Here is a 55,892-nt window from a genome sequence, read left to right as displayed (position 1 = left end):
CGAGACACTGCCGTTCCTGCAGGCGCTCACCACGCTCGATCTCGGCCCTTCCCAGATCGACATCGGCATGCTCGCCGCGACGTACAAGTCCGACGACCGCGGTCTCTCGGTGGGGGAGTTCACCGCCGAGGCCGTTGCCGGCGCCACGGGTGCCGACAAGATCGAGCGCCGCGAGCCGCGTGACGTCGTCCTCTACGGGTTCGGCCGCATCGGCCGCCTCCTCGCCCGCCTGCTCATCGAGAAGGCCGGCTCCGGCAACGGCCTGCGGCTGCGCGCCATCGTCGCCCGCAAGGGTGCCGGCCAGGACATCGTCAAGCGCGCCTCGCTGCTGCGCCGTGACTCCATCCACGGCCAGTTCCAGGGCACGATCACTGTCGACGAGGCGAACAGCAGGATCGTCGCCAACGGCAACGAGATCCAGGTGATCTACTCCGACGACCCCACGTCGGTGGACTACACGGCGTACGGCATCAAGGACGCCATCCTCATCGACAACACCGGCAAATGGCGCGACCGTGAGGGCCTGTCGAAGCACCTCCGCCCCGGCATCGCCAAGGTCGTCCTGACCGCGCCGGGCAAGGGCGACGTCCCCAACGTCGTCCATGGCGTCAACCACGACATGATCAAGCAGGACGAGCAGATCCTGTCCTGCGCGTCCTGCACCACCAACGCGATCGTCCCGCCGTTGAAGGCGATGGCGGACGAGTACGGCGTCCTGCGCGGCCACGTGGAGACCGTCCACTCGTTCACCAACGACCAGAACCTGCTGGACAACTACCACAGCTCCGACCGCCGCGGCCGCTCGGCGCCACTCAACATGGTCATCACCGAGACCGGTGCCGCCTCCGCCGTCGCCAAGGCGCTCCCCGACCTCAAGGCGCCGATCACCGGCAGCTCGATCCGCGTCCCGGTGCCGGACGTCTCCATCGCGATCCTCAGCCTGCGACTCGGGCGCGAGGCCACCCGCGAGGAGGTCCTCGACTACCTCCGCAACGTGTCGCTGACCTCGCCGCTCAAGCGCCAGATCGACTTCATCAGCGCCCCCGACGCGGTCTCGAGCGATTTCATCGGCTCGCGCCACGCCTCGATCGTCGACGCCGGCGCCACCAAGGTCGACGGCGACAACGCGATCCTCTACCTCTGGTACGACAACGAGTTCGGCTACTCCTGCCAGGTCATCCGCGTCGTCCAGCACGTCTCCGGGGTGGAGTACCCGACCTATCCGGCCCCGGTGGTCTGATCCCATGAGGCGCCTGCCCCGGGGGACCCCGGGTCAGGCGCCCTTCCTTGGTCCCTGGAAGAAGCCGAGCTTCTTCGGGGAGCAGCTCACCAGCAGGTTCTTCGTCTTATGGTGGTACACGTGCAGACCTCTCCTGACCAGTCATAACGGATACGGTCGCCTTGGACGGCGGAGAACTGGCCCGTATCATGGCCGTTGGGTCGTCATTCGCGTACTGACTCAGTTAATTCCCTGCCACGTTGCGAGAGGTTAGATGACAAGGGGTGGTTTCGGGTGCTGCGCGTCGTTACCGTGGGCCCTCCTTCTGCGGGGCGCTGTGGTGACGTATCTCCGATGACACACCACGTGTAGAACGCAGCGACCCTGGAGTCTGCGACAAAGGGCGTCTGAGTACTGACGGAGGCCGAGCGTCGGCAGATCCTGGTGGACTGGAACGGCACCGAGACGCAATATCCGGCTGACGCGCTGGTGCACCGGATGATCGCCCAGCAGGCCGCCCTCACTCCGCAGGCCACGGCAGTCGTCGCGGGAGTCTCCCTCTCCTGGCGGGAAGTGAACGAGAAGGCGAACCAGCTGGCATGCCACCTCGGGAACCTGGGCGTGGGCCCCGGGAGCCTGGTGGCGGTCTGCGTTGATCACGGCGTCCAGCTGGTGGTGGCACTGCTGGGCGTCCTGAAGGCAGTCGGCGCCTACCGTACCTCTGGACCCGGCCTATCCGGCGGAGCGCCTGGCGTTCCTGCCCGATGACACCGCGGCATCGGTCGTCGTCAGCCAGGAAGCCCTGCGCGCGCGGCTGCCCTCCGAAGGCCGCGACGTCGTGTGTATGGACAGCGACTGGCCCACCATCGCCGGGTTTCCCGCCGAAGAGGTGGAGTCGGCCGTCGGACCGGACGATCTCGCGCACGTCACCTACACATCCGGATCAACGGGAGCGCCCAAGGGCTTCCAGGTCAGCCATCGCAATTTTGCGGACCTCCCGCACAGTGCTGACGCGGCGTTCCCGGACGTGGCCACGGCTCGGTTCTGCTGTCGTCCATCGCCTTCGACCTGCCGGGCCCCTCCCTCTCCCTGTCCCTGCTCCAAGGCCGAGGCCGTGGTCATCATGGAGACGTCGGGAGCCGTCGGCGTCGGGATGCTCGCGGCCGCCTTCGTGTGGGGTGAGTCGTTCAGCACGGTGAAGCTGACCCCTTCCCGCCTCGAACTCCTCCTAGAGGGGATCAAGGGAACCAACGCCCAGCTCGTCGTGGGCACTTTGGTCGTGGCGAGCGAGCCGTTCCGTGCGGATCTGGCGAAGTCGGCGGCCGAGCGGTGCGCGCCGCACCCGGTCCTGCTGAATGAGTACGGTCCCACCGAGGCGACCGTGGGAACCCCCTCTACGAAGTCGACTCCACGAAGCTCGTGTCAGGCACCACCCTCCCCATAGGCCGCCCCCATGGCGAACACCGAGTTGTACGTGATGGACGGGCACGGTCGCCCGGCTCCCGTCGGTGTCCCGGGCGAGCTGTGGATCGGCAGCGCGGGTGTCGCCCGTGGCTACCTGAACCGTCCGGAACTCACCGCAGAGCACTTCGTACCCCACCCGTTCTCCGACGAGCCCGACGTTCGCGTGTACCGATCGGGCGACCTGGTCCAGTGGCTGTCGGACGGAGACGTCGAATTCCTTGGGCGGATGGACCACCAGCTGAAGATCCGGGGTCACCGGATCGAACTCGGCGAGATCGACGCCGCTGTCCTGTCGCACCCGGACGTGGCCCAGTCGGTCACCGTGGCAGTCCTCCCGGGAGGGCCGAGTGGTGATGGACTCGTGCGCGGCGCACACCGCCGCGGATGCCACGAAGCGCCTCCCGGGATCGACGTACAGGACCTGTACGCCGCGCGGACCACCGAATCGGTCGAGCGCGCCGTGCGTGAACTGTTCCTCGCTCAGCCGCGGCAGCGACGTCGGTCCCTGCGACCGTAGAGCCCGCGGACCCCCTCGGTCCAGGCACGACGCCATCGCTGCACCGAACGGACGCTGACCCGTAAGTCCTTGGCGATCAACGCGTTCGTCTCACCCCGGCCGAACCGCTCAGCAGCCTCCCGCCGTAACCGCTCCCGGAACTCCTGCCGTTCGGCGGTCAGCCCGCCGCCCTGTGCGTACCGCATCCCATGGAGATACCGCACGGATCAAGGACTGTCAGCCCCGCACGACATCACGAGTTCAACCTCAGTAGAAGGCGCCTGCTCTATCCACTGAGCTACGGGGGTTGATTTGCGGAAACGCAGCCTTCCGGCGCTCGTCCCGAGGAGGTGGCGGACACATGTGGGACCTGGGATGGATGCGTCTCCAGACGTCGGTCCGTAGCATCGACAAACAGCATTGCGGACACGATTCCTTTTCGGAAACAATCTTGCCCCCGGCCTGCTGTTGCGGGACACGGAGGCACGGAGGGAAGGTGCCGGGCCTTAAAGAGCGTTCCTTACCAGCGTGAAGAACATTATATTAGGGGATATGGGGGACATTGTGGTCATTCCAGGAAGGCTCTGAATGGGAAGCTCACTACCAGCCTGCCTCAAACTCTTAAGAACCGCAGACCAAACGAAGCATTTGGTCTGGCGTCGCGCTCTCCGTGATATACGGGCATCCCGCTGCCATGACGAGCCGTATCCGGCGTAGCGCCTGCAAGTCGTCGAGCGGATTGCCATCCACAACGAGGAGGTCGGCGCGGTACCCGGCACGCAGCAGACCGGTGTCGTCGGCGATGCCAAGTCCCTCTGCCGCCTCGATGGTGGCCGCATCGACGATCTCGGTGGGGGAGAAGCCGATGTACTCAAAGAATTCGAGGCTGGAGACGAAGTCATCGAAGACGGCTCGGGAGACCCCGGCGTCGGTGCCCGCGATCAGGCGTGCGCCGCGCCGACTCATCCAGCCCAGCCGGTCGAACATCTCCTTCGCCCGCTCGGGGCCGAACCGCTCGGCGAAGCCGCGCCAGTCGGGGCTCGCCGCGGGGCAGACCCGGATGCCCTGCTCCACGATGGCGTCGACCAACTCCGCGGACTCCTGGAAACCGCCCTGTGCCATCCAGGTGCAGTGCTCGATGGTGGACACTCCCGCGGTCACCGCCGCAGCGATGCCCTCGGTGCCGTGTGCGTGCGCGGCCACCGGCAGCCCGGCCGCATGGGCCTCGTCGACCACGATGCGCAGTTCATCGGTGGTGAATTGCGCCTGCCAGATGGGCGGGCCGCCCTTGGTGATCCCGCCGCCCGTTGCCATCACCTTGATGACGTCGACACCGCTCTCCGCGTTCCGCCGGACCATCTCCCGAAGCGCGTCGGCGCCCTCGACCTCGCCGCCGAGGAACCAGCAGTGCCCCCCCGGCCCGGTCAGCGGCGTGCCCGCGGCCAGGATGCGCGGGCCCGGCAGCCCCCCGCCCGCGATCTCCCCGCGCATCCGCAGCGCTAGCCCGTTGCGGTCGCCCAGGTCGCGGGCGGTGGTGACGCCCGTACCGAGCAGCTGCAACGCCCGGCCGGCCATGCCGAGGATCACGGTCGTGTCGTCTGCGGCGCACAGCGCGGAGACCGGGTCGGGGCCCGCGTCCAGGGCGAGGTGGACGTGTGCGTCGATGAGGCCGGGCAGCAACGTGGCCCCGGGATAGGCGAAGCGGGGAATGCCGGGCGCGGTGCGGGTCTCCAGGTCCGTACGGGGACCGACCTCGGCGATGACGCCGCCGCGGACGAGTACGGCTCCGTCGGTCAGGTGGGCGCCGCGCGGACCGGTCAGCACTCGGCCAGCCGAGATCAGTGCATTCATCAGGTATTCCTTCCGCCGTGGGGGTCAGCCGTGCAGATCGGGCGCCGTGATCTGCAAGGCGTCGGAGAGTACGGTGAGCTGGCGTACGTCGTCATCCAGGCCATCGCCGCTGGGCAGCGCGATCGGCACGGCCTGCGTGGACGCGGGTTCGCCCGCGGCGTGGGCCCGCAGCGCCTCGCGCAATCGGAGGGCGGCCACCTGCGGCGGCAGTTGGCTCAGCGGCTCGGGCGCCGCGCCGGGCTCCGCGCCGTCCTCGGCCCCGGCTCGGGCGAGGTAGGGGCTGAGGTGGACCAGGCCGTCGCGGCATTCGATGACACGCCGGTAGTAGCGCCGGTGGACCTTGCGGACGCCCAGTGCGTCCCGCAAGCCGCCCGGGACGCGCCGGTTGAGGGAGTCCTCGGGGAACGCTTGGTGCAGCGCCGTCCACAGCGGGGCCAGCCGCCGGTACATCCGGCGGTGTTGCCACCACAGGCGTACGGTCGCCCAACGGGTCACCGTCGCCGGGTAGATGATCCCGATGACGAAGAGCGGGATCGCGAGGTCCAACAGCAGCTTGGCGCCCACGATCACCGGCGCGGGCACCGTACCGTCGAGCCAGCGCACTACATTGAGCACTTCGCGCAGGCTGCCGGCCAGTACCATGGCGGTCAGGGCTGCGGCGATCAGCCACAGACCGGTGGCGAACGGCCGGCCGACCATCCGCGCATAGCGCAGGGTCCACCACAGGGCCATGGCGAGCGAATAGACCAGATAGAGACCGGCCGCCACATAGAAGACCGCGACCCCCGGCGCCTGCATGTTCGCCGTGGCGTACGTATGGCTGCGCTCGTCCGCGGGAGTCGCCAGCATGGCCAGCGTGATGACCAGGACGGTGACACCTAGCGGGAACAGTTCCCGGCGGGCGCGGACCCGCCCGGTCTCCCGGTCGGAGATGGCGAAGAGGAAGAAGCACTGCAAGCAGTAGACCGTGCCGAGCAGAAAGACGTTCTGCAGCAGCTTGGCCGCACCTGCGCCGATGAAAGAGTCGGCGAGGCGCGCCACGGCGGGCAGGCCCAGCGGAAAGGAGCAGGACGCGCAGACGATGCACAGCGTCACCGCCTGCAGCAGTTTGTCGGACGGGGCCTTGAGGAGCTGGCTGCCCTTCCAGACGAGCGCCAGGGTCAGCACGATTCCCAGGATGACGGACAGCATCACAGCCACCCCTGCCGATCACTGAGCGCCGTTTGGACCCGATGTGCCGAGGCGTCCTCCGGCGCCTGCGGGGTGACCCGGTCCAGCACAGACGCCCATTCCAGAATGATGGTGGCCACCAGCTCGGCCTCGCGTTCGCGGTCCTCGTCATACGACGTGCGCCGCAGCGCCTTCTTGATGACGTCCAGCGATATGTCGGGCATCGTTTGCCGCCAGACCTCGCCGTAGGAGTCGTCGCTTTGATGGTCCGCCAGGATGTGTCCGACCTCATGTAGAATAATGTGGTCCTGGTGGGCAGGGCTGGTTTCCTTTTGGTATAAGACGTAATCGGCCGTCCCGGTGGCAATCCACAAGCCGAACGGGCCTGGCACCGGAAGGGAATAGGGGATGAGCCGGATGGGACGGCCCCGGTGTTCTCCCAGTAGTCGGCATAGGACGTCCACTTTCAGCGGCGGCTGGATCCCCAGGTCCCGGAGTGCGCGCTTGCAGCGCCGCTGTAACTTCCGCTCGTTCAAAGAGTCTCTTCTCCGCTTGCTGGCTCACTGCCGTACGGGTCCCCCCCAACCCGACGGCACTTCGAGGATCGGCGGCCGGGGGCCGGGCAGTTTGTCACAACCGGCCGCCCGGGCCGGTCATTCATCCTGGGTCGCTACGCGTTCCGCCTGCTCCAGCCGGTAGACGACGTCGAGGAGGTCCATCACCTGCTTGCGGTGCTCCCGCGAGAGCTGCCCAGCGCGCATGGCCATCAGCTTCACATCGCTGCTCTGAGTGGCCTCCTGCAGCCGAGCCTGCTCCGCGGCAAGCACCTCCAGTTGCGCGGTGATGCGGTCGGTCACCTTGTCCTCGACGAAGTAGGCGACGGGCACGCCGAAGAAGTTCGCCAGACCCTGCAGATGCCGCAGCGTCGGATTGGTCTTGCGGCTCTTGCGAAGCTGCCAGATGTAGCTCTGCGAGATGGAGACATCGGTCTCCCGGATCGAGGCAGCGACGTGCTCGTTGCTGTACTCGTGGTCCGGGTCGGGTCGGACCGTCGCAAAGAGCCGGTTCAGCTTGTCGGCAAGGCTGACGGCTTCTCCTTCTGACATGGCACCTACTCTGCCGCAGCTGCGGTCTCCACTGTGGTGAAACTGTACAATACGTAGTCTTCTCAGGAGAGTTGAAGCCCGTCAACCCCTCGACTAGTGTGGCGGAGCGATGGTCTTGAACTGTTGTAAATAACTTGCCGACCTGGCGCCATGCGCATGAGTTGATGCTTGAACGTTACGCTGGCCCGACCTCCGGCCGTGACGGTAGCGCAGTGTACGAGGGGTGCGACCGACCCTCGGATCCGCCCTTCGGGGCATACGCCATCCTGCTGCGCCGGGCGTCGGGGAGACAGGCGTAGGTGGGTGGTCAGGGGGACGGGATGCAAACTACGCGGGAACCGACTGAGGCCGATCCGCGCCAGTGCTGCAGCAAGACGGTTCCGAACGCGGAATCGCCACTCTATGTCCAGACCCAGCAGCGGCTGAAGTGGGCAATTCCACCGGGGGGTAGGCCGAGCAGCCTACCTGCCCTCGGCGGGCGAACTCGGGAAGGATCTATAGGAGCACGATTCTCCGTACGCTGCCGATGCTGCGCAGCGAAGGCGTGATCGACTCCGGGCCGGGGGCATAGTGCGGTGCTGCTGCACTCCGCCCGTCGGGTCAAGCTTTCAGTCCGCGCCGCTGCCGAAGGAGTTGAAACTCGCCGCCGCTTCGGTATTTCCCGGGCCGCCTCATCTCCGCCGTACAGCGCATTTCGCGTGCTGGCCACCGGCCGTAGTCGGCGCCACCAGACGACGGCGGACCGCGCTCCCGACCCCTGCTTCTGTACGCCGTCCCGACCTTTGGGCGGCCCGCAACCTGACGGAACCGGCTCGGAAACCTGCCACTTAACGGGCCACGAAAAATGACACGAAAAGTGACATGGAAGGTTGAGTGAAGGAAACATGGGAAGGCCAGAGACCCACATAGATCCCACCCAAGGGCCGCTGCAGAGCTTCGCGTACGAGTTGAGAGCGCTCAGAAGATCCGTGGGAAACCCTTCCTACCGAAAGCTGGCGAGCCGCGCCAACTACTCAGGGACAACGCTGTCGGAGGCCGCCCGTGGCCTCAGCTTCCCGAGTCTGGAGGTGACGCTGGCTTACGTCAGCGCGTGCGGTGGGGACACCGCCCGCTGGAAGAGGTATTGGAAGGAGACCGATTCGTTACTACACGCCGCCGAGTCCCGCGCCGAGCAGGGGCCTCCTCGACCGGTCACATCGGTGACACGGTTAGCAGGCACAGCCGCGGTGGCCACCGGCACGGTTACCCCACGCAGGTTCGAGAGCCATGACGTCGTGATGCGATTCTCCCCTGCCCTGGCAGGAGCCGTCGGAGTGGCGGGACTCGCCGGCGTCGCCGGACTAACCGTCTACCGGCCGAAGACGGCAAGGCTCACGGTGGTCGCCGGGACGTGTATAGCGTCCGGATTCTGGCTGGGAAGGAAACTACGGGATGCGTGACCACATGGCTCCTGATCCCATCGAAGCCGGAGAAGCGCCCCACAGATCGGGAGCGCAGTGGACGGCTATCATGCTGCGCGACCTCGGGGATTGGGCCGTTCGTCGGCCGCTTCGGCTTCCTGAGGCGCAGCGGGCGGTCCTCCATTCGTCGAGTCTCCGGATGACCGTCTTGGTCTTCACCGTATCCGATCTGGTCGTCGCGCTGCTCATCGACGCGAAGCTTCCGCCAGTCGGCCGGGCGGTACATCTCCTGTGGGTTCTCTTCTCCCTCACGCTCTCGTTGGGGTTCTGTGCGATGACCGCCCGCGCACCTCACATCCTCGACGACGACTCGTTGCGTCTACGCACTGGCCCCTTTCGCGCGCTGACAATTCCGAGAACGGCGCTCGCAAGTGTGAGCGTCGCGCACCGATCCGTTCCCTGGTACGGCCTGCGCAGAGTCCTGGACACGGACGAGGAGGTGGCGTGCTCCGTCGGAAGCTCGACGCAGCTCGTCATCGTGCTCAGGCAGCCGGTGCGGGTGTGTTTCCGCAAGGGGCGTCCTGTGCTCGCCAGACGGGTCTACGCCGCCGCCGATGATCCGGCCGCAGCTACTCGCCTGATCAGCCGGTGGATCAATGGGAGCGCGCAGCCGTGACCGACGCGAACCTGGGCACACTCGACGAGTTCTCCGAAGTGCAGAGCATCCTGACCCGCACCGGGCTCGGAATCCTCGCCGGGGAGTCGGATCTCAGGCAGCTCTCTGGCCGCAACCGGAACTGGATCTGTACCACCGACACCGGAATGCGTGTCTTCGTCAAGAAACTGGAGGGGCCCGCCGCAGCGTCGGCGGCGAGGATCCGTCAATGCCTGGTCTTTGAGAAGGTGTTGGCGAAGGCTGAGCCGGCTGAGCTGTCCGCTCCCCGGCTGCTCGGCGCCGACCCCGAGACGGGCGTACTGGTCTTCGCCTGTGTGGACCGAGCGAGGACCGGGGCGGAGGTGATGCGCGATGGCCAGTTCGCCTGCGACCTGGCGTATTCCCTGGGACACACGGTCGGACTGCTGCACAACCTGCCCGCCGACGACCTGCTGCGCGACCCGGCGACCAACCCCCTGCTGCCTTCCGAGGAACTGCTTGAGGCTATTCCGCTCGCCGTCTTCGAGTCGTCGTCGGCCGCGGAGCTGCAGGTGTGGGCGCTTCTGCAGAACGATGCCGACCTGGCAGCGGCGTTGCGCCGGTTGCTGGGCCGGGAACGGGAGGCCGAGCCGGTGGCCGCCCACTGCGACCTCAGACTCGACCAGTTCCTGGTCGCCGACGGCGTAGTCCACCTCACCGACTTCGAGGAGTTCCGGGCCGGCGACGCGGCCCGTGATCTCGGGGGAGTCGTCGGAGACCTGCTGTACCGTGCGCTGCTGGATGCGGCTGCCAGCTCGAGAGAGTCGGCCGAGTCCCCGTCCTATGCCCGCATGGTGGCCCTGCTCGCGGAGGGCATCCGCGACGTGCGCCCCCTGACCACGGCCTTCTGGAGCGGTTACATCGACACCAGGACCTCTACTGACAGCCGCTTGGCCGAGAGGACCACCGCATTCACCGGATGGCATCTTCTTGACAGGTTGCTGGCCGGAGCTCGCTCGGCGCCTCGTCTCGCCGCTCTTCCGCGCGCGATGGCAGGCATCGGGAGGAAGGCCCTCCTGGCGCCGGACGCGTTCGTCTCCACCCTTGGACTGACGGAGGTCCCACGATGACAGCGGTGCTGTCCGCCCGCCTCGAAGAGACATTGGCCGACGTGGTGGTGGAGCCCGGCGGCCTGACGGCGTCCGTTGGTGAAAGGATGATGACCGCCGCCTCTTCCCGCGCTCTCACCGGCCAACTCGCAACCGCCCTCTATCAGGTGGTCCACGTCGGTCGACTCTCGCATCTTCCGGCAGGACCGAGCCGACCGGAGGATCGCGGCGCGGATCGTCAGCTGGAGCGTGATCTGGAAGCCGGCCTCGCCGCCGGCGTACCCCATCGGCACAGCCGCTACCGGGCCGCGGTTTTGAATGCCGCCGGAGGAAGGACGGGTCCGGTCGTACACCTCTCAGGCGTCCGGGTCCGTGTCGCCCCGGAGCGGATCGCCGACACGACCGACGCAGTGGGGGAGGCGGCAGACGGAGCGGAGGCGGTCGTGCTGGTCGCCGCCGTCCGCCGGTCGCTCTCCCCGGGCTTCTTCCTGGTCGACGGATCACTGCCGTTGGCCCGCCAGGACGCCGTACTCCGGGTGTACCTGAACGTCGAGACACCCGGCGCCGTCCTCGACGCCTGGGAAAGGTCGCTGCGGTGCCTGGAAGGACACGGTGTTCCCTACCGCGCCAAGGCCATCTCCTCCGCCAGCGGCCTCCCGCGCCGTGACGGCGTCGTGATCTACCTGGGGGGCGAGGACCAGCACGTCCTGCCGGACGTGGTCGGCGCGATGGGAAAGGACGTCGCTCTTGGAGCCGGCGCTTCCCCCTTCTCCCGCCCTGTCGCCGCGGGCGTCGCCGTGGCTTGGGAACCGGCCGACCCGCGGCCGGGCACGAAGAACACCAGTTTCGGTGAGCACAGGTCAAGGGCGCTGGCCGACGGCCTGGTCCGGCACGCCACCCAGGCCGACGATTCGCGCCGGACCCGGTCGGAGGTTGTACGGCAAGCGCTGCTCGACGCCGGCATCGACCCTACGGAACCCGCGCGTAACCTGTCGTCCCCGCCTTTCCACGCCGGTTTTTGAAATGCGGGCCATTGAATAATCTTTCATCAAAAGGATCTTGCACTGTTATTCCGTCCGGATTAGTTTTCTGGATGTCGCGGAGGAAAACGCTGCAAGTCGGCGCTTTTCCTTCCGTGGCGGTCCCAATCCAATCCGATGGCTAAGGAGACGGTTATGAAGGACATCGAGCTGGCCGCTGGTTTCGACGCGTACGTGGACGTCGACGAGATGGCGGACGAGGCCACTCCGGACGAGGCTCCCTCGCCGCAGACCATCGTCTCGGTGATCGTCACCGCCAGCTTCGAGTGCTGACACACCCCTGAGGGTGTTCTCCCGTGCGGTCGGCGGGTTCCCTCGCCGACCGCACGATCATCCCGCCAGAGAAAAACGAAGACCCGTGGATCTAGGACAGGCTCCGAAGGGCCAGCGCCGAGAATGAGCACCTCAGTACTTCTTCCTTTCATGCCCGTTTCCGGAAAACAAGTGCTGCCATTCGCGGCCATCGTCCGGAATGGAAATGCCGAGAGGCTCTGGGCCGGTCAGTCGCTCCTCGTCGAGCCATACACCGCACTCGCCTACGCCGCGGGAGCCGGAGCCCGGATCCCCATGGGCACCAGCGTGACCCTCATGCCCCTGTACCACCCTTTCCAGGCCGCCCTCCAGGCCCGCTCCCTCGCCGCCCTCACGGGACAGCCCGTCGTCGCCGGGCTCGGCACCGGGCCCGAGCCGTTCGTCCGGGCACTGCGCGGACGCGGGTACGCGAGTCCCCTCACCGCCGTACGCGAGTACGCCACCGTCGTCCGGGGCCTCCTCGGGGGAGACCGCGTCGACCTCTCCGGCAAGTACCACGCCATGGGCGGCGCGCTCACTGTCATGGAGACGCCCGCGGTGGAGCTGGGCCTGGGCGTGCTGAGGCCCCGCATGGCCGAACTCGCGGGAGAACTCGCGGACGTGGCCATCACATGGCTGACGCCCCCGAGCTACCTGGCCGAGGTGCTCATCCCGGCGCTGTCCAGAGGAGCCGAGCGAGCGGGGCGTCCCCGTCCGCGGGTCGCGTCCGTCGTCCACGTCTCGCTCGACGCGCCGCACCGCAACCACGTCCAGGTTGTCTCGGCCGCTTCCCACGCCCATCTCCGGGCCCCCCACTACGCCGACATGCTCCACCACGCCGGCGTCGAGGTCGACCGGGACGACCTGGCGAAGACCGCCGCCCGGCTCGTTCGCAGCGGCACGGCGGCGGCGGGCAGCGTCGACGACGTCCTGCGGGCCGTCTCCGCGTACCGGAACGCCGGTGCCGACGAAGTAGTGCTCAGCACGATCGGCATCCAGGTCGTCGACGGGACGCACGCATCGGTGGAGGCCCTCAACACGATCATCGAAGCGCAAAGGACCCTCGATGCCTGACGACCTCCACGAGACGGAACAGTTTCGGTTCTCCTTCCGCCGTCTGCTTCTCGTGGGTACGGGTGCGCTCGGCGTTTGCTCCCTCCCTGGCTGGGGCGGGTGGCTGCGCGAGAACCACCCGTACCTCGAGACGAGAGTGGTTCTCACCCGGCAGGCAACCGCGTTTGTCGCGCCCGCCGCGCTCACCGCGATCGGCGGCAAGCCCCTTGTCCATGACGTGTGGCCCGCCGAGCCGCAGGTGACGGCCCTTCACGTGGAACTCTGCGAGTGGGCCGACGCGGTGGCCGTCTTCCCCGCCACCTTCCACTTCGTCAGCCGGTTCGCCCTCGGACTTGCGGACACCCCCGTGATGCTGGCGCTCCAATGCAGCTCCGCTCCGATCGGACTCTCCCCGGCCCTGCCACCGGGCGGATTCCAGAGCCACGCCATGCGCTCCCACCTGGTCGCCCTGCGGGAACGGCCCAACGTGGTCGTGGCAGACCCCGAACTGGGTCGCAGCGTGACCACGGGAGTCGTCGGGAGAGGTGCGGCCGCCCCCCTGCCAGCGCTGCTGGAACTGATCGAGAAGCGGCGCACCGAGCTTGCGGCCGGGCAGGACGAAGGTGAGCGAGCTTGACCGTCGTCGCGAAGTACGGAAGCGGACTGGTGCATACCAAGGTGCTGGCACGCGAGGACGGTTGGTTCACCTGGGTCCGCACCCCGGGTCCTGACCGGAACGACCCCCTGGAGGCGCCGCCCCCCGCGGTCCTGGACGCGTTGCGAGCCCTGGAGACCCGCCTGGCCGGCCACGAGAACGGCGTCCGCTGCGCACTGCCCCGCACACATGACGGCGAACTGCACTACTCTCTGTTGCCGGGACGTAGCTCTCTCGCCCGACTGCTCGTACTGGGAAATCCGTCAGACCGGTTGGCCTCATCGGTCCCATGGGGGGACGCGCCGGACGGTACGGAAGACCTGCTGAACGGCCTCGGCCGCCTGCTCCGGCGCTTGCACGCGACACCGCTGCCTGCCCCGCAGGCCGACGGCCACGCACTCCCACCTGCATGGCGACGACTGCGCGCGTGGGCCGACGCCCCGGCCGACGGTCCGGCCGAGCGACTGCACAGCTCCATGCGGAAGCTGCTCGGCATGCCCCGCTGGCGTCGCCTCGAGGCATGGCTGCGTGAGCTCGCGCCGGGCGAACCGCTCACCCTCGTCCACGGCGCTCCCAGCCTCGGCCGACTGGTGCCCGCCGAGCGGCGCGGCACCGCGCATGCGCTGGTTACCGGTGAGGATGTCGGTTGCGCACCCGGGCAGTGGGACGTCGGCTGGGTCGTCGCCGAACTGCGGGAGATGCAGTTCTTCTCCGCCCGGTTCAACCGCCCCGACACCTACTGGGAAGGGCTCACGCAGAGCTTCTTCCGCGGATACGGCCTGACCTCCGGCACTCCGGTCCGGCGTGCCGCCGCCCTGCGCGTGCTGCTGCACCTCCTCGACTTCAGCGTCCTGGTCACGTGGGACGACGCAGAGGTCCGCGGCGTCGCCGCGCTGATCGTGCAACTCATCGACGAACAGGGGAGTGTTCAGTGATGCGCCTGCGCCATCCGGCAGCGCGACGCCAGGATCTGGTGGACAACTTCTTCGGGCGCCAGGTCGCGGATCCGTACCGATGGCTGGAAGAGCCCGACAGCACCGAAACCCGTTCGTGGCTGGCCGCGCAGCACACCCTGAGCCGCGACGCTCTGGACGATCTGCCGGGTCGCCAATGGCTGCGCGCGCGGATAAATGAACTGCTGGCTCCCGGCGTGACGGGCCCACCCGTCTGGCGGGGGACGCAGCGGTTCTTCATGCAGCGCCTGCCGGGACAGGAACATGCGGCCCTCCACGTCGTCGACATGGAAGGAGCCGAACGGGTACTGCTCGATCCCGCGGCCCTGGACCCGACTGGGCGCACCACGCTGGACATCTGGTACCCCGACCGGGAAGGGCGCCGGCTCGCCTACCAGATATCGACGGCGGGGGATGACGCCAGCCTCCTGTACGTTCTGGACGTCGCCTCGGGCGAATTGGTCGATGGCCCCATCACCCGCTGCCGGAGGTCACCGATCGCATGGCTCCCCGGCGGTGAGGCGTTCTTCTACGTACGACGCCTGTCCGCCCGCGAGTTACCACTGGGTGAGGAGCGCTATCACCGGCGCGTGTGGCTGCACCGCGTGGGCACGGACCCGGACACGGACGACCGGCTCGTCTTCGGCCACGGCGGCCCCAGGACGGCTTCCTACACCGTCGGTGTCAGCGGGGACGCCCGCTGGCTGACAGTGACGAGCACCGTCGGCGCGGTATGCCGCAACGACGTGTGGATCGCCGACCTCGCGGCTCACGGCCACGAGGCGCCGGTGTTCCTACCCGTACAGACAGGCGTCGACGCCCGCACGAGCGCAGTCGTCGGCGGGCACGGACGCCTCTACCTGCATACCGACCACGACGCCCCCCGCCGGCGACTGGCGGTCGTTGACCTCGAGGACCTCAAGGCGGCCGGATCTCCGTCACCGAGCACGTGGAAGGACCTGGTTCCCGAGGATCCGCAGGCCCGGCTGGACCACTTCACCGTCCTGGACGGTCCGGAGCTGGACCGAGCCCTTCTCCTGGCCGTCTGGAGCCGCCACACCATCAGTGAGATCACCGTGCACGATCTGGAGACCGGGGCACGGCTCGGGGACATTGCGACGCCGGGCCGGGGATGGGTGGGGGAGATCCGGGGGCGGAAGCACGAGGCGTGGTTCACTTACACGGACCCGTTCACTCCCATCAGCGTTTTCCGCTGGGACGCGCGGGACCGCACCACGAGCCTGTGGGCGTCGCCGCCGGGACACGTGCCGGGTGCGGACGGCCCCGCCCCGGCCTCGCACACCACGGGCACCATGCGCCAGATCACCTGCACGTCCCCCGACGGAACCCCGGTACGCGTCACGGGCCTCGTGCCACGAGACACGACGCACAGGCCTCGTCCGGCCATCCTCTACGTCTACGGCGGCTTCGGCCTGTCCTTCAAACCCCTGTACAAGCCGGACGTCGTCGCGTGGGTCGAGGCCGGCGGTGTCTACGCCGTGGCCCATGTGCGCGGCGGCGGCGAAGAAGGCGCCGACTGGCACAGCGCGGGTGCCAGGGCCAACAAGCAGAAGTCCATCGACGACCTCCACGCCGCCGCCGAGTTCCTCTGCCGTGCGGGATGGACCACACCCTCTCAGCTCGTGCTCAGCGGGGAGTCGAATGGAGGTCTGCTGGTCGCCGCCGCCATGACCCAACGCCCCGCCCTCTACCGGGCGGTCCTGTGCGCGGCGCCTGTCCTTGACATGGTCCGCTACCAGCACTCCGGTCTCGGCGCCTCCTGGACCGGGGAGTACGGCTCCGCCGCGGTCCGCGAGGAACTCGACTGGCTCCTCGGCTACTCGCCCTACCATCATGTCACCGAGGGGGCGGACTACCCGGCCGTCCTGCTCACGGCCTCCGAAGGAGACGGCGTAGTGGATCCCCTGCATGCCCGCAAGATGTGCGCCGCCCTCCAGCACGCCGCCGGCCCCACACCCGCGGAGGACGGAAGGGGCCTCACACTCCTGGGCGTCGAGTCGGGCGTCGGCCACGGCGCACGAGCCACGAGCCGAACACTCGACCTCTCACTGGACCAGCTCTCCTTTGCCGCCTGGCAGTCCGGCCTCCCCCTACCGAACGCTTCTTGACCTCCGGGACATGGACGGCGGTACACGTGCGAGTCCGGCACCGTCAAAGCCGGGTTCGCGACAGCAACCGACCGGACGCTCTTGACAGCGGAGGATCGGCCAATGCCCTCCTGTGCCCCGCCCGAGTCGACGCATTCGCCAGTGGCGGGCGCGGCCTGCATGACCGTCGGAGGACTACTCGCCATCAGTGCCATGAGCGAAGATCCATCGACCGCTGCATCTACGGGGGCGACCTCCTGCGGGGATGTGCCGGAGGGCCGGCTGAGGTTGCTCAGGCCGGCCCTCCGGGTTGGCGGTCGTCAGTCCGTGACGGGCCCGAACTTCTTGCGGGTGTCGAGGGGTTCGCCGAAGAGGCCCCATCGTTCACCCTTGAAGCGCATGAGCTGCATGGTTTCGATGGGGAATCGGTCCTTCGGACCGGTGGTCAGGGTGACGCCGGGCAGCAGCATGCCCACCTTGACGTCCTTGAGTTCCTGGACGGCGTCTCGCAGACCCTCTCTGGTCGGGCACTTCATGGCATCCAGTGCCTTGTGCAGGCTTGAGGCCACGGCCCAGCCGTAGGCGTTGAACTGGATCGTGGGGTCGGTGCCCGGGGCGTACTTCTTCATCGCCCTGCGGTAGGTCTTCATCTCGGCGTCGTCAGCCAACTGGGGGTCGGCGGGGTCCTTGAAGTACGTGGCGGAAACCACGCCCTGGACGTTCTTGAAGCCAACGGGCTTGAGGACACTGGTCGACGCCGAGACGCTGTTGACGATGTGCAGCGGGTTCCACTTGGTGTTCTTCGCATCGGCGGCCAGAGCTTGGCTGCCGAACTTGGGGGTGGTGATGTTCAGCAGCACGTCCGCCTTGGAGCGGGCGAGGTTGCTCATCTGGGCCGAGACGGACGGGTCGGTGACCTCGTAGCTCTCCTCGGCGATGACCTTGACCTTGCTGCCCTTGATGGCTTGCTTGAAGCCGCCGAGCAGGTCCTTGCCGAAGTCGTCGTTCTGGAACAGGACCGCCACCTTGGCCTTCGGCTTGCTCTCCTTGAGATGGTTGGCGTACACCCGCGACTCGGAAACGTAGTTGGGCTGCCAGCCCATGGTCCACGGGTGCTTGGTGTCCGTGCCCCACACGGAGGCGCCCGTCGCGACGAACGGCTGCGGCACCTTCTGCTGGTTGAGGTAGTCCCACACGGCCGCGGTGGAGGGGGTGCCCAGTGTCTGGAACACCGCGAAGACCTTTTCCCTCTCCACCAGTCTTCGGGCTTCCTCCACCGCCTTCGGCGGCTGGTAGCCGTCGTCACGCACGACGAACTCGACCTTGCGGCCGTCGATGCCGCCCTTCTCGTTGATGTACTTGAAGTAGGCGCTGATGCCCTTGCTGATGGTGCCGTAGGCCGAGGCTGGTCCGGACATCGGGTAGATCCCGCCCAGCTTGATGGTCTTGTCGGTGATACCCGTGGTCTGCTGGCCCTTGCAGGCGCCGTCGGCTGAATCGGCGGCATCTTCCTGTCCACGCTGGGTGGAGCAGGCGGTGGCGGTGAGGAGGGCGGCGATTCCTGCCGCGGCTGCCCGCAGGGCGGTGTTGTGGCGCATCCGGGTCAACCCTTTCTGGTGGTGGGCGGTGTGGTGAGGGGCTGGGGGGCGAGGGGTGGGGAATCGGGCGGTTCGGCGGGGGGAACGGGCTCCGGTCGACGGCGGGTGCGTCGGAGACGTTCCACGCGCCGCCGGACGCTGTGTCCGGCGCGGCCTGCCAGGCCGGCGAGTCCGGTCGGGGCCAGGTACATGGCCACGATGATCAGCAGGCCGAAGACGACTCCCGGTGCGGCCGGGCTGATGTCCTGGGCCAGGCTCGGTACGTACATCACGAACGCCGCGCCCAGCAGCGGCCCGTACACCGATGCCAGGCCGCCGACGACGAGGCCGGCCAGCAGCGTGATGGACAGGTTGACGCTGAAGGAGTCGGGAGAGACAAAGCCGATCACCCAGGTGTAGAGGCACCCGGCGACTCCTGCGAACATCGCGCTCCAGGCGAAGGCGAGGGTCTTGTAGAAGGAGAGCTTGACCCCCATCACCTCCGCCGCGCTCTCGTTCTCCCGGATGGCGAGCAGGGCCCGGCCGACACGCGAGCGCAGCAGGTTGCGGATGACCAGCAGCGCGACCGCGGCCACCGCGAGGATGAGGAAGTACAGCCACTGGTCCTCGGCCAGCCCGGTCCAGGCCGGCGGTTGCGGCTTGGGGACGGTCAGGCCCATGGAGCCGCCCGTCAGGTGCTCGAATCGCTTGAGCAGCGGCGGGAGGAACACGGCGAAGGCGAGGGTGACCAGGGCCAGGTAGAGACCGCGGAGCCGTAGTGCGGGGATCCCGAAGCCCAGCCCGAGGAGGAAGCAGCCGGCCGCGGCGACCGGCAGCGTGGCCAGGTGGTCGATGGTGAACCGGTCCAGCATCACGGCCGCCGTGTAGGCGCCCACGGCAAAGAACGCGCCGTGGCCCAGGGAGATCTGCCCGCCGTATCCGACCAGCAGGTTGAGACCCGCCAGGGCGATCGCGTACAGCAGCACCATGGTCAGCTGAAAGACCCGGAACGGGGCGAAGTAGTAGGGCGCCGCGAGGAGAGCGGCGGTGAGGACCAGCGCCGCGAGCGGACGTACCCAGCGCGCGGTGCGCGCAGTCTTGGTGGTCAGGTTTCCGGTGCTCATGCTCGTTCCACCGCCGCCCGGCCGAAGAGTCCCTGTGGCCGCACCAGCAGCACCCCGAGAATGATCAACAGAGGTACGCCGATCTTCAGGTCGGCGCCGACGAATCCGACGTAGGCCCCTGCCAGAGTCTCGGCGACGCCCACGACCAGGCCGCCCGCCACCGCGCCCACCGGGCTGTCGAAGCCGCCGAGGGTGGCCGCGGCGAAGGCGTAGATGAGGACGCCGCCCATCATGTTGGGCTCAAGGAACAGCAGCGGTGCGACCAGCACGCCTGACAGCGCGCCGACCGTGGCGGCCAGCCCCCAGCCCAGCATCAGTACCCGGCCCACCCGAATCCCCGACAGCCTGGCCGAGGCGGGGTTGGCGGCGGCCGCCCGCATCACCAGACCGGTCCCGGTGTGCTGGAACAGCAGGTACAGCAGTGCCATCACGCCGGCCACGACGCCGATGACCCCGAGCGTCGACCAGCCGACGCTGACTCCGGCAAGGTCGATGGCGCCGTCGGGGAACGGCTGGGGGAAGTCCTTCACGGTGAACGACCAGATCAGGCCCGCGACCGCGTTGACGAAGATGAACAGGCCCACGGTGACGATCACGATGGTCAGCTCGGGGCCTCCCTCGACGGGCCGGATGACCAGGCGTTCGATGAGCATGCCGCCCGCGAAGGACACCACGAGCGTGACCGGCAGTGCCAGCCAGAACGGCATCCCCGTGGCGACCAGCTGCCACGCCACGTAGGCGGAGATCATGGCGAGCTCGCCCTGAGCGAAGTTCACGATGCCGGTGAACCGGTGGATCAGGACCAGGGCCAGCGCCAGGCTCGCGTAGACCGAGCCGGACCCCAGTCCCTCCACGACCTGCTGGAGGAATTCCGTCACCGGGATCACCCGCCTTGCCGGGCCTGGACGGAGACGCCGAGGTACACCTCGGCGACCTGCCCGTCCTGGCGGATCTGATCTGCCGGGCCCGACAGCACCAGGCGGCCCGACTCCAGTACGTGTGCCTGGTGCGCGATGTCCAGCGCGAGCTGGGCGTTCTGCTCGACGACGACCACGGTTGTGCGCTCCTCCTCGTTGACGGTACGGACGATCTGGAACAGCTCGCGGGTGACGAGGGGGGCCAGGCCCAGCGAGGGTTCGTCCAGGAGCAGCAGCGCGGGACGGAGCATCAGCGCCCTGCCGATCGCGAGCATCTGCTGCTCGCCACCGCTGAGGCTGCCCGCAGCCTGCCGGGACCGTTGGCGCAGCTTGGGGAAGTAGCCGTAGACCCGGTCCAGGTCCGCCGCGACGGCGGCCCGCTCGCTCCTGCCCCACCGCCCGCGGCGATTGCGCAGATAGGCGCCGACGCGCAGGTTCTCCTCCACGGTGAGGTCGTTGAACGTGCCCCGGCCCTGGGGTACGTGCGCCACACCGAGCCGGGCGGCCTGCTCGGGGGGACGTCCCAGCAGCTGAGCGCCGTCCAGGGTCACCGACCCGCGTCCCTTGACCATGCCGCTCAGCGCCCGCAGGGTTGTGGTCTTTCCCGCGCCGTTGGGCCCGAGGATCGCGCAGACCTCGCCCCGAGCGACATGGAAGTCGATGCCGTTCAGGACGCGGGCCTGCCCGTAGCCGGCGTGCAGGTCCGACACCTCGAGGAAGGCCTGCGCCGTGGTCTCGTCCACCGGAGCGCCCTTCGTCTGTTCGCTCATGCCGCCGCCCCCAGGTACGCCTCGATGACGGCCGGGTCACGCTGCACCTGTTCCGGTGGCCCGTCGGCGATCTTGCGTCCGAAGTCCAGGCACACCACCTGGTCGCAGAGTCCCATCACGAAGCCCATGTGGTGCTCGACCACGACCAGGGTGAGGTCGAAGTCCTGGCGCACCGCCCTGACCAGGTCGGCGAAGACCTCGACTTCGCCGTGGCTGAGCCCGTTGACCGGCTCGTCGAGCAGCAGCAGCCGGGGCTCCACGGCCAGCGCCCTGGCCAGCTCCACGCGCTTGAGCGTGCCGAAAGGCAGACCGGAGGCCGGGTGGTCCGCGACGTCGGCCAGGTCCAGCCGCTGCAGCAGTTCCTCCGCACGGGAGCGCAGCCGCGCCTCCTCACGCCGTACCCGGGGCAGCCGTAGCGCGGCGTCGACGTAGCCGGCACGGCCCCGGTGGTGGGCGCCGACCAGGACGTTCTCCCGGACTGTGAGGTGCTGGAACAGGCCGAGGTTCTGGAAGGTGCGGGCGATGCCCTGCCGCGCCACGGCGTGCGGCGGCAACGAGAGCAGGTCCTGGCCCTCGTAGCGCACCGTGCCCGCGTCGGGTGTGCAGCGCCGGGTCAGGCAGTTGAAAAGCGTGGTCTTGCCCGCTCCGTTGGGCCCGATGAGGCCCACGGCGGAGCCCTGCTCGACGGCGAAACCGACGTCGTCCAGAGCCGTGATTCCGCCGAAGCGCATGGTGATACCGTCGACCGCGAGCATAAGCGCAGCCCTTTCGACAAGGTCCCTGGTTGGGTGGGGGAGCGCCACAGTAGGCGGGCGCCAGCTTCGGGGGCATTGGGTGCGCACACCCAACTTCACGGCCGCCGCCCTGTGCGCCGCGCACAATCCGACGTGAATTCGCGATGCGCAGCCTGTTGACTGGTCACGATTCGGCGACGACGATCGCGCCATGCCTCGCGCGATCGTCCCATTCCTTCCGGAGCTCTCCGAGCCGCTGCGCTGCGAGCGGCTGCGGATCCTGTGCGCTGTGAAGGAGCGGGTGGAGCAGGTGGCGGAGGCCGCGCTCGCGGTGATGCGCGCGGAGATCCCCGCCTACGCGGTGCAGGACGAGCGCTTCTTCGAGGACGTGCGCCACCAGCTGCTCTCGCACTACCGGGTTCAACTGGCGCTGCTGGTAGGCGAGCGGAGCTTCGCCCCGGAGGATCTGGCCTTCAGCAGGGCGGCAGCGATGCGCAGGGCCCGCGCCGGGTTCGCCCTGGAGGACTGGATCAGCGCGTTTCGGATCGGTCGGCAGGTGTTCTGGGAGGCGTTGCTCGACTCCGCGGGCCAGTCGGCTGCCGGGCAGCAGGCCGCGCTCACCCTCGTCGCCCCGCTGATGCGGTACATGGACTACGCCAGCACACAGGCCGCACAGGCCTACCTCGAGTTCCAGCAGCACGTCGTGGCCGACGCGGACCGCGAGCGCAGGGACCTGCTCGATCAGCTTCTCGCGGGCGGGGTACCGACACGCGGCCCGCTGCTGGCCGCGGCACAGGCCTACGGTATCGGCGCGCAGGTGCCGATGATGGTGGTCGTGGCGGTCTGCGTCGACGGCGCCCGGCACGGTGGTGCGGATGCGGACGCCGAGAGCGGCTACATCACCAGCGCGGCGATCGCCGCCGCCGGGGTGCGCGCCGCCCGAGTCCTGGTGGTCGTGCGGCACGGCGAGGTCGTGGCCGTGCCGGTGCTGCGTACGGGCACGGAGCCGGAAGAGGTGTGCGCGCGTTTCGAAGAGGTCCAGCGGCGCCTGGCCCGGGACGGGACGGTCCTGGCCGTGGGGATCAGCACGGTGGCCCGGGGTGCGGCGGAGCTGCCGCGCGCCTACCAGGAGGCCAGGGCCGCCCTGGAGTTCGTACCCAGCGGCGGAGGGGTGGCGGCGCTGCCGCGGCTGTCCCCGTTCCAGTACCTTGCTCTGCGCGCGGACGACATCGCCCGCCAGCTGGTCGACCCTCGGATCAGTGCCCTGCTGGATGAGGACGTCCGGCGCGGGGGCGCGCTGGCGGCCACGGTACGGGCGTTCGCCAAGGCGGATTTGAACCTGCGCCTGGCAGCCGAACGGCTGCAGGTGCACCACAACACGGCGCATTACCGGTTGCGCCGCATCGAGGAGCGCACCGGGCGCAACCCGCGCCGGATCGCTGATCTGCTGGAACTGTTGGTCGCCCTCGCCATCCGCGACGCGGCCAGAGAAGGGGAGGACGGACAGTGAGCCAGACCCACCCGGAGCGGACAGCCGGCTCAGCGGCAAGACCGGAGCAGACCGAGGGTGAGGCGGGGGAGACCGCGGTACAGAGGACAGCGCAGCCCCTGGGGGCGGCCTCGGCCGGGGCGGGGGACTCCACGCGGCGCGCGCTGCTGGACGCGGCGCTCGATGTGTTCACCGAGCGCGGCTACACCAACGCCAGCGTGACGGAGATCGCGGCCCGCTCGGGGATCCCCGTCGGCAGCCTCTTCCACCACTACGGGGGCAAGAGAGGACTGTATCTGGCGTTGTGGGAGGAGTTCCAGGAAGACCAGGAGCGGCGCACCGCGGCGGTGGTCGCCGAAGCGCGCGGCCAGGGCGTGACCGACCCGATCGCGCTGTTCGTCGCGGGGGCGAGGGCGTATCTGGAGGGCGCCTGGGTACGGCGGCGTATCGGCAGACTGGTGCGGCAAGAGGACGGCCCTTCGGGATTCGATGCGCTCCGTCGGCAGTGGGACCGCTCATGGGTACGGCGCAACGCCAAGCTCCTCAGGGTCGATGAGACGCGCCGCGCCGGCCGGGTTCGGGTGATCGTGCTGACCACGGTGATCGGGGGCGCGGCCAGGGAGTTGAGTGACTGCGCGGACGTGGCCGAGGCCCGGGAGATCGTCGAGGAGGTCTGCCGGATCTTGGCGCACCTGTCGGAACCGCCCGATTGACAGAGCGCCCCGCTTGTGGGGCCGCGGCGGGCTTGCCCGGCCCCCGGCCCCCGGTCTCCGTGCGCGTCGCTGAAGCGGGATCCAGCGCTGACGCGTCCCTACCCTACCGCCCTGACCCTCTGCAGCAGGAGCGGCGGCGGGATGAAGCGGGCAAGGGGTGGGTTGTGCAGGATGGTCCTCGTTTTGGTGTCTCGCACTGCCGGGCCAGGCAGGAGTGAGTTCCCCGAGGGGCGCCTGACGGACCCAAGTCCAGGTCAGGCGCCCCTCGTTGCTGCTCCTAGAAGAAGCCGAGCTTCTTCGGGGAGTAGCTCACCAGCAGGTTCTTCGTCTGCTGGTAGTGCTCCAGCATCATCTTGTGGTTCTCGCGGCCGATGCCCGACTGCTTGTAGCCGCCGAAGGCCGCGTGTGCCGGGTAGGCGTGGTAGCAGTTCGTCCATACCCGGCCCGCCTGGATGGTGCGGCCCGCCCGGTACGCGGTGTTGATGTCCCGGGTCCAGACGCCGGCGCCCAGGCCGTACAGCGTGTCGTTGGCGATCTTCATCGCGTCGGAGAAGTCGCTGAAGGACGTGACGGAGACGACCGGGCCGAAGATCTCCTCCTGGAAGATCCGCATATGGTTGCCGCCCTCGAAGATGGTCGGCTGGAAGTAGTAGCCGCCCGCCAGGTCGCCGCCCGGCTCGGCGAGCTGACCACCGGTCAGCACCTTCGCGCCCTCCTGCTGCCCGATGTCGACATACGAAAGGATCTTCTGGAGCTGGTCGTTGGAGGCCTGGGCCCCGATCATCGTGTCGGTGTCGAGCGGATGGCCCGGCACGATCTGCTCGGTACGGGCGACCGCGGCCTCGAGGAACTCCTGGTAGTGGCCCTGCTGGATGAGCGCCCGTGAGGGACAGGTGCACACCTCGCCCTGGTTGAGGGCGAACATCGTGAAGCCCTCCAGCGCCTTGTCGCGGAAGTCGTCGTCCGCGCCGGAGACATCGTCGAAGAAGATGTTGGGGCTCTTACCGCCCAGTTCGAGGGTGACGGGCTTGATGTTCTCACTGGCGTACTGCATGATCAGCCGCCCTGTCGTGGTCTCGCCCGTAAAGGCGATCTTCGCGACACGGGGGCTGGACGCGAGGGGCTTGCCCGCCTCGGCGCCGAACCCGTTGACGATGTTCACCACGCCCGGCGGCAGCAGATCCGCCACCAGGCCAAGCCAGACGTGGACCGACGCCGGGGTCTGCTCGGCGGGCTTGAGAACCACGGCGTTGCCGGCGGCGAGCGCCGGGGCCAGCTTCCAGACGGCCATGAGGATCGGGAAGTTCCACGGGATGATCTGGCCGACCACGCCCAGCGGCTCATGGAAGTGGTACGCCACCGTGTCGTCGTCGACCTCACTGAGGCTTCCCTCCTGGGCGCGCAGGGCTCCCGCGAAGTAGCGGAAGTGGTCGATCGCGAGCGGAATGTCGGCGGCCAGCGTCTCCCGGACCGGCTTGCCGTTCTCCCAGCTCTCGGCGACCGCCAGCTCCTCCAGGTGCGCCTCCATCCGGTCGGCGATCCGCAGCAGGACGCTCGCACGCTCGGCCGGTGGCGTACGGCCCCAGGCGGGCGCCGCGGCGTGGGCCGCGTCCAGCGCCGCCTCGACGTCCTCCGCCGTGCCGCGGGCGACCTCGGTGAAGGTCCGGCCGTTGACCGGTGAGGGGTTCTCGAAGTACTGGCCCAGCCTGGGCTTGACGTACTCCCCGCCGATCCAGTGGTCGTAGCGGGACTGGTAGGAGACTTTCGCACCGTCCGTACCGGGTGCGGAGTACAGGGTCATCTCGGGGCCTCCCAGGACGTCGCCGCCCGCCGTTGGGCGGCGTTCGGGCGCGAGGCTAATGACGGCGGGGTTGCAACCACGTTGCGCGGCAGCCCTGTTCCGCGTCGAGCTCGCGCAACCGCGCGCGGACCAGCGGAGTCCGTACGGACCCGCTCGGCAGGGCCGCGGCGAGCGCCGTCCACGCCCCCAGGTCCTCCGCCCCCCAGGGGCTGCCCGTCCAGGTGGTCAGCAGCTCGGGGTCACGGCCGTCGAGCAGCGCGGCGCGCAGCTGGCCCTCCACGCGGCGGCGCACCCTGGCCACCGCGGGAGCCGTGGAGCCCGGCAGCAGTGGTCCGGTGTACGCGGCGACGGCCGCGGCGGGGGCTCCGGATCCCAGACGGCGCAGTACGTTCTCGAAGTCCGCCTCGACGGGCACGGCCAGCCGGTACGGGCGTGAGCACAGCACCTCCCCGCCCAGAATGCGCCGGAGCCGGGACATCTCGGCCCGCAGCGTCACAGGCGTCACCGACTCGTCCTCGTACAGGGCGAGCAGCAGCTCGTCGCCGCTCAGCCCCTCGGGGTGGCAGGTGAGCAGGACCGTGATCTCACTGTGCCGCCGGCTCAGCCGCAGCTTCCGGCCGCGGTGGACCACCACCGCCTCGTCGCGGCCGAGCGCGCTCAGCTCCAGGGCGGCCGGCGTGTCGGGCAGCGGCGGGAGCAGGGCGAGCTGGGACTCCGCGGCGCGCGCCACGGCCTGGACGAAGGCGAGGCTGTGCGGGTGCGCCAGCCGGTCGCCGCCCGTGATGTCCACTGCGCCGAGCAGCCGTCCGGTCCGCGGATCGTGCACGGGCGCCGCCGCGCAGGTCCAGGTCTGGACCGTACGGCTGAAGTGCTCGGCGGCGAAGACCTGCACCGCCCGGTCGACCGCCACCGCCGTGCCCGGCGCGTTGGTGCCCATCGCCGACTCGGCCCAGCGGGCCCCCGGCACGAAGTTCATGTGCCCCGCCCGCCGCCGGGCCGACGCGTGGCCCTCCACCCACAGCAGCCTGCTCTGCGTGTCGCACACGGCCAGCAGGTGCTCGCCGTCCATGGCGAACGTCCCCATCAGCTCCCGGAACAGCGGCATGACCCGGGACAGCGGGTGCTCGGCGCGATAACTGCCCAGATCGGCGTCGGTGAGTTCGACCGAGGCGGTGGTGTCCGGACTCACCTGCGCCCGGGCCGAGCGGCGCCATGAGTCGGCCACCACGGCACGTACGGGCCGGTCGACGGAGCCCGCCGAGGTGAAGGCGTCGTGGGCACGGCGGATGGCGCCGACCCGCTCTGCAGGGTCGGCGCCCGGTTCCAGGGCGACCCACGGATTGACCAATTCGTCTTCCCGGACTGGACAGTCGGCTTGGATGGATGAGCTGCTGGATACATCGTGGCCTGCGACACGGGGTTCGACAACAGACGAGCCCCACCATGCTCCGCGGCTTCCGAGCCACGGCGCACGCAGCGCCACACCGCACGCAGCGCCACACCGCACGCCGCACCAGCCGAGCCGGACAGACCAGTACAGCCAGGAGGCCACTGATGACCGAGCAGCTCCAGCCGTTGCCCACCGACTGGGACCGCTGTCTGGCGATCGTCGCCCACCCCGACGACCTGGAGTACGGCGCGGCGGCGGCCGTGGCCACGTGGGTCGACCGCGGTGCCGACGTCTCGTATCTGCTGGCCACCCGCGGCGAAGCGGGAATCGACGGGCTGGATCCCGCGCGGTGCGCTCCGCTGCGCGAGCGGGAGCAGCGGGAGAGCGCGGCCCTCGTGGGCGTCGGCTCGGTGGAGTTCCTCGACCACCGGGACGGCGTCATCGAATACGGGACGAGGCTGCGCCGCGATCTGGCGGCCGCCATCCGCCGGCACCGACCGCAGCTGCTGCTGACGCTCAATCACCACGACACCTGGGGCGGCACCTACTGGAACACCCCGGACCACCGTGCCGTGGGCCGGGCGACGCTGGACGCCGCCGCCGACGCCGGCAACCGGTGGATCTTCCCCGAGCTGATCGAGGAGCGGGGGCTCGAGCCCTGGGACGGGGTGCGGTGGGTGGCGGTCACCGCCTCACCACAGCCCACCCATGCGGTCGATGTCACGGCGGGCATCGACCGCGGTGTGCAGTCGCTGCTCGCCCACCGCACGTACATCGAGGCACTCACCGACGAGGATCCGGAGACCTACGCCCGTACCTTCCTGACCCGCAACACGGAGGCCGCCGCGGCACGTTTCGGCGGCCGTCCCGCTGTCGCCTTCGAGGTCTTCCCGCGCTGAGCCGCGCTGAGCCGCTCCCTGAGCCACGTGGGGCCGGGTGCGCGTCGGGGGACGCGAGCCGGGGGACCGCGTACCGGCGGTGAGGACGGCCCCCGCCCCGGTCCCTCCGCCCCGGTCATCCCGGCCGGAGGAGCCGGTCAGGGCGGTCACCCCCGGGCGTGTCCCATCGGATCGTCGAGCACTCTCTGCACGACCGAGTGCGCCGCGCCCAGCAACGGTCCGTCCCGGCCCAGCCGCGACACCACGATCTCGCCGTACGGGTGCGGAACCCGACGGCTCAGCTCCCGCTCCATGGCGAGGAGCAGCCACGGCGCCAGCTCGGCGAGCTCCCCACCGAGCACCACGGCCTGGGGGTCGAGCAGGTTCACCACCCCGGACAGCGCGATGCCCAGAGCCGAGCCCGCACCGCGCAGCGCGCGCCGTACCGTCGCGTCGCCCCCCGCGGCGCGCGCCCGCAGCTCCGCTATGCCCTCACCCGTGGTCATCCCGGCGGCGCGGAGCACCGCCTCCTCGCCCGCGTACTGTTCGAGGCAGCCCCGGCCGCCGCACGGGCACGGGTGGCCCTCGGGGCGTACGGGAACATGGCCGAGCTCACCCGCGAAGCCCCGGGCCCCGCGCAGGAGGGCACCGTCCACCACGACCGCACCGCCGATGCCGATCTCGGCGGACACATGGACGAAGTCGCCGGGGCGGTCGCTCAGCCAGAGCTCGGCCAGCGCGCCGAGGTTGGCCTCGTTGTCGACGGCGACCGGAACGGCCCGCGGCAGCGCCGCACCCACGTCCACGCCCTCCCACCCCAGATTCGGCGCCCGCACGACGCTCGTGGAGCCACGCGCGACCAGCCCCGGCACGGCGACGGCGAGCCCCGCGGGCCGCAGACCCTCCTCCCGTGCCTCGCGGCCGATCCGCCGTACCAACTCCGCGAGCTGCTCCAGCACGGGCCCGGGATCACTGTTGCGGTTCCTGGCCTCCACCTCAACCCGCGCCCGTACCTCCCCGCGCAGATCGACAGCGCATACGGCGAGGTGGTCGACACCGATCTCCGCCCCGAGCCCCGCGGGGCCGCGGTCACTGAGCGCCAGCGCACTGCCGGGCCGCCCGACCGTACCGGGCCGGGAGCGACCGAGCTCCACCAGCAGCCCGGCGCCCGTCAGTTCGTCCACCAGTGTCGACACGGCGGCGCGGGTGAGCCCGATCCTGGCGGCCACATCGGCCCGCGACAGCGGCCCCTGCGCGGCGACGGCGTGCAGCACGAGGGAGAGATTGCGCTGCCGCATGCCGTGCTGCGTACGGGGCGGCGGTAGGGGCACGGAAACGTTCCTCTCGTAGATGTACGACCCGCAAGGGTGAGAAGAGTCGGGGGCGGTCCCGGCCGGTCAGCCGGCCCCGTGCAACAGCCCGCCCGCAGCGCTGAGCGTCGCCGCCAGCCGTCCCACCGCTTCCTCGTCCCGGGAGACCGGTTCGTGGAAGGCACCCCCGTCCGTTCCCCACCGGCGCGCGACCGCCGCCGGATCCTCGCCCGACAGCAGACCCGCGGCCTGCGCGGCGGCCCCCAGGGCGACCGGCTCCGAAGCATCCGGCACCTGGACGGCCCGGCCGGACAGCCGGCGGACCGTTTCCCGCCACGCCACCCCCCGTGCGCCCCCGCCGATGAGCAGAATCGGCGTGCCCTCCGCACCGCCGCCCACCGCCTCCTCACCGTCGAGGACCGACTCCAGGGCGGAGAGCAGCGCGAACACCGCCCCGTCGTAAGCGGCCTGGAGTACCTGCCCTGCCGTTGTGCCGTGCCGCAGCCCGTGCAGCAGCCCCGACGCGTACGGCAGGTCAGGGGTCCGCTCCCCGTCGAGGAACGGCAGCAGGACGGCCGACCCGCCCGCTTCGACCGCCTCACGGTCCCGGCCCAGGAGCGAGGCGATACGGTCCACCGCCAGCGTGCAGTTCAGGGTGCAGGCCAACGGAAGCCAGTCGCCCCGGGCGTCGGCGAAGCCCGCAACGGTGCCGGTCGGGTCGGCGGGGCGGCGGCCCGAGACCGCGTACACCGTCCCGGACGTGCCCAGGCTGAGCACCGGCTGCCCCGGCCGCAGCCCGAGCCCGAGGGCAGCCGCCATGTTGTCGCCGGTTCCCGCCGCGACCAACGCGCCAGGGGCCAGCGGCAGTCCGGCCCCCTCCCGTACGGTCCCGGCCGCGGCACCCGGCTCCAGCACCTCGGGAAGGAGCGCGGGGGAGAGGCCGACAAGGTCGAGCAGCGCCTCGTCGTACGCTTCGCGGGCCGTCGACCACCAGCCCGTACCGGACACATCACCGCGGTCGGTGGTCCCGCGTCCGGTCAGCCGTTCCGTGAGGTAGTCGTGCGGCAGCCGCACGGCCGCCACGGTGCGCGCCGCCTCCGGCTCGTGCTCGCGCAGCCAGGACCACTTGGTGACGGTGAAAGCGGGCGCGGGGACGCTGCCGATCCGCTCCGCCCACGCCTGCGGACCGCCCAGCTCCGCCACGAGGCGGTCCCGCTGCGGCGCCGAACGCACGTCGTTCCACAGCAGCGCGGGCCGTACGGGGCGCCCGGCCGCGTCGAGCGTGACCAGCCCGTGCTGCTGTCCGCCGACCGAGATGGCCGCGCCGTTCCGCGCGGCGGACCCGCACTGCTCCAGCGCGCCACGGAGCGCGCCCCACCACTGCTCGGGATCGCTCTCACGGCCCGGTCCCTCGCTCACCCGGTGCGGCGCCTGCCCGCGGGCGACGACACGCCCGGTCGCGGCATCGACGACCAAGGCCTTCGTGGACTGGGTGGAGCTGTCCACCCCCACGACCAGCGGTCCGTCCGGTGCAGCCATGGCGTGTTCCTTCCTCGGCCGGTGCCCGGCCGCCGGCGACGGGCCCCGGCGGGGTTTCCCGCACGGCCCTGTCCGCGCATACTAATTTGTCAACGACGATGACGAAATAGCCAGGGAGTACACGATGCGCTACCGGCCCACCCCCGAGGACAGGTTCAGCTTCGGCCTCTGGACGGTCGGCTGGCAGGGCCGGGACCCCTTCGGGGACGCGACCCGGCGCGCGCTGGACCCCGTGGAGTCCGTCCGGCGCCTCGCCGAACTGGGCGCGTACGGCGTGGCGTTCCACGACGACGACCTCATCCCCTCCGGGGCGCCGGAGACCGAGCGGGAGTCCCGCGTCAAGCGCTTCCGGCAGGCCCTCGACGCGACCGGTCTGGTCGTCCCCATGGCCACGACCAACCTCTTCACCCACCCCGTCTTCAAGGACGGCGCGTTCACCGCCAACGACCGGGACGTCCGCCGGTACGCCCTGCGCAAGACCATCCGCAATATCGATCTCGCCGTCGAACTGGGTGCGAGGACCTACGTCGCGTGGGGCGGTCGCGAGGGCGCCGAGTCGGGCGCCGCCAAGGACGTACGGTCGGCTCTGGACCGTATGAAGGAGGCCTTCGACCTCCTCGGGGAGTACGTCACCACCCAGGGCTACGAGCTGCGCTTCGCCATCGAGCCCAAGCCCAACGAACCACGCGGTGACATCCTCCTGCCCACCGTCGGCCATGCGCTGGCCTTCATCGAACGGCTGGAACGCCCGGCGCTGTACGGGGTCAACCCCGAGGTGGGCCACGAACAGATGGCCGGGCTGAACGTGCCCCACGGCATCGCCCAGGCGCTGTGGGCGGACAAGCTCTTCCATATCGACCTCAACGGCCAGTCCGGCGTCAAGTACGACCAGGACCTGCGCTTCGGCGCCGGTGATCTGCGTTCGGCCTTCTGGCTGGTCGACCTGCTGGAGTCGGCCGGCTACGCCGGGCCCCGGCACTTCGACTTCAAGCCGCCGCGCACCGAGGACCTCGACGGCGTGTGGGCCTCGGCAGCCGGGTGCATGCGCAACTATCTGATCCTCAAGGAGCGTTCGGCCGCCTTCCGCGCCGACCCGGCCGTCCGGGAGGCGCTGCGGGCCGCCCGGCTCGACGAGCTGGCGCGACCGACGCTGGGCGAGGGCGAGTCCCTCGCCGGGCTGCTGGCGGACCGTACGGCCTTCGAGGACTTCGACGCCGAGACGGCGGCGGCCCGCGGCATGGCCTTCGAACAGCTGGACCAGCTGGCCATGGACCACCTGCTGGGCGTGCGGGACTGACCGGCCGCCGTACGAGCAGGGCCGGGCTGCGGCCCGACCCAGCGGCTGACGCCCCTCGCCCGACGCCGGTCCCGGTCCCCGGTCATGCCCAGGCCCATGCCGTCGGCGAGGCACGCACCGAGGCCGAGCGAGGTCATCCGGTGCAGCCAGTCCAGTCCGCGCAACTGGTCGTCGCGCAGCGTCGCGGCGAGCGCGGCGGGCTGCCGTACGGGCTGGTGGCCGGAGTCCCGGTGGCGCGGCTCCTCGGGGGCCGCGATCCGGTCGCGGAGCGCCGCCGGCGCTCCGAATTCCTCAAATTTGACTAGTAGAGCCGGAGCCGCCGAGGTTACCCCATTGCCCGGACCGCGGGGGGCGACGCGGTCGGCGCTCCGCGGTGTCCGGAGTGAGACTGGTAGGGGCGGCCACGGGGCCGGAGGAACTGTCGCGTGCGCGTGTCCGTTTCACAGGGTGACTGCGGCGGTCGCCGCGAAGGAGGCGTCGGAGATGTCGATGAATGCCAAAGTTGCCATCGGGGGAGTGGCGGTCGGGATAGTCCTTCTGTGGCTGCTGCCGTTCTGGGCGGCCCTGCTGGTCATCGTCGGTGTGCCGGTGGGCGCGTATCTGCTGTTGGACTCCTCGCAGCGGCGTCGGCTGCGCCGGGTGAACCGCAAGGAGCTGGGCCGCTGACTCTGGCGTGCCGGTGCGGAGGGAAGACGGGCATCGGCACGCACGATCGCGGCTGAGTGCGATGGGTTGATCGCGTTTGCACGGAGGACGACGGCCAGGGACGGTCGGGGGTCAGCCAGGGACGGTCGGAGAGTGTCAAGGGGGTAGGGGAAAGCGTGTCCAAGAGTGGCGGGGGGAGAGGGGGGCCGAGGTCGTGAGCGGCAGGGTCACGGCGGTCAGCCGGAGCGGGGGGCACGAGTTCAGCAAGCCGGGGCGGGAGAGCATACGGCTGCTGGCCGGGCTGGGCGTCGAGGGGGACGCGCATCTGGGCGTGACGGTTCAGCACCGTTCGCGGGTGGCGCGGGACCCGGCCCAGCCGAACCTGCGGCAGGTGCACCTGATCCATCAGGAGCTGTTCGCCGAGGTGAGCGCGGCGGGCTTCGAGGTCGGCCCCGGCCAATTGGGGGAGAACGTCACCACGGCCGGTATCGACCTGCGGTGCCTCCCGGTCTGGACGCTGCTGCGCCTCGGCGCCGAGGCGGTGGTCGAAGTGACCGGGCTGCGCAATCCCTGCCCGCAGATCGACATGTTCCAGACGGGGCTCCTCAAGGAGGTCGTCGGCCGGGACCCGGACGGGAACGTGGTCCGTAAGGCGGGGATCATGGCGATCGTGGTGGCGGGCGGAGAGGTGCGGCCAGGGGACCCGGTACGGGTCGAGCTGCCGGCTGAGCCGCACCGCCCGCTGGAGCGGGTCTGACCGGCTGTCCGCCCGTCGGCTCAGGCCGGCCGTACGGCCAGGTCGTCCAGAGCCTTCAGCAGGCCCGGCAGCTCGGGTCCGCGCCCGACCGGCAGCACCTCGCCCGGCTCGTCGTCGAGCAGGACGAACGCGATGTCGTCGGTACGGGCCACCATGCTCCAGCCCGGCCCCTCGACGCGCAGCGTACGGGCGCCGTCCGAGGCGAAGGCCGAACGGATGCGTCCGGGCGGCGGGGGCGTGGCCACATACGCGTGTGCCTCCTCGAGGACCCTGCGCACCCCGCTGCTCGGCTTCTCGACAGCACCGTCCGGCTTCTCGCCGGGCTGTACGAACTCGACCGCCTCCGCGACCTGCTCCCGCCAGATGGCCCACTGGAGGGCGATCTCGTCCGCACCGAGCCGTCGCTGCGCGGGTCCCCACTGCTCGGAGTCGGGCGGGCTGAGGGGAGGGCGGTCGGCGTCACCCAGCTGCGGGTCGGGGGAGGGGTCGTGCGGGGCCGGGACGCCAGGCGCGGCGACAGCCACGGCGAGCGGCCAGCCCGGCAGCGCGGCCACCACCGTCCGCTCGTCGGGCGACAGGTCGTACTCCATGCCGCAGTCCCAGGCCGCGACGGCGCACGCCACGAGCGACACGTCGTCGACGACCACGGTCCACCGCGCGCCGTCACCGTCCTGCCCGAGCACCAGGCCGTATCCGTCGTCGAACGGTTCGAGACCGAGTACGGAGCACGCCTCCGGGTAGTCGTCGCCGAGGACGCTCGGGAACTGCGCGGGCGTGAGCAGCACCGCGGTCAGCACGAACAGCGAGTCGTCGGTGTCCTGGGCCCCCTCCGTCACGGACACGGCCACCCTCCCCATCGGTCGGCGATTCCTCGGTCTGTGGTGCGCGCACCCTAGCCAGTGGGCCGCCACTGCGTCGAGAGTCCCGCCCCGTCGGCACCCGCCTCCTGCCCTTCCTCCTGCCCTGACGAACACCCCGTCCACGCCGCCGTGACGGGCGTGCCGAGGGGACCGGTGCGGAGGCCCGCTCCGGAACAGGCGTCCCGGCACGCCGGTGCGCCCACACCCCTTCCGGACCCCGGAGCACCCGACGCGGCCCCTCCTGTACGGTCCCGGGCGGGCACCGTACGGGGCGGTCAGGAGGCCGGGAGTCCGAGAAGCGCCCGGGCGACGGTCTGCGGCGGTTCGCCGCGCTCACGCGCGAGCACGAGGACCGCCCGGCAGGCGAGTTCGTTCACCCCGAACGACAGTGCCTCGGGGGACACCCAGTCGGCCGCCTCCGCGAGCCCCTGCTGGTCGTCCTCTATGCCCGCAGCGACATATACGGCGGCGGCCTCGAACAGATTGTGCTTCCTGGGCGGGGCCTGTGAGGGCCGCCCTCCGTTCCTGGCCGATGCGATCAGCTTGCGAAGTCTGCGCAGCATGCGGACCACCTCTCCCCGGTCAGGCGTGTCTCTGGATCTTTCAAGTGTGCCCTGGATCCGAACAGTTGGAGCATCGCTGAACAAAGGGGACAGGGTGCGGGCGGGACAGGTCAGGGAGCAGGCCGCCGCTCGGCGAGAGCGAGAAAGCGCGCGGCCTCGTCCGTGTAGGACACCAGCTGCCAGCCCGCCTCCGCCAGCAGGGGGCGGAGGTCGGGCTCGGCGCGCAGATCGGCCGGGGTCGGCTCCCGGCCCTGGCGGGCGGCGAGGGCGGCCCGGCCGATGGGGTGGAAGAGGGCGAGCCGGCCGCCGGGGCGTACGACACGTGCCAGTTCACGCAGCCCGGCGCCCGGCTCGGGCAGATGCGACACCAGCCCGGCGGCGAACACGGCATCGAGCGCGCCGTCCCGCAGCGGCAGCCGGGCGATGTCGGCGACGGTCAGGTGCGCGCTGCGGTCCCGCCCGGCGCGGACGGCGGCGTACAGCATCTCCGGAGTGAGATCGGCGCCCAGGACCGTACCGGACGGTCCGACGGCGGCGCGCAGCGCGGGCAGCGCCCGGCCGGTCCCGCAGCCGGCGTCGAGCACGGCGTCACCGGCGCGCAGCCCCAGTTCCCCGACCGCGGCGGCGTAGGCCGGGCCGTCGTCCGGGAAGCGGGCGTCCCACCCCTCGGCCCGGGGCGCGAAGAAGTCCCGTACGTGAGCGTGGTCGTCGTCCATGCCTTCATGGTCCCTTTTTCTTGTGAGTTTCTTGTGAGCGCTTGGGCCCCCGGGGGTCGCGATGTCCGATGAAACAGCCGCGCGGTGTGCACGTTCGAACATGAGGCGATCGTTCAGAGGTGCTTCGCTGTCACATTGCGTGTGCTTCCGAAATGTGCCCCGGGCGCTCACCTGGCGGGCTTAGCTTCCCAGGGCCATGGGACACCCGGACCGCACCGCCCCTGGGCGATCACGTCGTGAACGGCCGGTCCCCTCGCCACCGGCTCGTCATTGCGGCCACCGCCGGCACCGGCCTCCCGCCGAGCAGTTGTCCGAAGGATCCGACGAATCCGAAGGATGTGAAGGAGACCGAGATGACCGAGCCCCGCGAAACGAGTGCCCGGTACGGCTCCGGTGACCTCGACGGGATGCTGGATGACCTGGTCATCCGGATCCGGGAGGTCCGGCACGCCCTCGTGCTCTCCCGCGAGGGCCTGGCGGTGGGGGCCTCGGAGGGGCTCTCCCGGGAGGACACCCGACACCTGTCCGCCGTGGCCTCCGGCTTCCATGCCCTGGCCACGTGCAGCGGACCGCGGAGCCCTGCCGGTGACATCCACCGGACGGTGGTGGAGATGGCCGGCGGTCTCCTGTTCGTCGCGGTGGCCGGGGACGGGACCGGTCTCGTCGTCCTCGGCACGGTCGACACCGATATGGGCCTGCTCGCCCACGAGATGGCCCGGCTCCTCGAGCGCGTGGGCAGTCCTCCGGTCACGCCCAGCCGCTGCGCCGTACGCCATCCGCCGGCCGCGGGCTGACGGGGCGGGCGGTGGCCAACTGCTGCGCGGACGGGGCCACGTACGGCCCCATGAGGTGTCAGCTGGCCCCGCCCTCCCCCTCGCCCCCCTCGTCCTCGCCTTCGCCTTCGCACAGGCTTCCCTGTGGAGCTGTGCGATGCGTGGGACGGCGACTCGGGCAAGGAGGCACTCGTCGGACCGGTCGCGTACGCAGGGCGGGTCCACCCCCGTCCCGGCCTCGACTCGGCCGGCCGCGGTCGCAGGGGCGCCCTCAATCCGCCACGCCGGACGTGGCCACGGCCCGGTCGATGCGCACCCGCACCAGGAGCTCACCGGGCACGCCGTTGCGGGCGCCGTACTCCTCGGCGCGGTCCGCGCCCATGTAGCGGGCCGCGATACGCGTGGCCCACTTCCGTACCTCGGGGACGTCCCCGCTCAGCTCCGCCCGGCCGAAGAGGGTGGCGAACGCGAAGGGCGGGCGGTCGTCGTCCATACAGATGGCCACGCGATTGTCGTGTGCCAGATTCCGGCCCTTGACGGTGTTCCGGCCGGTGGTGAACAGCAGGTCGTCCCCGTCCAGCAGAAACCAGACAGGGGCGATGTGCGGGCCGCCGCCGGGCCGTACGGTCGCCAGCTTGGCGGTCCGCGTGCCCTGGGTGACGAACGCGTGCCACTCGTCGTGCGTCATCGTCCTTGCCATGGATCCATCCTGTGCCATCGGCGGCAGGCCCGCGCGGCAAGGACGCCCGCTGCGGGAGGTGCCGCCGCGGCAGGACGCTCCGGCACGCGGGTTGCCCCGGACGGCCGAGGTGGGACAGGCTGGCACGGGAGTTGTGGGAACAAAATGCCGACGGGGAGGCGCTGAATGGCGATTGACAAAGAGCTCGACTGGCTGCTGGATGATCTGACGAAGCGGGTCGAGCATGTACGGCACGCACTGGTGCTGTCGAACGACGGCCTGGTGACGGGAGCGAGCGAAGGGCTCGCGCGGGAGGACGCCGAGCACCTCGCCGCGGTCTCGTCCGGGCTCAACAGTCTCGCCAAGGGCTCCGGGCATCACTTCGGAGCGGGCCGGGTGCGGCAGACCATGATCGAATTCGACGACGGGGTGCTCTTCGTGACGTCCGCGGGCGACGGGAGCTGTCTCTGTGTGCTGAGCACTGCGGACGCCGACATCGGCCAGGTGGCCTACGAGATGACGCTGCTCGTCAATCGGGTCGGCGAGCACCTCGCGGTCGCCGCCCGACAGGAGGGCGGGACCATCGGCGGGTTCTGACCCGGTCGTTGCGGAGAGTTATCCACAGGCGCGGCACGATGCCTGCTTCCCGGCTACGGTCGTCACCGAGAGTGAACGGATCGCAGTGGGGGAGGACCGTCATGGCAGTGCGGGAGCGGCGTGGGGCGGCGGCCGCGGGAGAGACGCTCGCGTTCGGCAGGGCCGCGGAGCGACTGGGCTTGAAACCACGGGAGTTGGACCTGGCGGTGCAGCTCGAGGAGGTGCGGACCGTCGCCGTGGCCGGGACGGTGAGGCGGCGTGTGCCCTGTGCGGAGGTGGAGCGGCTGCGGCGGACGGAGGACTTTCCCGACGGGCTGAGGGAGCGGGTCCGGGCCGTCGGGACGGCAGAGGCCTCCGAGCTGATGGGCATCAGCCCCGAGCGCTTCACCCGCCTTGCGAAAGTCGGCTGCTTCAGTCCGGTGAAGTTCTACATCAACCGCTATCGGGCCGTGGTCTGGCTCTATGCGGCCGTGGAGCTCCGGAAGTTCGCCGAGCGGGATCAGGGGCTGCTGCGGGGCAGCACGCCCAAGAACCTGCGGGCGATGCTGGACGCGGGGGAGGACTGGCGCGCGCGGAACTGGCGCGGTCGCCGTATCGGGCAGCTGGCCCGGCAGACGGACGATCCATGGGAGCGGGCCGCGGTGTCCGCTGCGGTGCTGTCGGCCGAGGAGCTCGCCGAGGTGGTCGACGATCCGTACGAACGTGCCTACTTGCGCCGGCTGCGGCCCACGTTGGTGCCCGTAAGCCCCGACGCCACGGCGACCTGGGACGTGGTCGAGCGGCTGATCACCGCCGACGACCCCGACGAGATCCTCTGGAACCGGATCAGTCTGGCTCTCTCGCTCGACGAGGCCAGGGAGGCCCGGCCGGCGCCCCGCCCCGGCCCGGCGGTTGCAACCGGCCGTCTCCCCATGGTCGCGACCGGCCGTCTCCCCGCGGCCGCGTCGCCGGAACCCGCGGCGGTACGGGGACGGACGGCACCCTCGCAAGCAGCGCCGGAGCCGGGACCCGACGGGCATGTGGAGCGGGACGAGCAGGTGGAGCGCGAAGAGCAAGCAGCATGGCAAAGGCGGCCGGAGCCGGAGCCGACGGAGGGGTCGGCACCGGAGCCACCGGAGTGGGAGAGGAAGCCGCGGCCGGGGACGCCCGCTGCCGAGCGGGTGCGCGGTCTCCGCGGCTGGCTGCGCCGCCGGGCCGGGTGACGACGTGTGTACGCCGACCACCTGGCCGGTGGAACAGGCTCTCCCGGGAAGGCCTGACACCTCCTCATACGGTCCTCGGCACGGTTCTCCGAAGGCCGGCCGCCGGGCGGGCTTACGCCTCCGTGGCCGAGCCTTCGCGCGGGCGGAAGAGGCCCTCCTGCATCACGGAGACCAGGAGCTTCCCCTCGCGGTCGAAGATCTGGCCGCGGGCCAGGCCCCGCGCGCCGGTGGCGATGGGGGATTCCTGCTCGTACAGGAACCACTCGTCCGCACGGAACGGGCGGTGGAACCACATCGCGTGGTCCAGGGAGGCGATGTCGAAGCCCCGCGACCCCCACAGCGGTTCAACGGGGACGCGGACCGCGTCCAGGAGCATCATGTCGCTGGCATAGGTGAGCGCGCAGGTGTGGATCAGAGGGTCGTCACCGAGCGTCCCCATCGCGCGCATCCATACGGCACTGCGCGGTTCGACGCCTTCGAGCTCGTCCTTGGACCAGCGGAGCCGGTCGACGTAGCGAATATCGAACGGCTGGCGGAGGGCCATTCTTTCCAGGGTTTCCGGGAGGGCGCCCAGATTCTCACGGAGCTCGTCGGTGAGCGTCGGCAGCTTTTCGGGCGTGGGGACCTGGGGCATGGGCAGTTGCTGCTCGATACCGGGCTCCGGCAGATGGAAGGAGGCCGTCAGATTGAAGATCGTGCGGCCCTGCTGCACGGCCACGACCCGCCGTGTGGTGAAGGAACGGCCGTCGCGGACGCGTTCGACCTGGTAGACGATCGGCACGCCGGGGCGCCCGGGCCGCAGGAAGTAGGCGTGCAGGGAGTGCACGGGCCGTTCCCCGTCCGTGGTCCGCCCCGCCGCCACCAGCGCCTGCCCGGCGACCTGCCCGCCGAACACCCGCTGCAGCGACTCGTCGGGACTGCGCCCGCGGAAGATGTTCAGCTCGATCTGCTCCAGATCGAGCAGGCCGATGAGCCCTTCGGCGGTGTTGGTCATCAGTGCTCCTCGTGTCGTACCACAGGCGCGCCACCCTAGAACAGGACGCGCCCCGAACGCTCAGGTGCCGGCTGAGCAGGCCGCCGGGCGGGGTTGGGCTGGCCTGCTCAGGGCGCCCGGGCCGCAGGAAGTAGGCGTGCAGGGAGTGCACGGGCCGTTCCCCGTCCGGGGTCCGCCCCGCCGCCACGTCACGGCCCCGGGCCCGGCCCGGCCGACCCGCCGGGGTTGACGGGACCGCCGGGGCGGCCACGTCGGCCGCGCGTCCCCCCCGATGCGCGGGACCGCGGGCCCGGGAGCGGGAGCGCCGTCGGGGCGGCCCCGCGATCATGTCCCTGCGGTCAGAGCTGCCCGACGGAGGTGACACGGACCACCGCGCGGCCTTCCTCGTCCGAGGCCGCGAGGTCCACCTCGGCGCTGATGCCCCAGTCGTGGTCGCCGTTCGGGTCGGCGAAGGTCTGCCGGACCTTCCACAGCCCGTGCTCCGGCTGTTCCTCGATCTGCAGCAGCTTGGGGCCACGCGCGTCCGGGCCGGTGCCCAGGTCGTCGTACTCGTCCCAGTAGCCGTCCATCGCCTCGCCCCAGGCGTCCTCGTCCCAGCCGGACTCGGCGTCCATCTCGCCCAGTTCCGCGACCTTGTCGAGCGCCGCCAGCTCCACCCGGCGGAACATCGCGTTGCGCACCAGCACCCGGAAGGCACGGGCGTTCACCGTGACCGGTCTGACCTGGTCGGCGCGCTCCTGTGCTTCCTCCGCGGTCTCCTCCTCCGGGTTGGAGAGCTGCTCCCACTCGTCGAGGAGGCTGGAGTCGACCTGCCGGACCATCTCCCCGAGCCAGGCGACCAGATCCTGGAAGTCGTCGGACTTCAGATCGTCCGGCACGGTGTGCTCGAGGGCCTTGTAGGCGCTCGCGAGATAGCGCAGCACGATGCCCTCGGTGCGGGCGAGTTCGTAGTGGGCGGTGAACTCGGTGAAGGTCATGGCGCGTTCGTACATGTCGCGGATGACCGACTTCGGTGACAGCGGGTGGTCGCCGACCCACGGATGGCTCTTGCGGTAGACGCCGTAGGCGTGGAGCAGCAACTCCTCCAGCGGTTTGGGGTACGACACCTCCTGCAGCCGCTCCATCCGCTCCTCGTACTCGACGCCGTCCGCCTTCATCAGCTGAACGGCCTCGCCGCGCGCCTTGTTCTGCTGTGCGGCCAGGATCTGCCGCGGGTCGTCGAGGGTGGACTCCACGACGGACACCATGTCCAGGGCGTACGACGGCGAGTCCGGGTCCAGCAGCTCGAAGGCCGCGAGCGCGAAGGTCGACAGCGGCTGGTTGAGCGCGAAGTCCGACTGGAGATCCACGGTCAGCCGTACGATCCGCCCCTGCGGGTCGGGCTCCTCCAGCCGCTCCACGATGCCGCCGTCCAGCAGGGAGCGGTAGATCGCGATGGCCCGGCGGATGTGCCGCAGCTGGGCGCGCCGGTCCTCGTGGTTGTCCTCCAGCAGCCGCCGCATGCCCTCGAAGGCATTGCCCGGCCGGGCGATCACCGACAGCAGCATGGCGTGGGTGACGCGGAACCGTGAGGTCAGCGGCTCGGGGTCGGAGGCGATGAGCTTCTCGAAGGTGTTCTGGCCCCAGTTGACGAAGCCCTCCGGGGCCTTCTTGCGGACCACCTTGCGCCGCTTCTTCGGGTCGTCACCGGCCTTGGCGAGGGCCTTCTCGTTCTCGATCACATGCTCGGGCGCCTGAGCGACGACGAAGCCCGCGGTGTCGAAACCGGCCCGGCCCGCGCGCCCCGCGATCTGGTGGAACTCCCGCGCCCGCAGCGTGCGCACCCGGTTGCCGTCGTATTTGGTGAGCGCGGTGAACAGCACCGTGCGGATGGGCACGTTGACGCCCACCCCGAGCGTGTCCGTACCGCAGATGACCTTCAGCAGCCCGGCCTGGGCCAGCCGTTCCACCAGCCTCCGGTACTTCGGCAGCATCCCGGCGTGATGCACACCGATCCCGTGCCGGACATAACGCGAGAGATTACGGCCGAACCTGGTGGTGAACCGGAAGTTGCCGATCAGAGCGGCGATCTCGTCCTTCTCCTGGCGCGTGCACATATTGATACTCATCAGCGCCTGGGCCCGTTCCACCGCCGCCGCCTGGGTGAAGTGCACGATGTAGACGGGGGCCTGCTGGGTCTCCAGGAGCTCGGTCAGCGTCTCGGTCAGCGTCGTCGAGCGGTACTCGTACGACAGGGGCACCGGCCGGGTCGCCGACCGTACGACCGCGGTCGGCCGACCGGTACGCCGGGTGATGTCCTCCTCGAACCGGGACACATCGCCCAGCGTTGCCGACATCAGGACGAACTGCGCCTGTGGTAGCTCCAGCAGCGGGATCTGCCAGGCCCAGCCCCGGTCCGGCTCGGCGTAGAAGTGGAACTCGTCCATGACGACCTGGCCGATATCGGCGTCCCTGCCGTCGCGCAGCGCGATGGATGCCAGCACTTCCGCCGTACAGCAGATCACCGGAGCGTCGGCGTTGACCGAGGCATCGCCGGTCAGCATGCCGACGTTCTCGGTGCCGAAGAGTTTGCAGAGATCGAAGAACTTCTCCGAGACCAGGGCCTTGATCGGCGCGGTGTAGAAGGTCACCTGGTCCTTCGCCAGCGCGGTGAAGTGCGCCCCGGCCGCAACCAGGCTCTTACCGGAGCCCGTCGGAGTGGACAGGATGACGTTCGCTCCGGAGACCACCTCGATCAGTGCCTCCTCCTGGGCGGGGTAGAGGGAGATACCCCGCTCCTCGGCCCACGTCGAGAACGCTTCGAAGAGGGCATCGGGATCGGCGTCGTTCGGCAGATGATCGATAAGGGTCACGCCCTCCATACTGCCTGCCTTCCGGGCGCTTCCGGGAACCGGTCGTCCGGACGAAGATCACGGGGCGATACGCTGAGCCGCCGACGAGGCGTCAGCGCGGAACAAGAACACAGCGGAACAAGAAAAATGGGGTGGGGACGACCATGATGGGACCGGCGCATTCGCTGTCGGGAGCCGCGGCATGGCTGGGGGTGGGCGCGGCGGCCGCCGCGGCCGACAGTCCGATGCCCTGGCCCGTGCTGGTGGTCGGCGCCTTCCTCTGCGCCGGGGCTGCGCTCGCCCCCGACCTCGACCACAAGTCGGCGACGATATCCCGCGCCTTCGGCCCCCTCTCGCGCGGTGTCTGCGAGGTGATCGACAAGCTGTCGTACGCCGTATACAAGGCCAGCAAGATGCAGGGCGACCCACGGCGCTCGGGCGGCCACCGCACCCTCACCCACACCTGGATCTGGGCGGTGCTGATCGGCGCGGGGGCCTCCCTGCTCGCCATGACCGGCGGCCGCTGGGCCGTCCTCGCCATCCTCTTCGTGCATATGGTGCTCGCCGTCGAAGGCCTGCTGTGGCGGGCCGCCCGGGTCTCCAGCGACATCCTCGTCTGGCTGCTCGGCGCGACCAGCGCCTGGATCCTCGCGGATGTGCTGCACAAGCCGGGCAACGGCTCCGACTGGCTGTTCACGGCGCCCGGCCAGGAGTATCTCTGGCTCGGCCTCCCCATTGTCCTCGGCGCCCTGGTGCACGACATCGGCGACGCCCTGACCGTCTCCGGCTGCCCGATCCTGTGGCCGATCCCCCTGGGCCGCAAGCGCTGGTACCCGGTGGGGCCGCCGAAGGCGATGCGCTTCCGCGCGGGCAGCTGGGTCGAGCTGAAGGTCCTCATGCCCGTCTTCATGCTGCTGGGCGGAGTCGGCGGCCTCGGAGCGCTGGGCTTCATCTGACGGCTCCGCCCGTCACGGCCGCGGGCGGATCGCGGCCCGGTGCCGCGCCCTGCCGTCCGAGTGTCCCTGATCCGCGGAGGCCACGTTCTCCAGGGCGGGCGTAGCCCTGCCGCCGGGCGCCGCTGGCCCGCGCAGGCCACGGCTCCGGGCGGCGTAACGGTGCCGTCGGTGCGCTCCTGGCTCGCGGTGGCCATTGCTTCGGGCGGATCGAGGCCCGGCCATGCCGTCCGAGTGTCCCTGCCCCGCGCAGGCCACGGCTCCAGGGCGGGCGCAGCCGTGCCTCCGGGCGCCCCGGCCCCCGCGGGCCTCGGGGCGCTCCTGGCCCGCGGGGTCACGGCTCCGGATCGGCCCTGCCTGGCTAGCCGTGCCAGGAGCGCCACAGCGCCGCGTACGCGCCGTCCGCCGCGACCAGCGTGTCATGGCTGCCGAGCTCGCTGATGCGCCCGTCCTCCACCACAGCGATCACATCCGCGTCATGCGCGGTGTGCAGCCGGTGTGCGATGGCCACGACCGTACGGCCGTCCAGCACCCGGGCCAGCGACCGCTCCAGGTGCCGGGCCGCTCGCGGGTCCAGCAGGGACGTCGCCTCGTCCAGCACCAGCGTGTGCGGGTCGGCCAGGACCAGCCGGGCCAGCGCGATCTGCTGTGCCTGCGCCGGAGTCAGCGCCAGCCCGCCCGAGCCGACCTCGGTGTCCAGGCCCTCCTCGAGCGCCGCCGCCCAGCCGTCCGCGTCCACCGCGCCCAGAGCGGCCCACAGCTCGGCATCCTCCGCGCCGGTCCGAGCCAGCAGCAGATTGTCCCGCAGCGAGCCCACGAACACGTGGTGCTCCTGGTTGACCAGTGCCACATGCCGACGCACCCGCTCTGCGGGCATCCGGGCCAGCTCGGCCCCGCCGAGCGTGACCTCGCCCGCCCGTGGCGCGTAGATCCCCGCCAGCAGCCGGCCGAGCGTGGACTTGCCCGCGCCGGACGGCCCGACCAGCGCCATCCGCGTCCCCTGCCGTACGTCCAGCGACACCCCGTGCAGCACATCGCCGCCCGGCCGGTAGCCGAACCGGACCTCCTCCGCCCGGACGTCCCGCCCCTGGGGGGAGACTTGGTCGTCCGCACCGTCGGTTCCGATCTCCCGGACCCCGACGAGCCGGGCCAGAGACACTTGGGCGATCTGCAGCTCGTCGTACCAGCGCAGAATCAGCCCCACCGGCTCGACCAGCATCTGCGCGAGCAACGCCCCCGTCGTCAGTTGGCCGACCGTCATCCAGCCCCGCAGGACGAACCAGCCGCCGATCATCAGCACCGCGCCGAGGATCAGCACATAGAAGACGTTGACCACCGGGAAGAGAACCGAGCGCAGCCAGAGGGTGTAGCGCTCCCACGCGGTCCATTCGCGGATCCGCCGCTCCGACATGGCGACCCGGCGCCTGCCGAGCCGGTGCGCCTCGATGGTCCGCCTGGCGTCCACCGTCTCGGCGAGCGCCGCAGCCACCGCCGCATACCCCGCGGCCTCCGAGCGGTAGGCGCCCGGCGCCCGGCGGAAGTACCAGCGGCAGCCGACCAGCAGCACCGGCAGCGCCACCAGCACGGCGAGCATCAGCGGCGGCGCCGTCACCGCCAGGGCGCCGATCAGCAGTCCGGCCCAGACCACACCGATGGCCAGCTGCGGCACGGCCTCGCGCATCGCGTCCGCCAGCCGGTCGATATCGGTGGTGATCCGCGACAGCAGGTCGCCGGTCCCGGCCCGCTCCAGCAGACCCGGCGGGAGCCCCACGGACCGTACGAGGAAGTCCTCCCGCAGATCGGCCAGCATCTCCTCGCCGAGCATCGCGCCGCGCAGCCGCACCAGCCGGACGAACACGGTCTGTACGGCCAGGGCGAGCGCGAACAGCGCGGCGATGCGTTCCGGATGGAGCTCGCGTGCACCGGCGGCCAGATCCTCCACCACCCCGCCCAGCAGATACGGGCCGACCATGGACGCGACGACGGCGACCGCGTTGACCGTCACGAGGAGGACGAAGGCGCGTCGGTGCCGCCGCAGCAGCTCCCGCACATAACGCCCCACGGTCGCGGGCGAGCCGACCGGCAGGGTCGTCACCGTCTCGGGTGCCGCGGGGTCGTGCGCCGGTGGCGCGACGCCGATCATGCTGTCTCCTCACTCCGTGCCGGCTCCGTCGTGGACCCGCCCTGCCGCTCGTGCGGCCCGTCGTCCGTCTCCCGCGTGACGACCGCGCGGTAGCCGGGGTGGCTGTGCAGCAGTTTCCGGTGCCGGCCGACCGCCGCGACCTCACCCTCGTGGAGGAACACCACGCGCTCGGCCCGGTCCAGCAGCAGCGGACTGGAGCTGAACACGACCGTCGTACGGTCCTTCCGGAGGTGTCGCAGCCCGTCCGCGATCCGGGCCTCGGTGTGCGAGTCCACGGCGCTCGTCGGCTCGTCCAGCACCAGCACCTCCGGGTCGGCGACCAACGAGCGCGCCAGGGCCAGCCGCTGCCGCTGGCCGCCGGACAGTGACCGCCCGCGCTCGGTGATCCGGGTCCGCATCGGATCACCCGAGTCATCCGCCGACGCCCGCGCCAGGGCGTCGAGGACATCACCGCACTGTGCGGCCGCCAGTGCCTCCGCCACCGGCACCGCACCCGAGGATGGGACGTCCAGCAGCTCGGCCAGGGTGCCCGACAGCAGTACCGGGTCCTTGTCCTGCACCAGCACCGCGGTGCGGGCCCTCTCCAGCGGCATCGCGTCGAGTGCCGCGCCGCCCAGCAGCGCCGAGGGTACGGTCCCGCCCTCCGGCCGCTGCGGGGCGTGCCCGCCGAGCCGGTCGGCCAGTCGCCCGGCCGCGTCCGGATCGCCGCACACGACCACCGTGAGCCGTCCGGCGGGCGCCAGCAGCCCGCTGGCCGGGTCGTAGAGGTCCCCCTCCAGGGGCCCGTCCACCTCGCGGACGCCCGATGTCGTGCGCCGGAGCGCCAGCACCCGGGCGGCCCGCTTCGCCGACGGCCGCGAGAAGGAGTACGCCATCGCGATCTCCTCGAAGTGGCGGAGGGGGAACAGCAGGAAGGTCACCGCCCCGTACACGGTGACCAGTTCACCGACGGAGATCCGCCCGTCGAGCGCCAGCGCGGCGCCGTGCCCTACCACGGCGATCAGCAGCAGACCCGGCAGCACCACCTGCACGGCGCTGATCAGCGCCCACATCCGGGCGCTGCGGACCGCGGCCCTGCGCACCTCCTGGGAGGCGCGGCGGTACCGGGCGAGGAACAGCTCCTCGCCACCGATACCGCGCAGCACACGCAGTCCGGCGACCGTGTCCGCGGCCAGCTCGGTGGCGCGGCCGGCCTTCTCCCGCTGTTCGTCGGCGCGTTGGGTGGCGCGCGGGAGCAGGGGCAGCACGGCCAGCGCCAGGACGGGCAACCCGGTCGCCACGACGACGCCCAGCTCCGGCCGGTACACGGCCAGGGCCACACAGACGCCCACGGAGGTGAGAGCCGCCGCGGTGAAGCGGGAGAGGGCCTCGACGAACCAGCCGATCTTCTCCACGTCGCCCGTCGACACGGCGGTGATCTCACCCGCGGCGACCTGCCGGGTCAGGGTGGCTCCCATCTCCGTGGTCTTCCGGGCGAGCAGCTGCTGGACCCGCGCCGCCGCGGTGATCCAGTTGGTGATGGCGCTGCGGTGCAGCATGGTGTCGCCGAGGGCGATGAGCGCCCCGAGCGCGGCGATCCCCCCACAGGCGAGAGCCAGCCCGCCCCCGGAACGGTCGACGACGGCCTGCACCGCGAGGCCCACCGCGGCGGGCAGCAACGCGACACCGGCCATGTGCGCGGTCCCCCACAGGAGGGCCCCGACCTGACCGCCCAACTGCCGCCTGCCGAGCCAGAGCATGAACCGGAAACCGGAACTGACATCGGGGACCCCGGGGTCGATATGCGGAAGGTCGCGAATCTCCATGACATCCCAGCTTCGGTGGCGGGGTGAGAGATGAAGGCTCGCGCGCCGGGCACCCCGGAATCAACCGGTTTTCCGGGCCATGGCGCCGCGGCGAGGGCGGCCGGAGCAGGGGTTCCGGCCACTTCCTGCGAACCGCCGGTGGCCGGAATGCCCCGACTGACGCAGCAGAGTGGGAACATATGGCCTATGCGATTCTCGGGGACCCTGCGGGCAGTGGCCGTGACCGCCGTCGGCGCCGCCTTCCTCTCGGGCTGCGGCGGTACGGGGGGCGGCAGCGCGAAGAAGCCGGACGACTCCCGGGCGCGGCCGACCCGCGGAGCGCCGGTCGTGTCGCACGCCAAGCGCATTCCGGATGTGGGGCAGCGGCTCCGCTCGCGGATCCCCGAGCGCTCCCGGCAGGTCGTCGCCGTCTACGGCCGGGGAGAGGACTCGGCCGACTCCACCGTGGTCCTCTGGACGAAGCACGGCAAGACGTGGGAGCGTACGCGCAGTTGGGCCGCGCACAACGGCAAGCGCGGCTGGGCCACGGACCACCGCGAGGGCGACAAGCGCAGCCCGGTCGGTGTGTTCACCCTCTCCGACGCGGGCGGGGTGCTGCCCGAACCGAAGGGCTCCGATCTGCCGTACACCCGGTCCGCGGGATTCGCCGCCCCGCACTACTGGCCGAAGACCCACTGGCATGACTTCGACCATGTGATCGCCATCGACTACAACCGCCTCAAGGGGACCTCGCCCAACGATCCGACCCGGCCTCAGGGACAGTCCAAGGGCGGCAGCATCTGGCTGCACCTGGACCACGGCAGTGGCACGTCGGGGTGTGTGAGCCTTCCCGAGCCGGCGATGGAGTATCTGCTGCGGACCCTCGACCCGGCGCGGCACCCCGTCGTCGTGATGGGGGACAGGGCGCACCTCGCGGCCTGACCCAGGTCCACCCGTGCGGATACCCGTACCCGTACGAATACCCGTACCCGTCAGCCGGGCGTGAAGGCACCGGTGCCGCCGATGCCGGCGAGCGCCGGTCCGGGGGCGGTGCCGGGGCGGTCGGAAGGGTTCCTTACGGCTCCGGCGGCCGGACCGAGGCCGGATGAGCCGGGCGTTTAGGGCCCCGGATGAGTCGGGTGCTCCGGCCCCGGACGAGCCGGGCCCTCCCCAGGCTCCGGATGAACGCGGCGTCGCGGACCTCGCACCGGCCGGGCGCACCGGGGCACGCACGAGCCGGGCCGTGCCGGGCTTCGGGCGAGCCCGGCCTTCCGGGGACCCGACGCATGCGGCGCGGCCGGACTCGCACTGGCCGGGTGCCGAGCGGCCGGGTGTCAGCAGCGTGTCGCCGCGTCAGCAGCGCGGATCCGCGCCGTTCATCAGGTCGGTCAACAGGCCGCCGAGCACCTCACGCTGTTCGGCGGTCAGCGGAGCCAGGATGTCCTCCGCGGCGGCCCGGCGGGCGGTGCGCAGCGCCCGCAGCGTCGACCGGCCCGCCTCCGTCACCTCGATCCGCACCACACGGCGGTTCGCGGGATCCGGAACCCGGCGCACCGAGCCGTTCGCCTCCAGCGCGTCCACCAGAGTGGTCACCGCACGCGGTACGACCTCGAGCCGCTGGGCCAGGTCGGCCATCCGCGGGGGCTCGGGAAAGTGCGTCACCGCGCGCAGCAGCCGGGACTGCGCCGGAGTCAGCCCGAGCGGCTCCAGATGCCGCTTCTGCGCCCGGTGGAGCCGCCTGGTGAGCCTCAGCAGCTGCTCGGCGAGCGGGCCGGAGGTGTCGGGGGCGGGGCTGTCGCAGGAGGGCATGACCGGAGAGTATCAGGACTTCGATCATTGTGAGTATAGGTAACAATGAGCTATGCTCCCTTCGCCGCCTCCACGGCATCCGGCCTTGCGCATCCGGCCGCCCGGAACTGCCACTGATCGACCCCCCTGATGGACGCCACCGACGATGTCCCCGAAGGAGCTCATGCACCACGACGACGCGATCCCACTTCGGCCATGGGCCTGGACCCCGAAAACGCCGGCTGACGAGGAGCAGCCCGCCCAGCTGCGGCGCATCCTGCGGCTCTTCCGCCCCTACCGCGGCCGCCTCGGCCTGGTCGGGCTGCTGGTCGCCGCCTCATCGCTGGTCACCGTCGCCTCGCCCTTCATGTTGCGCGAGGTGCTCGACACCGCCATTCCCCAGGGCCGTACGGGCCTGCTGAGCCTGCTCGCGCTCGGCATGATCGCCACGGCCGTGGTGAGCAGCGTCTTCGGCGTGCTGCAGACGCTCATCTCGACGACCGTCGGCCAGCGCGTCATGCACGACCTGCGCACCGCCGTCTACGCCCAATTGCAGCGGATGCCGCTGGCCTTCTTCACGCGCACACGCACCGGAGAGGTCCAGTCCCGCATCGCCAACGACATCGGAGGTATGCAGGCCACCGTCACCTCCACCGCCACCTCGCTGGTCTCCAACCTCACCAGCGTGGTCGCGACCGTCGTCGCGATGCTGGCCCTCGACTGGCGGCTGACGGTCGTCTCGCTGCTCCTGCTCCCGCTGTTCGTCTGGATCAGCCGAAGGGTGGGGCGCGAGCGCAAAAGGATCACCTCGCAGCGGCAGAAGCAGATGGCCTCGATGGCCGCCATGGTCACCGAGTCGCTCTCCGTCAGCGGCATTCTGCTCGGCCGCACGATGGGCCGCGCGGACTCCCTGACGAAGAGCTTCGCCGAGGAGTCCGAGCGCCTGGTCGACCTCGAGGTCCGCTCCAACATGGCCGGTCGCTGGCGGATGTCCGTCATCGGGGTCGTCATGGCCGCCATGCCCGCCGTCATCTACTGGGCCGCGGGCATGGCACTCCAGCTCGGCGGCCCGGCGGTGTCCATCGGCACCCTGGTCGCCTTCGTCTCCCTGCAGCAGGGCCTGTTCCGGCCCACGGTCAGCCTTCTGTCCACCGGTGTGCAGATGCAGACCTCGGTGGCCCTCTTCCAGCGCATCTTCGAGTATCTCGACCTGCCCGTGGACATCACCGAGCCCCCCGACCCCGTACGCCTGTCCACGGTCCGGGGCGATGTGCGCTTCGAGGCCGTCGACTTCGCCTACGACCCCGAGGGCGCCGAGACGCTCCGCGGTATCGACCTCACCGTCCCGGCGGGCGGGAGCCTTGCCGTGGTCGGACCCACCGGCTCGGGCAAGAGCACCCTCAGCTACCTCGTCCCCCGGCTGTACGACGTGACGGGCGGGCATGTCCGTCTGGACGGCGTGGATGTGCGCGACCTCGATTTCGACACCCTCGCCCGGGCCGTCGGCGTCGTCTCCCAGGAGACCTATCTCTTCCATGCGTCCGTCGCCGACAATCTGCGCTTCGCCAAGCCCGACGCGACGGACGAGGAGATCGAAGCGGCGGCGAGGACCGCGCAGATCCACGATCACATCGCAAGTCTGCCCGATGGGTACGACACCCTCGTCGGCGAGCGCGGTTATCGCTTCTCCGGCGGCGAGAAGCAGCGCCTCGCCATTGCCCGCACCATTCTGCGCGACCCGCCGGTCCTCATCCTCGACGAGGCCACCAGCGCTCTCGACACCCGCACTGAGCATGCCGTACAGCAGGCCATCGACGCGCTGTCCGCGGGCCGTACGACGATCACCATCGCCCATCGGCTCTCCACGGTCCGTGACGCCGACCAGATCGTCGTCCTCGACGCCGGACGCATAGCCGAGCGCGGTACCCATGAGGAACTGATCGCTTTGGACGGCCGTTACGCCGCCCTGGTCCGCCGGGACGCCGAACTCGCCCCGGTGACGGCCGTGTCCTGACCCGGATGCACCTGACCGGGCATGCTCCGGCCCGGGGCATGGACCCGCTCGGGGCCCGGCCGGCCCCGAAGCCGACCACCCCGGGGATCAGTCCATCAGAAGGATCACCTCGAGTGTCCGGGGACCGTGCACACCCTCGACCCGGTCGAGTTCGATGTCGCTGGTCGCGGACGGACCCGAGATCCATGTCAACGGGCGTCCCGGGTCGAGCCGTTCCATCGCCTGGGGCACCGAATCCACCAGCTGCTCAGCCACCCGGACCACACAGATGTGGTGGTCGGGAATCAGGGTGATCCGACGCCGCCCCTGGTCGGGACCGCCGTCCAGGACGATCGTGCCCGTCTCCGCGATCGCGGCCGCGCAACCGGTCACCACGCTGTCCACGGCGTCGAGTTCAGCGGCAGTCGACTCCGCGGCGTCCGCCACCAGTTCGACACCGTCCGCCGCGGCCCGGGTGAGCCAGCCGTGAGGAAGCCCGGGAGGCACCACGGCCGTATGCGACGGCCGCGCGGCCAGGAGCCGGGCGATCAGATCCGGCAGCTCGTCACCGGAGCAACGGTGCACCAGAGCCCGGTAGTCGGCGAGGATTTCCGCCAGCAACGCGGCGGAGCCCTCCGGGGCAGGCGACCCGGCCCGGTCCCGCTCACCGTGAACCCTTCGATAGTCCCGCTCCACCGGGACGTCCTCCGGCCTCTCGCCGTCCGGAACATCGGCCAGCGCTCGCCGGATCCGGCCCAGCACCACATCCCTGCTGCTCACGTCGCCCCGTCCTTCCCGCGCGTCCGCTGCCACCACGCGCGGAACGACTCGGCCGGCACGGGCGGCAGATCGCGGGTGTCCGACCAGGCCCCTCCCGGGCCCGGCAGCCGTTTCGGATGGAGCCCGCGGGTGCGGCCGGCGAGCCGCTGCCCCGCCCGCATGGCCCCGGGGCGCTCCATGGCCCAGCGCGCGGCGCGCATCGCCGCCCGCTCCGCCGCATGCCCCTTCGCCGGTCTCAGCACCACCTTCTGCCCCCGTACGGTTGCGGGCCCGCCCTCGACGACCCGTTCCCGTAGATGCACCAGCACCTCCGGAATGTCGATGGCGACCGGGCACACCTCGTAGCACGCACCGCACAGCGAGGACGCGTAGGGCAGCGAGGCGTCGAGCTCACTCGCCGTCCCCCGCATCTGGGGCGTGAGAATGGCGCCGATCGGCCCCGGATACGCCGAGCCGTACGCATGCCCGCCCGCCCGCTCGTACACCGGGCACACATTGAGACACGCCGAGCAGCGGATGCAGCGCAGCGCCTGCCGCCCCACGGTGTCGGCCAGGGTGTCGCTGCGGCCGTTGTCGAGCAGCACCAGATGGAAGGTCCGCGGTCCGTCGCCGTCCGATGTGCCGGTCCAGGTCGAGGTGTACGGGTTCATCCGCTCGGCCGTCGACGACCGGGGGAGCAGTTGGAGGAAGACCTCCAGGTCCTGCCAGGTCGGCACGGTCTTCTCCACTCCGACCACGGAGATCAGCGTCTCGGGCAGAGTGAGGCACATCCGCCCGTTCCCCTCCGATTCCACCACCACCAGGGTGCCGCTCTCCGCGACCATGAAGTTCGCCCCGGAGATCGCCACCTTGGCGCGCAGGAACTTCTCCCGCAGATGCAGCCGGGCCGCCTCCGCCAAATCGGCGGGGTCGTCGGTCAGCCCCTCCGGCGCCGCCCGCCCCCAGTCGGCCATCCGCTCGCGGAAGATGTCGCGGATCTCGGAGCGGTTCCGGTGGATGGCCGGGACGAGGATGTGCGACGGCCTGTCGTGCGCGAGCTGGACGATCAGCTCGGCGAGATCGGTCTCGTACGCCCTGATGCCCGCGGCGTCGAGCGCGTCGTTGAGCCCGATCTCCTGGGTGGTCATCGACTTGACCTTGACGACCTCGCGCTCGCCGGTCTCCCGCACCAGAGCGGTGACGATGCGATTGGCCTCGTCGGCGTCGGCAGCCCAGTGCACCTGGCCGCCCGCCGCCGTGACCGCCGTCTCCAACTGCTCCAGATAGTGGCCGAGATGGCGCAGCGTGCGGTTCTTGATCGCCGCAGCGGCCGTGCGCAGCTGCGCCCAGTCCTCGAGTTCATCGATGGCCGCCGCCCGCTTCGCGCGGATCGACCGGGTGGCGCGGCGCAGATTGCCGCGCAGCCGTTCGTCACGCGTGGACTCCGCGGCGGCCTCGGGGAACGACGGCATCCCCAGGGGAATGGCGCTCATCGTGAGCTCTCCTCGGTGTTTGCCAGGATCTCGGCCAGGTGCATCACCCGCACCCCGCTGTGCCGCCGCGACAGGGCGCCGCCGATGTGCATCAGACAGGAGTTGTCCGCCGCGCACAGCACCTCCGCGCCGGTTTCCGCTACATGGCGCACCTTGTCGTCGCACATCGCCGCGGAGACCGCCGGGTTCTTCACCGCGAACGTACCGCCGAAGCCACAGCACTCCTCGGCGCCCGGCAGCTCGGCCAGCCGCAGCCCGCGGACGGCCCGCAGCAGCCGCAGGGGCCGGTCGCCCACCTTCAGCAGCCGCAGGGAGTGGCACGCCGGGTGGTAGGTCACGGTGTGCGGGAAGTACGCTCCGACGTCCTCCGCCTCCAGCACGTCGAGCAGGAACTCCGACAGCTCGTACACCCTCGGCACGATCTCGGCCACCGGCCCGGCCAGGTCCGTGCGGCCCTCCGACGCCGCCCGCTCGGCGATCCTCGGATGGACGTCGCGCACCATGGCGGCGCAGGATCCGGACGGGACGACCACGGCGTCGTAGGAGCGGAAGGTCTCCGCGAAGCGCCGCACCAGTGGTTCGGCCTGGTGCCGGTAGCCCGTGTTGTAGTGCATCTGGCCGCAGCAGGTCTGCCCGGCCGGGAAGTCGACGTCGACGCCCAGCCGTTCCAGAAGGGCGACGGTGGCCTGCCCGGTGGACGGGTAGAGCGTGTCGTTCACACAGGTGACGAACAGGGCGACGCGCACGGGACCTCCTTTGCCCACTCGGAATCCTAAGCCGCGGCGGGTGTGCCGGCCGTTCCGCCGGGGGAGGTCGAGGATCATGACAAGTACAGGACATGCGACACCGGGCCGTGAGGCCCCAGCGGAGGGCCGTCCGCGGTCCGCGCTGCGCCAGTTGGCGGCGGCCTCCGTGGGCAATGCCGCCGAGTGGTACGACTGGTACGCGTACTCCTTCCTCGCCGTCTACTTCGCCGACCGGATCTTCCCCACCGGGTCCGGCAACTCACTCGTCCCGCTGCTGTCCACGTTCGCGGTCTTCGCCGTCGGGTTCTTCATGCGTCCGGTGGGCGGGCTGCTGATGGGCGCGGTGGCCGACCGGCACGGCCGGCGGACGGCGCTGACCGTCACCATCCTTCTGATGGGCGGCGGCAGCCTGCTGGTCGCGCTCACCCCCACCTACGCTTCCGCCGGGCTCCTCGCACCGATCCTGCTCGTCCTCGCCCGGCTCGTCCAAGGTCTCTCGGTGGGCGGCGAGTTCGCCGCCTCCACCACCTTCCTCGTGGAGTCGGCCGGCCCCGGCCGCCGCGGGCTGTTCTCCAGCTTCCAGTACGTCTCCACGACGGTCGGCCAGCTGATCGCGTCCGGTGTCGCGGCGCTGCTCGCCCATCTGCTGACGGATGCCCAGATGAGTGACTGGGGCTGGCGCGTGCCCTTCGCCCTGGGTGCGGTGATCAGCCTGGTCGGGTTCTGGATCCGGCAGGGCGCGCACGAGACGCGCAGCGCCGAGCAGCGGGCCGCCGCCCGTCCCGGGCTCTTCGAGGCCCTGCGGCGGCACCCCCGGGAGTCCCTTCTGATCTGCGGCATCACCACCGGCGGCACCATCGCCTACTACACCTGGACGACGTATCTGCCGACGTACGCCACCGTCAACGCCGGCTTCGACCAGGGCGACGCGCTCGTCGTGGGCACGGTCTCCCTGGCGTTCTTCGCGCTGCTCCAGCCGGTGGCCGGCGCGCTCTCGGACCGTATCGGGCGCAAGCCGCTTCTCATCGGCTTCTCGCTGGGCTTCGCCGTGCTCGCCGTACCGCTGCTGCGGCTGGTCACCGACGCGTTCGTCTCCCTGCTGCTCGTGCAGGGCGCGGGCATGGTGCTCCTCACCGGTTACACCGCGGTGGCGGCCGCGGTGAACGCCGAGGTGTTCCCGGCGCGGGTACGGGCCGCCGGCATCGGTTTCCCGTACTCGCTCACGGTGGCGCTCTTCGGCGGCACGGCTCCCTACGTGGGCACCTGGTTCACGCAGGCGGGACACCCGGACTGGTTCCCCTGGTACGTCGCGCTGCTCTGTCTCGTCTCCTTCTGCGTCTATCTGGTGCTGCCCGAGACATCGAGGCGGCCGCTGGACACCTGAGCCGTCGGGGGAGCGGCAGGCAGAGGGGCGCCGAGCAGGACCCGGATCTCGCGGACGGCGGACCGGCCGAAGCGGTTGGCTCCGACGGTGCTCGCCGACGGGCCGTAGCCGACCAGGTGGACGCGCGGATCACGTACCGCACGT

49 protein-coding genes and 4 pseudogenes (1 of these 53 running past the window's edge) are annotated in these 55,892 nt (G+C 70.6%); 25 read left to right on the top strand and 28 right to left on the bottom strand.

All coding sequences use genetic code 11. The features are described from left to right. The 3 genes and pseudogenes from ACTWQE_RS13765 to ACTWQE_RS13755 form a co-directional block, all read left to right on the top strand. Positions 1 to 1,240, top strand: partial view of a glyceraldehyde-3-phosphate dehydrogenase gene (locus ACTWQE_RS13765; RefSeq protein WP_443329200.1) — the 3' portion only. It extends 206 nt beyond the left edge of the window; only the last 1,240 of its 1,446 coding nucleotides appear in the window; its start codon lies beyond the left edge, outside the window; the stop codon is at positions 1,238 to 1,240. A 423-nt stretch (positions 1,241 to 1,663) separates the two neighbouring features. Beyond that, a complete protein-coding gene (locus ACTWQE_RS13760) occupies positions 1,664 to 1,987 on the top strand; it encodes an AMP-binding protein (RefSeq protein WP_443329199.1) in 324 nt (107 codons plus the stop codon). Further along, positions 1,941 to 3,200, top strand: a pseudogene (locus tag ACTWQE_RS13755) (AMP-binding protein). Before ACTWQE_RS13760 ends, ACTWQE_RS13755 begins: the two are co-directional and overlap by 47 nt. On the opposite strand, the pseudogene ACTWQE_RS13750 reads toward ACTWQE_RS13755, so the two are convergent. From ACTWQE_RS13750 to ACTWQE_RS13730, 5 genes and pseudogenes are all read right to left on the bottom strand, one after another. Then, positions 3,147 to 3,385 (bottom strand): annotated as a pseudogene (locus ACTWQE_RS13750) (helix-turn-helix domain-containing protein); the annotation flags it as partial. The pseudogenes ACTWQE_RS13755 and ACTWQE_RS13750 overlap by 54 nt on opposite strands. A gap of 415 nt (positions 3,386 to 3,800) precedes the next feature. After that, positions 3,801 to 5,030 (bottom strand): amidohydrolase family protein, encoded by a 1,230-nt coding sequence (locus ACTWQE_RS13745; protein ID WP_443329198.1) that lies wholly within the window; start codon positions 5,028 to 5,030, stop codon positions 3,801 to 3,803. Positions 5,031 to 5,054: 24 nt separating this feature from the next. Next, positions 5,055 to 6,221, bottom strand: coding sequence for an MAB_1171c family putative transporter (locus ACTWQE_RS13740; protein WP_443329197.1), 1,167 nt, complete (start codon positions 6,219 to 6,221; stop codon positions 5,055 to 5,057). Then, positions 6,221 to 6,736: a hypothetical protein gene (locus ACTWQE_RS13735; protein WP_443329196.1), complete on the bottom strand. Its 516-nt coding sequence runs from the start codon at positions 6,734 to 6,736 to the stop codon at positions 6,221 to 6,223. Before ACTWQE_RS13735 ends, ACTWQE_RS13740 begins: the two co-directional genes overlap by 1 nt. A 117-nt stretch (positions 6,737 to 6,853) precedes the next feature. Next, the gene (locus ACTWQE_RS13730) at positions 6,854 to 7,306 is read right to left on the bottom strand and encodes an XRE family transcriptional regulator (protein ID WP_443329195.1); all 453 of its coding nucleotides are present in this window, start codon (positions 7,304 to 7,306) and stop codon (positions 6,854 to 6,856) included. A gap of 884 nt (positions 7,307 to 8,190) precedes the next feature. On the opposite strand from ACTWQE_RS13730, the gene ACTWQE_RS13725 reads away from it, so the two are divergent. The 9 genes from ACTWQE_RS13725 to ACTWQE_RS13685 all read left to right on the top strand — a co-directional run bounded on the left by ACTWQE_RS13725 (position 8,191) and on the right by ACTWQE_RS13685 (position 16,570). Then, positions 8,191 to 8,745 (top strand): helix-turn-helix domain-containing protein, encoded by a 555-nt coding sequence (locus ACTWQE_RS13725; RefSeq protein WP_443329194.1) that lies wholly within the window; start codon positions 8,191 to 8,193, stop codon positions 8,743 to 8,745. A gap of 160 nt (positions 8,746 to 8,905) precedes the next feature. Then, positions 8,906 to 9,382, top strand: a complete 477-nt coding sequence (locus tag ACTWQE_RS13720) for a hypothetical protein (RefSeq protein ID WP_443329193.1) — start codon at positions 8,906 to 8,908, stop codon at positions 9,380 to 9,382. Continuing rightward, positions 9,379 to 10,470 carry a class V lanthionine synthetase subunit LxmK gene (gene lxmK / locus ACTWQE_RS13715; RefSeq protein WP_443329192.1) on the top strand — a complete coding sequence of 364 codons (1,092 nt, stop codon included), beginning with the start codon at positions 9,379 to 9,381 and terminating at the stop codon, positions 10,468 to 10,470. The genes ACTWQE_RS13720 and lxmK overlap by 4 nt, the downstream gene beginning before the upstream one ends. Continuing rightward, the gene (locus tag ACTWQE_RS13710; protein ID WP_443329191.1) at positions 10,467 to 11,471 is read left to right on the top strand and encodes a T3SS effector HopA1 family protein; all 1,005 of its coding nucleotides are present in this window, start codon (positions 10,467 to 10,469) and stop codon (positions 11,469 to 11,471) included. Before lxmK ends, ACTWQE_RS13710 begins: the two co-directional genes overlap by 4 nt. Before the next feature lie 153 nt (positions 11,472 to 11,624). After that, positions 11,625 to 11,762 (top strand): hypothetical protein, encoded by a 138-nt coding sequence (locus ACTWQE_RS13705; protein WP_443329190.1) that lies wholly within the window; start codon positions 11,625 to 11,627, stop codon positions 11,760 to 11,762. A 171-nt stretch (positions 11,763 to 11,933) separates the two neighbouring features. Continuing rightward, a complete protein-coding gene (locus tag ACTWQE_RS13700) occupies positions 11,934 to 12,854 on the top strand; it encodes an LLM class flavin-dependent oxidoreductase (protein WP_443329189.1) in 921 nt (306 codons plus the stop codon). Then, positions 12,847 to 13,470 carry a flavoprotein gene (locus ACTWQE_RS13695; protein ID WP_443329188.1) on the top strand — a complete coding sequence of 208 codons (624 nt, stop codon included), beginning with the start codon at positions 12,847 to 12,849 and terminating at the stop codon, positions 13,468 to 13,470. Before ACTWQE_RS13700 ends, ACTWQE_RS13695 begins: the two co-directional genes overlap by 8 nt. Then, positions 13,467 to 14,423, top strand: coding sequence for a hypothetical protein (locus ACTWQE_RS13690; protein WP_443329187.1), 957 nt, complete (start codon positions 13,467 to 13,469; stop codon positions 14,421 to 14,423). The genes ACTWQE_RS13695 and ACTWQE_RS13690 overlap by 4 nt, the downstream gene beginning before the upstream one ends. Further along, a complete protein-coding gene (locus ACTWQE_RS13685) occupies positions 14,423 to 16,570 on the top strand; it encodes a prolyl oligopeptidase family serine peptidase (RefSeq protein ID WP_443329186.1) in 2,148 nt (715 codons plus the stop codon). Before ACTWQE_RS13690 ends, ACTWQE_RS13685 begins: the two co-directional genes overlap by 1 nt. A gap of 299 nt (positions 16,571 to 16,869) precedes the next feature. Here ACTWQE_RS13685 and ACTWQE_RS13680 read toward each other — a convergent pair whose 3' ends face one another. Genes ACTWQE_RS13680 through ACTWQE_RS13660 form a run of 5 tightly spaced genes read right to left on the bottom strand, consistent with a single transcriptional unit; the run spans position 16,870 to position 21,692 of the window. After that, on the bottom strand, positions 16,870 to 18,147 hold the full coding sequence (locus ACTWQE_RS13680) for an ABC transporter substrate-binding protein (protein WP_443329185.1): 1,278 nt from the start codon (positions 18,145 to 18,147) through the stop codon (positions 16,870 to 16,872). Positions 18,148 to 18,152: 5 nt separating this feature from the next. Then, a complete protein-coding gene (locus tag ACTWQE_RS13675) occupies positions 18,153 to 19,250 on the bottom strand; it encodes a branched-chain amino acid ABC transporter permease (protein WP_443329184.1) in 1,098 nt (365 codons plus the stop codon). After that, on the bottom strand, positions 19,247 to 20,128 hold the full coding sequence (locus tag ACTWQE_RS13670; protein ID WP_443329183.1) for a branched-chain amino acid ABC transporter permease: 882 nt from the start codon (positions 20,126 to 20,128) through the stop codon (positions 19,247 to 19,249). The genes ACTWQE_RS13675 and ACTWQE_RS13670 overlap by 4 nt, the downstream gene beginning before the upstream one ends. A 5-nt stretch (positions 20,129 to 20,133) precedes the next feature. Then, on the bottom strand, positions 20,134 to 20,937 hold the full coding sequence (locus tag ACTWQE_RS13665; RefSeq protein WP_443329182.1) for an ABC transporter ATP-binding protein: 804 nt from the start codon (positions 20,935 to 20,937) through the stop codon (positions 20,134 to 20,136). Continuing rightward, entirely contained in the window at positions 20,934 to 21,692 is a 759-nt protein-coding gene (locus ACTWQE_RS13660) for an ABC transporter ATP-binding protein (protein WP_443329181.1), read from the bottom strand. The genes ACTWQE_RS13665 and ACTWQE_RS13660 overlap by 4 nt, the downstream gene beginning before the upstream one ends. A 190-nt stretch (positions 21,693 to 21,882) precedes the next feature. Here ACTWQE_RS13660 and ACTWQE_RS13655 point away from each other — a divergent pair, with 190 nt between their 5' ends. Beyond that, complete coding sequence (locus ACTWQE_RS13655; RefSeq protein ID WP_443329180.1) at positions 21,883 to 23,181, top strand: PucR family transcriptional regulator; 1,299 nt, start codon at positions 21,883 to 21,885, stop codon at positions 23,179 to 23,181. After that, complete coding sequence (locus ACTWQE_RS13650; protein ID WP_443329179.1) at positions 23,178 to 23,873, top strand: TetR/AcrR family transcriptional regulator; 696 nt, start codon at positions 23,178 to 23,180, stop codon at positions 23,871 to 23,873. Before ACTWQE_RS13655 ends, ACTWQE_RS13650 begins: the two co-directional genes overlap by 4 nt. Positions 23,874 to 24,150: 277 nt before the next feature. On the opposite strand, the gene adh is transcribed toward ACTWQE_RS13650, so the two are convergent. Together adh and ACTWQE_RS13640 are read right to left on the bottom strand one after the other, a co-directional pair. After that, a complete protein-coding gene (gene adh / locus ACTWQE_RS13645) occupies positions 24,151 to 25,674 on the bottom strand; it encodes an aldehyde dehydrogenase (RefSeq protein ID WP_443329178.1) in 1,524 nt (507 codons plus the stop codon). Positions 25,675 to 25,729: 55 nt separating this feature from the next. Further along, entirely contained in the window at positions 25,730 to 27,022 is a 1,293-nt protein-coding gene (locus tag ACTWQE_RS13640) for a GAF domain-containing protein (RefSeq protein ID WP_443329177.1), read from the bottom strand. Between the two features lie 206 nt (positions 27,023 to 27,228). On the opposite strand from ACTWQE_RS13640, the gene ACTWQE_RS13635 reads away from it, so the two are divergent. Next, positions 27,229 to 27,963 (top strand): PIG-L deacetylase family protein, encoded by a 735-nt coding sequence (locus tag ACTWQE_RS13635; protein ID WP_443329176.1) that lies wholly within the window; start codon positions 27,229 to 27,231, stop codon positions 27,961 to 27,963. A gap of 146 nt (positions 27,964 to 28,109) precedes the next feature. Here the strand turns inward: ACTWQE_RS13635 and ACTWQE_RS13630 are convergent, their stop codons facing one another. Both ACTWQE_RS13630 and xylB read right to left on the bottom strand, forming a co-directional pair. Beyond that, entirely contained in the window at positions 28,110 to 29,240 is a 1,131-nt protein-coding gene (locus ACTWQE_RS13630; protein ID WP_443329175.1) for an ROK family protein, read from the bottom strand. A gap of 99 nt (positions 29,241 to 29,339) precedes the next feature. Next, on the bottom strand, positions 29,340 to 30,791 hold the full coding sequence (gene xylB, locus ACTWQE_RS13625; protein ID WP_443329174.1) for a xylulokinase: 1,452 nt from the start codon (positions 30,789 to 30,791) through the stop codon (positions 29,340 to 29,342). A gap of 124 nt (positions 30,792 to 30,915) precedes the next feature. Here xylB and xylA point away from each other — a divergent pair, with 124 nt between their 5' ends. Beyond that, on the top strand, positions 30,916 to 32,088 hold the full coding sequence (xylA, locus tag ACTWQE_RS13620; protein ID WP_443329173.1) for a xylose isomerase: 1,173 nt from the start codon (positions 30,916 to 30,918) through the stop codon (positions 32,086 to 32,088). Positions 32,089 to 32,168: 80 nt separating this feature from the next. Here xylA and ACTWQE_RS13615 read toward each other — a convergent pair. Next, positions 32,169 to 32,363 (bottom strand): annotated as a pseudogene (locus ACTWQE_RS13615) (DEAD/DEAH box helicase); the annotation flags it as partial. A 208-nt stretch (positions 32,364 to 32,571) separates the two neighbouring features. Between ACTWQE_RS13615 and ACTWQE_RS13610 the strand changes: the two are divergent. Then, complete coding sequence (locus ACTWQE_RS13610; RefSeq protein ID WP_443329172.1) at positions 32,572 to 32,754, top strand: hypothetical protein; 183 nt, start codon at positions 32,572 to 32,574, stop codon at positions 32,752 to 32,754. Between the two features lie 193 nt (positions 32,755 to 32,947). Continuing rightward, positions 32,948 to 33,490, top strand: coding sequence for an MOSC domain-containing protein (locus tag ACTWQE_RS13605; protein ID WP_443329171.1), 543 nt, complete (start codon positions 32,948 to 32,950; stop codon positions 33,488 to 33,490). Positions 33,491 to 33,510: 20 nt separating this feature from the next. On the opposite strand, the gene ACTWQE_RS13600 is transcribed toward ACTWQE_RS13605, so the two are convergent. The 3 genes from ACTWQE_RS13600 to ACTWQE_RS13590 form a co-directional block, all read right to left on the bottom strand. Further along, positions 33,511 to 34,347 (bottom strand): hypothetical protein, encoded by an 837-nt coding sequence (locus ACTWQE_RS13600; protein WP_443329170.1) that lies wholly within the window; start codon positions 34,345 to 34,347, stop codon positions 33,511 to 33,513. A 278-nt stretch (positions 34,348 to 34,625) separates the two neighbouring features. Further along, complete coding sequence (locus tag ACTWQE_RS13595) at positions 34,626 to 34,913, bottom strand: hypothetical protein (RefSeq protein ID WP_443329169.1); 288 nt, start codon at positions 34,911 to 34,913, stop codon at positions 34,626 to 34,628. A gap of 110 nt (positions 34,914 to 35,023) precedes the next feature. Then, positions 35,024 to 35,629, bottom strand: a complete 606-nt coding sequence (locus ACTWQE_RS13590) for a class I SAM-dependent methyltransferase (protein WP_443329168.1) — start codon at positions 35,627 to 35,629, stop codon at positions 35,024 to 35,026. A gap of 353 nt (positions 35,630 to 35,982) precedes the next feature. Here ACTWQE_RS13590 and ACTWQE_RS13585 point away from each other — a divergent pair, with 353 nt between their 5' ends. Further along, entirely contained in the window at positions 35,983 to 36,423 is a 441-nt protein-coding gene (locus tag ACTWQE_RS13585; protein ID WP_443329167.1) for a roadblock/LC7 domain-containing protein, read from the top strand. A gap of 250 nt (positions 36,424 to 36,673) precedes the next feature. Here the strand turns inward: ACTWQE_RS13585 and ACTWQE_RS13580 are convergent, their stop codons facing one another. After that, positions 36,674 to 37,102 (bottom strand): PPOX class F420-dependent oxidoreductase, encoded by a 429-nt coding sequence (locus ACTWQE_RS13580; protein WP_443329166.1) that lies wholly within the window; start codon positions 37,100 to 37,102, stop codon positions 36,674 to 36,676. A gap of 165 nt (positions 37,103 to 37,267) precedes the next feature. Between ACTWQE_RS13580 and ACTWQE_RS13575 the strand changes: the two genes are divergently transcribed. Further along, positions 37,268 to 37,678 (top strand): roadblock/LC7 domain-containing protein, encoded by a 411-nt coding sequence (locus tag ACTWQE_RS13575; protein WP_443329165.1) that lies wholly within the window; start codon positions 37,268 to 37,270, stop codon positions 37,676 to 37,678. Positions 37,679 to 37,779: 101 nt separating this feature from the next. After that, positions 37,780 to 38,880 carry a DUF6397 family protein gene (locus ACTWQE_RS13570; protein ID WP_443329164.1) on the top strand — a complete coding sequence of 367 codons (1,101 nt, stop codon included), beginning with the start codon at positions 37,780 to 37,782 and terminating at the stop codon, positions 38,878 to 38,880. Positions 38,881 to 38,992: 112 nt separating this feature from the next. Here ACTWQE_RS13570 and ACTWQE_RS13565 read toward each other — a convergent pair whose 3' ends face one another. Both ACTWQE_RS13565 and ACTWQE_RS13560 read right to left on the bottom strand, forming a co-directional pair. Further along, entirely contained in the window at positions 38,993 to 39,874 is an 882-nt protein-coding gene (locus ACTWQE_RS13565) for an acyl-CoA thioesterase (protein WP_443329163.1), read from the bottom strand. Positions 39,875 to 40,212: 338 nt separating this feature from the next. Beyond that, entirely contained in the window at positions 40,213 to 42,726 is a 2,514-nt protein-coding gene (locus ACTWQE_RS13560; RefSeq protein ID WP_443329162.1) for a DEAD/DEAH box helicase, read from the bottom strand. A gap of 143 nt (positions 42,727 to 42,869) precedes the next feature. Between ACTWQE_RS13560 and ACTWQE_RS13555 the strand changes: the two genes are divergently transcribed. Beyond that, positions 42,870 to 43,661 carry a metal-dependent hydrolase gene (locus tag ACTWQE_RS13555; RefSeq protein ID WP_443329212.1) on the top strand — a complete coding sequence of 264 codons (792 nt, stop codon included), beginning with the start codon at positions 42,870 to 42,872 and terminating at the stop codon, positions 43,659 to 43,661. A 358-nt stretch (positions 43,662 to 44,019) separates the two neighbouring features. Here ACTWQE_RS13555 and ACTWQE_RS13550 read toward each other — a convergent pair whose 3' ends face one another. Both ACTWQE_RS13550 and ACTWQE_RS13545 read right to left on the bottom strand, forming a co-directional pair. Further along, entirely contained in the window at positions 44,020 to 45,801 is a 1,782-nt protein-coding gene (locus ACTWQE_RS13550; protein ID WP_443329161.1) for an ABC transporter ATP-binding protein, read from the bottom strand. Continuing rightward, on the bottom strand, positions 45,798 to 47,606 hold the full coding sequence (locus ACTWQE_RS13545) for an ABC transporter transmembrane domain-containing protein (protein WP_443329160.1): 1,809 nt from the start codon (positions 47,604 to 47,606) through the stop codon (positions 45,798 to 45,800). The genes ACTWQE_RS13550 and ACTWQE_RS13545 overlap by 4 nt, the downstream gene beginning before the upstream one ends. Before the next feature lie 186 nt (positions 47,607 to 47,792). Here ACTWQE_RS13545 and ACTWQE_RS13540 point away from each other — a divergent pair, with 186 nt between their 5' ends. Beyond that, positions 47,793 to 48,527, top strand: a complete 735-nt coding sequence (locus ACTWQE_RS13540; RefSeq protein ID WP_443329159.1) for a L,D-transpeptidase family protein — start codon at positions 47,793 to 47,795, stop codon at positions 48,525 to 48,527. A gap of 411 nt (positions 48,528 to 48,938) precedes the next feature. Here the strand turns inward: ACTWQE_RS13540 and ACTWQE_RS13535 are convergent, their stop codons facing one another. Next, positions 48,939 to 49,394: a MarR family winged helix-turn-helix transcriptional regulator gene (locus ACTWQE_RS13535; protein WP_443329158.1), complete on the bottom strand. Its 456-nt coding sequence runs from the start codon at positions 49,392 to 49,394 to the stop codon at positions 48,939 to 48,941. Positions 49,395 to 49,557: 163 nt separating this feature from the next. On the opposite strand from ACTWQE_RS13535, the gene ACTWQE_RS13530 reads away from it, so the two are divergent. Then, the gene (locus ACTWQE_RS13530; protein WP_443329157.1) at positions 49,558 to 51,387 is read left to right on the top strand and encodes an ABC transporter ATP-binding protein; all 1,830 of its coding nucleotides are present in this window, start codon (positions 49,558 to 49,560) and stop codon (positions 51,385 to 51,387) included. Between the two features lie 87 nt (positions 51,388 to 51,474). Here ACTWQE_RS13530 and ACTWQE_RS13525 read toward each other — a convergent pair whose 3' ends face one another. From ACTWQE_RS13525 to ACTWQE_RS13515, 3 genes are read right to left on the bottom strand one after another with little or no spacing between them, the layout of a single operon-like run. Beyond that, complete coding sequence (locus ACTWQE_RS13525) at positions 51,475 to 52,146, bottom strand: LutC/YkgG family protein (protein ID WP_443329156.1); 672 nt, start codon at positions 52,144 to 52,146, stop codon at positions 51,475 to 51,477. Beyond that, positions 52,143 to 53,618: a lactate utilization protein B gene (locus ACTWQE_RS13520; RefSeq protein ID WP_443329155.1), complete on the bottom strand. Its 1,476-nt coding sequence runs from the start codon at positions 53,616 to 53,618 to the stop codon at positions 52,143 to 52,145. The genes ACTWQE_RS13525 and ACTWQE_RS13520 overlap by 4 nt, the downstream gene beginning before the upstream one ends. Then, positions 53,615 to 54,364 (bottom strand): (Fe-S)-binding protein, encoded by a 750-nt coding sequence (locus tag ACTWQE_RS13515; RefSeq protein ID WP_443329154.1) that lies wholly within the window; start codon positions 54,362 to 54,364, stop codon positions 53,615 to 53,617. Before ACTWQE_RS13515 ends, ACTWQE_RS13520 begins: the two co-directional genes overlap by 4 nt. Positions 54,365 to 54,440: 76 nt before the next feature. Here ACTWQE_RS13515 and ACTWQE_RS13510 point away from each other — a divergent pair, with 76 nt between their 5' ends. After that, a complete protein-coding gene (locus tag ACTWQE_RS13510; protein WP_443329153.1) occupies positions 54,441 to 55,748 on the top strand; it encodes an MFS transporter in 1,308 nt (435 codons plus the stop codon). On the opposite strand, the pseudogene ACTWQE_RS13505 reads toward ACTWQE_RS13510, so the two are convergent. Beyond that, positions 55,703 to 55,892 (bottom strand): annotated as a pseudogene (locus ACTWQE_RS13505) (hypothetical protein); the annotation flags it as partial. The gene ACTWQE_RS13510 and the pseudogene ACTWQE_RS13505 sit on opposite strands and share 46 nt — an antisense overlap.

Source organism: Streptomyces sp. 8N706 (assembly GCF_052245415.1).
GTDB lineage: Bacteria > Actinomycetota > Actinomycetes > Streptomycetales > Streptomycetaceae > Streptomyces.
Note: the sequence above shows the minus strand (reverse complement) of the source record. Positions and strands in the feature narration are given on the sequence as shown.

Coding starts and splice junctions, on each gene's coding strand:
- ACTWQE_RS13680 (WP_443329185.1), bottom strand. CDS start 18,147: ATGCGCCACAACACCGCCCTGCGGGCAGCCGCGGCAGGAATCGCCGCC.
- ACTWQE_RS13630 (WP_443329175.1), bottom strand. CDS start 29,240: ATGCGGCAGCGCAATCTCTCCCTCGTGCTGCACGCCGTCGCCGCGCAG.
- ACTWQE_RS13675 (WP_443329184.1), bottom strand. CDS start 19,250: ATGAGCACCGGAAACCTGACCACCAAGACTGCGCGCACCGCGCGCTGG.
- ACTWQE_RS13600 (WP_443329170.1), bottom strand. CDS start 34,347: ATGGGGAGGGTGGCCGTGTCCGTGACGGAGGGGGCCCAGGACACCGAC.
- ACTWQE_RS13545 (WP_443329160.1), bottom strand. CDS start 47,606: ATGGAGATTCGCGACCTTCCGCATATCGACCCCGGGGTCCCCGATGTC.
- ACTWQE_RS13730 (WP_443329195.1), bottom strand. CDS start 7,306: ATGTCAGAAGGAGAAGCCGTCAGCCTTGCCGACAAGCTGAACCGGCTC.
- ACTWQE_RS13745 (WP_443329198.1), bottom strand. CDS start 5,030: ATGAATGCACTGATCTCGGCTGGCCGAGTGCTGACCGGTCCGCGCGGC.
- ACTWQE_RS13610 (WP_443329172.1), top strand. CDS start 32,572: ATGTCGATGAATGCCAAAGTTGCCATCGGGGGAGTGGCGGTCGGGATA.
- ACTWQE_RS13520 (WP_443329155.1), bottom strand. CDS start 53,618: ATGAGCGCCATTCCCCTGGGGATGCCGTCGTTCCCCGAGGCCGCCGCG.
- ACTWQE_RS13655 (WP_443329180.1), top strand. CDS start 21,883: ATGCCTCGCGCGATCGTCCCATTCCTTCCGGAGCTCTCCGAGCCGCTG.
- ACTWQE_RS13705 (WP_443329190.1), top strand. CDS start 11,625: ATGAAGGACATCGAGCTGGCCGCTGGTTTCGACGCGTACGTGGACGTC.
- ACTWQE_RS13580 (WP_443329166.1), bottom strand. CDS start 37,102: ATGGCAAGGACGATGACGCACGACGAGTGGCACGCGTTCGTCACCCAG.
- ACTWQE_RS13575 (WP_443329165.1), top strand. CDS start 37,268: ATGGCGATTGACAAAGAGCTCGACTGGCTGCTGGATGATCTGACGAAG.
- ACTWQE_RS13725 (WP_443329194.1), top strand. CDS start 8,191: ATGGGAAGGCCAGAGACCCACATAGATCCCACCCAAGGGCCGCTGCAG.
- ACTWQE_RS13565 (WP_443329163.1), bottom strand. CDS start 39,874: ATGACCAACACCGCCGAAGGGCTCATCGGCCTGCTCGATCTGGAGCAG.
- ACTWQE_RS13710 (WP_443329191.1), top strand. CDS start 10,467: ATGACAGCGGTGCTGTCCGCCCGCCTCGAAGAGACATTGGCCGACGTG.
- ACTWQE_RS13510 (WP_443329153.1), top strand. CDS start 54,441: ATGACAAGTACAGGACATGCGACACCGGGCCGTGAGGCCCCAGCGGAG.
- ACTWQE_RS13590 (WP_443329168.1), bottom strand. CDS start 35,629: ATGGACGACGACCACGCTCACGTACGGGACTTCTTCGCGCCCCGGGCC.
- ACTWQE_RS13585 (WP_443329167.1), top strand. CDS start 35,983: ATGACCGAGCCCCGCGAAACGAGTGCCCGGTACGGCTCCGGTGACCTC.
- ACTWQE_RS13695 (WP_443329188.1), top strand. CDS start 12,847: ATGCCTGACGACCTCCACGAGACGGAACAGTTTCGGTTCTCCTTCCGC.
- ACTWQE_RS13740 (WP_443329197.1), bottom strand. CDS start 6,221: ATGCTGTCCGTCATCCTGGGAATCGTGCTGACCCTGGCGCTCGTCTGG.
- xylB (WP_443329174.1), bottom strand. CDS start 30,791: ATGGCTGCACCGGACGGACCGCTGGTCGTGGGGGTGGACAGCTCCACC.
- ACTWQE_RS13555 (WP_443329212.1), top strand. CDS start 42,870: ATGATGGGACCGGCGCATTCGCTGTCGGGAGCCGCGGCATGGCTGGGG.
- ACTWQE_RS13595 (WP_443329169.1), bottom strand. CDS start 34,913: ATGCTGCGCAGACTTCGCAAGCTGATCGCATCGGCCAGGAACGGAGGG.
- ACTWQE_RS13660 (WP_443329181.1), bottom strand. CDS start 21,692: ATGCTCGCGGTCGACGGTATCACCATGCGCTTCGGCGGAATCACGGCT.
- ACTWQE_RS13720 (WP_443329193.1), top strand. CDS start 8,906: ATGACCGTCTTGGTCTTCACCGTATCCGATCTGGTCGTCGCGCTGCTC.
- xylA (WP_443329173.1), top strand. CDS start 30,916: ATGCGCTACCGGCCCACCCCCGAGGACAGGTTCAGCTTCGGCCTCTGG.
- adh (WP_443329178.1), bottom strand. CDS start 25,674: ATGACCCTGTACTCCGCACCCGGTACGGACGGTGCGAAAGTCTCCTAC.
- ACTWQE_RS13540 (WP_443329159.1), top strand. CDS start 47,793: ATGCGATTCTCGGGGACCCTGCGGGCAGTGGCCGTGACCGCCGTCGGC.
- ACTWQE_RS13550 (WP_443329161.1), bottom strand. CDS start 45,801: ATGATCGGCGTCGCGCCACCGGCGCACGACCCCGCGGCACCCGAGACG.
- ACTWQE_RS13570 (WP_443329164.1), top strand. CDS start 37,780: ATGGCAGTGCGGGAGCGGCGTGGGGCGGCGGCCGCGGGAGAGACGCTC.
- ACTWQE_RS13665 (WP_443329182.1), bottom strand. CDS start 20,937: ATGAGCGAACAGACGAAGGGCGCTCCGGTGGACGAGACCACGGCGCAG.
- ACTWQE_RS13530 (WP_443329157.1), top strand. CDS start 49,558: ATGCACCACGACGACGCGATCCCACTTCGGCCATGGGCCTGGACCCCG.
- ACTWQE_RS13685 (WP_443329186.1), top strand. CDS start 14,423: ATGCGCCTGCGCCATCCGGCAGCGCGACGCCAGGATCTGGTGGACAAC.
- ACTWQE_RS13535 (WP_443329158.1), bottom strand. CDS start 49,394: ATGCCCTCCTGCGACAGCCCCGCCCCCGACACCTCCGGCCCGCTCGCC.
- ACTWQE_RS13635 (WP_443329176.1), top strand. CDS start 27,229: ATGACCGAGCAGCTCCAGCCGTTGCCCACCGACTGGGACCGCTGTCTG.